The organism is Enterococcus sp. MSG3299, assembly GCF_050555765.1.
Lineage (GTDB): Bacteria > Bacillota > Bacilli > Lactobacillales > Enterococcaceae > Enterococcus > Enterococcus faecalis.
In genome coordinates this window covers 979,550-1,037,220 of the sequence record NZ_CP187869.1, presented here as the reverse complement: position 1 = coordinate 1,037,220, position 57,671 = coordinate 979,550, and the positions used below count along the sequence as shown (strand labels likewise).

Below are 57,671 nucleotides of genomic sequence, written 5' to 3'. Positions count from 1 at the left end.
AGCGATTGGACTGTCATTTTTTACTAAAACAGAGACAGTGACTGGTTCTTCTTTGGTAAATGTTAATGCACTTAGTTGTATTGGTTGATAAGAGAAATGACTATAACTTAAGCCAAATCCAAAGGGATATTTAGCGTAATTAGAGACATCTAAATATTTAGAAACATATTTTTCTTCTGGTGCTGACTCATAAGGACGCCCAGTATTGTCGACATTGTAAAAAATTGGCACTTGACCAACCGTTTCTGGAAACGACATACTTAAGCGACCACTTGGATTGTACTGTCCCCACAAAATTTCTGCTAGCGCATTGCCCCCTTCTGTTCCAGGTTGCCAAGCTTGCACAATTCCTTTTGCAACATCTATCCCTTGTAAATCTAAGGGCCGACCACTGTAGACCGTGACAACAACATTGGGATTTTTCTCAATAATTTGTGCCACTACTGCTAATTGTTTTTCGGGTAGACGAATATCACTGCGACTGGCAGCTTCCCCACTCATCCAATCTGTTTCGCCTAGTGCCACTACTACTTTATCTGCTTGACTAGCTAACGTTAAAGCCTCTTCAATGGCCGCCGCGGTCGGTTCAAAGTAATCAAAGGGTTCTTGGGCAACTAGAAGATTTGTGGTTAATTTTTGGGCCCCAGCCACGAGGGAAATGGCTTCTTCTTTCTTTCCTTGCCATGACCAAGCCCCTAAAATATCTTGTGATTGGGCCCCTGGACCGACAAGCGCGATTTTTTCTTGCGGTGTAAAAGGCAAAATATTTTCATTTTTTAAAAGAACCATTGATTTTTGAGCAATCTTTTTAGCTATTTCTCGATGTTCTTTGCTTAAAATCACTTCTGCTTCCGCTTGTTCATCCGCACCACGATAGGGATTTTCAAATAAGCCTAGCTCATTTTTTAGTTTTAAAATTCGCATAACTGCTTCATCAATAAGTGTTTCAGCAATCCGGCCTTCTTCAAGTAATTCTTTTAAATAATCTGGATAACACGTGGTCATCATTTCAATATCTACACCAGCTTTGATAGCCAATTCTGCTGCCTCTTTTTCATCTTTGGCAACGCCATGAAGAATTAATTCTTTAATCGCTCCCCAGTCTGAAATCACAACTCCTTCAAAGCCAAATTCATTTCGTAATACGTCTCTAAACAGCCATTGGTTGCCTGTAGCAGGAATCCCATCCACTGTATTGAAGGACGTCATAACAAGTTTTGCACCCGCATCTAATCCAGCTTTATAGCCAGGTAAATACATTTCTCTTAGCTGCCGTTCAGACATATCTACCGTATTATAATCCCGACCAGCTAAGGCACCACCATATGCCGCAAAGTGCTTCACGCACGCGGCTACTCGCCAATTGTCTTCTTTTAAATTTTCTCCTTGGTAACCTCTAACCATTGCAGCAGCTAAGCGGCTGTTGAGTAATGGATCTTCACCTGTTGACTCCATGACACGTCCCCAACGTGGATCGCGCACTAAATCAACCATTGGCGAAAAGGTTACATGTAATCCTGAAACAGCAGCTTCTTTTGCTGAAATCTCCGCCATTTTTTCAACTGCTGCTTCATCCCAAGTGCTTCCTAAAGCCAAAGGAATCGGAAAGATGGTTCTGAAACCATGAATAATATCCGCCATTAAAAGTGTTGGAATATTTAAGCGATGATTTTGCATATATTCTTTTTGAACACGTTTCGCTTCATTTGCACCGGAAACACCCAGTGTTGTCCCCGCCGTATCAATCGTTTCTTGACTTAGTCCTAGCTCTGACATAGGGCCGGTCTTTTCTTCTGCTTTATCTGAATAAAACGCTGCTGCTAATTGTAATAATTGATTAATTTTCTCATCAATTGTCATTTCTTCGACTAATTGAATCAGTTGATTTTCTTTCATACTCTCACCTTTCTTCAATACATACTTCTGCTTCTAAAGGAAAATGGTCGGAAGGAAAACGTCCATCGATACTATCTGTTAAACTTGCGGTTTGCTGTACTTGCCAACCTTTTACATAAATATAATCAATTTCTTCTAATTCCGCCCAAGGTTTTGTGTAAGTAAAATTTTGAAATGTTCCTTTTGGGCCATAATGAGTAGCTAAATTTTTGCTATCTTGAAATTTTTTTTGAACAAGTTGATGAACCGCTTCCTCCGACTCTGCATTAAAATCGCCCATTAATAAAGTTGGATACTGTGCAATTTTGTCATGTAACTCCTCTAAGATAACGGTCATTCCTGCTAAACGAGCATGAGCTGAAATATGATCCAAATGAACATTGATGACTAAAAAAGGCGTATTTTGAGTCGTTTCCTTAAATAGTCCCCACAAAGCAATTCTTGGACAGCCAGCTTCAGGATGGATACTTGGCTGCTGAGGTGTTTCAGATAACCAAAAATACCCTGTATCAATAGCCTGAATTTTTTGTTCGTTATAGAGAATCGCTAGTCCTTCTCCTTGACCATCCCCTTCTCTTTCCGCAGAAAGACAGGTGAATGTTGTATACGCCTTTAAATCCCTGACTTGATTCGGTCGTACTTCTTGAATACAACAAAGGCTCCAATCATGAAAATTGATTAACTGACAAACAGCCTCTTTACGAAAAGACCATTGCCAATCTTGGTCATACTCTGTATCTACCCGGACATTATACGTAGCTACTTTCATTTTTAACCTCCTGCAATAGTTGTTGAATTTGACGCATTTCACGACGAATCTGGGTTGTTTCACCACCACCATGGCCTTTTTTCCAATACACTCTGACTGCTTTTCTTGCCTTTATCTGATGATAAGAAGGGAAAAAATCTTTCATTGGACATATCGGATCGTGACTCCCAACAGAAGCAAAGACTGGATTTTTAATTTGCGAAACAAAGTGGCGACTATCAAAATAAGGAAGAACCGCGGCAATTTTTTCATGCGCTTGAGGATGCTCTTGTAAGTACTGATGAATAATTTGATACGACCCCGTTCCTTCTGCTACTCGATTTTCTAAACAAGAATGACTTGGAACATCTGCAAAAGTAGCTAAAATCGGGAAGTCGACTAAACTGTTCACCATTAACACTACGCCACCCCCTTGGGAACCACCACGAAGAATGATTTGGTCCTGATTAATTTCAGTAAAGGTCCGCACCACTTCTACGCTACGTAAATGGTCGGCAAACAAACGGCGTTGGTACCAATCTTCTTTGTCTAGAAATCCTCGTCCCATTGGTGCTTCATGCCAAATTGTTTGATATGGCACGCGATCTTTGGTTAATCCCCCTTGACCTCGATTATCAATGACAAAACAAGCACAACCAATTTGTGTCCAATGAGCAAATTGCCAAGGTTCTTGAATATGATTCATATAGCCTAAACAATCAATCACTATTGGCTGTTTCCCCGCCGTTTTAGGAAGTAACAAATAGCCAAAGATGCGCTCACCTAGGAAACTTAAAAAGTCGACCTGTTCCACTTGAACATTTTCCAATGGATAGTCAATGACCTGTCGATGGATATCTAGCGGTATTTTTTGAAGTTCTTCTTTAGTCTTTTGCCAAAACTCAAAATACTCATTCATGTTCCACACCTAACACTTTCTGAAAAAACGCAACTTGAAGAAAAGCCGTTGTCCCGAATCCTAACGCAATATATAAAAACAAATTAAGCTTATAGAAAAAAACAAACGTTAAAAGAGGTAAAATAAACAAAATAATCGCATTTGCACTATTACTTAAGACCACATAAACCGTCTCACCTAGTGTCTTTTTAACGGACCAATTAAAAACGGAAAAGAGAAAAAGAAAACTCGTCAAAAATAATGCAACAAAACTTAATAGAAAAATAGCTAAGAAACCTAAACTAGTGGCTATTTTAAATAAACTTGTTACGACAATACCGCCCAGTAAAAAAGCAACGAACAAGACACCTGTTAAAATAAAACCTCGCATGATGTTATTTTTTAATGCTGTCCAAAACGTTCGCAAAACAGGAATATCTTTTTCACGATACAAACGATAGATCGTTCGATACAACGCAATTAAGCTGACACCGCTAAAGATGCCTGTTATACAGGTAATTAAAAAGAGAAAATTAATAATGATCAAGTTGGCAATAAAAGAAAAAATCCGATAATACCAACCTTCATATGCAAATAGCTTATTCATATTAAAAGAGAAAAGCGGATTTCTCGTTGCTTTATCCGCTTTTCTCTCCTCCTCTCTTACTTAAGTTTGTCTCTGTTTTCTGCCATTTTCTCAGATTTTATTTTTTCAATTGCATCCCATTTATTTGATTTTAAGAATGCTTTGTAGTCTTCTAAAGATTTGTCAAAGGCTTTATCATCTTTCGCACGAATCATTGAAATAACGGTTGTATTTAGTTTGGTTTCAATCGCTTCATTCGCACGAGCTTCCGGCGTTCCTGCATCTGGATTAATATTTTCAATTACGAAATGTGGGACCAATTTTCCTTTGCCCCATTCTTGCATTTGCGTTAAAGCACTTTCCATTGGCACTTTTAGTTTATTAACACGGTCATTGTTAAAGTATAGGAAACGACTAATGCCATATTTTTTGTTGTAGGCATCATTGTCTGTTTGTTCTAATTTTTTCACTTCTGGTAAATAATCAATTTTTCCTTGATCATTGTACGCATAAGTAACTCCTTCAACGCCATATTTTGTTAAAATTTGTCCCGGTTCATCAATTAAATATGTGAACAGTTGAGTGACTTTCGCTGGATCTTTCGCATCTTTCGTAATGTAATTACTTAACCAACCTGAAATGCCGGTTTGATTTAATGTTGGTTTTCGGCCAGAAGTACTACTTGGTCCATCAATGGCTATATAACGTGTGCCAGATTTTTTCATAAATTCTGTAAAGTTTCCACCTTGACCACTGGTTCCAGCAACGAGCATGGTTGCATAATTTCCTTGTTTCACTTTTTCATCAAACGTTGCCCCATCATCTGTGAAGCTATCATCACTAATATTGCCTGCTCGGTAAACATCATTAAATGTTTTTAACCATTCTAAGTATTCTTTATCTAAATTTCGATCATAGTATTTACCATTTTTATCCTCTAAAGGAACACCTAAGAAGTCTTGTAATTTGTCTAAAAATGGTCCTGCACCATCGCCCACTGTGGTGAAGCCCATTGGGGTCATCTCAGGATATTTTTCTTTAATCTGTTGCATGACTTTTTCAAAATTTTCTGGTGTTGAAACGTCTGGCTTGCCTAATGCATTATAGACATCTTCACGAATAACAAAATTATCATTTACTGGGATATTTCCACTTTCATAATCTGCTTTTGTATTAGAGTAATTAGGGTAACCATATGTTTTTCCATCCTCTAAGGCATACCATTTAAACGTATCTTGGTTAACAACTTTCATTAAATAGGGGTCATATTTTTTAGCTAAATCGTTTAAAGAATAGGCCCAAGAATCCGCTTTCAATGCTGCTTGTCCAGTTTTTTCAGTTAATGTCACAATATCAGGCATATCTCCACTTGAAATCATGGCATTTAATTTTGAATCATCGCCGGAAATAAATTCAATATCCACATTTAAGTCTTTTTTAATCTGCGCAGTGGTCACGTCTTTTCCAAAAGGCAGCGCCGTCCAATCTGAGTTAATATACCATTTAATCTTGGTCGGTTCTTTCTTCTTATCTAACTTCCAAGCAGGCGTCTTTTCATCTAATTCATACCGATCCTTAATTGAGACATCTGAGCTAGCTTTCTTTTCCCCTCCGCTACAGGCCGCTAAACTAACGAGCGCCGTTGCCACCAATAAACCGCCTAAAACTTTTTTCATATTGTTCCCTACTTTCTTTATTCTTTTACTGCACCGGCCATCATACCGCCGATAAAGTGTTTTTGTAGTAATGGATAAATGATTAAAATTGGTATCGTTGTAATGACAATTGTTGCCAGCTGAACACCACGTGTCGTTGCCTGCACCACCATATCTGTACTGCCGCTCTCTGTCATGGTACTCAAGTTTGATTGAACAATAATTTCATAAATTTTCATCTGCAATGGATACAGATATTCTTTGGTAATATATAATTTCGTGGTCATAAAGTCATTCCATTGACCTACCCCATTAAATAAAATAATGGTGGCTAATGCCGGTTTTGTTAAAGGTAAAAAGATTTTATAAAAAATTTGAAACTCACTGGCGCCGTCTATTTTGGCGGATTCTTCTAAAGATGGTGGAATTTCTCGGAAAAAGTTCATTAAGATAACTACATCATAATAGCTAAATAAAGCTGGAATGATATATACCCAGAAGGTATCTAAGAGTCCTAATGACTTAATCAAAAGATACGTGGGAATCATGCCCCCACCAAAGTACATTGTAATGACACCCATCGTTGTATAAATATTACGCCCGACTAGTCTAGATTTACTAAGTCCATAAGCGACAATTGCACAGAACAGCGTATGCGTCGACGCACCGATGACTGTTTTTAAAACAGAAATCAAAAACGCTCGCGGAATGCTACTATCCGAAAAAACTTTCCGATAATTTTCTAACGTAAATCCTTTCGGCCATAAAACCAAGCCTTTACCAGCTAAACCCGAACTTGACGAAACTGAGGAAACTAAAATATTCCAAATTGGCACGATAATTAATAAAGAAAACAACACAAGAATTAACGTATTGAAAAAGTAAAACCATTTGTTTTCTTTTGATTTTCTTTTAATCACAGCTGTTGCCTCCTTTATAAAATAACCGACCGACCATTGTTCATTTTTCTAGTAATGCGATCTGTAATGACTAATAAAACAATTGAAATAACGGAAATCCCTAAACCAACTGCCGTCGCATAAGAAAAGTCCCCTTGCGTTAGCCCCATACGATAAACAAATGAATTAATTACTTCTGATTTGTTTTGGTTTTGAGCATTCATTAAAACCAACGTTTGATCTAAGTTCGATCCCAATAAACCGCTAACATTTAAAATTAAGTTCAACGAAATAATCGGCGCTAATAAGGGCAAAGTAATCGTTCGGATTTGTGTTAATTTTGAAGCACCATCAATTCTCGCGGCTTCATAAAACGTTGGATCAATGCGAGACATGCCAGCAAGATAGAGAATCGTGCCCCAACCTACTTCTTTCCACAAATCAGAAAGAACAGCAATCCACCAATACTTATCAGGATCTAACAAATGATTGACGCCCTGATTCATTAAGCCTAACGACATCATGACTTGGTTGATAAAGCCATTTGTTGAAAGCCACGAAATCAACATCCCGCCTAAAACGATCCAAGAAAAAAAGTGCGGAATATAAGAAATTGTCTGAATCACTTTTTTTAAATGGCCATCTCTCATTTCAAAAATCATTACCGCTAAGATAATCGGAATAGCGAATCCTAAAAAAAGTTTCATTAAACTAATCGCTAAGGTATTACGAACTGCTTCCCAAAAAAAACTATCTTCCATAATGATTCGAAAATTTTCAAGTCCAACCCATGGTGCAGAAGAAACCGTGTCAACAATCGTATAATTTTTAAAAGCAATGATAATTCCATAAATTGGAATGTAGTTAAAGACAATCATGAATGCTACACCCGGAAGTACCATCCAATGCAATTGCCGCTGATCATAAAACTTTTTTAGTTTTTTCATAAGCAGGGTTCCTTTCTTTTTAGTGAAACGTTTCTACAAACAGATTATACATTCACTCCAAATATTTGTAAACCCTTACATTATGGTTTTATTTAAAAATAACAGCATTAAAAAGCGCTATAGACCATTTATAAAGAAATTATTTTCCCTGCTTCTTTTTCCATAAAAATACTCTTTTCTAGATATTTTAAAGCATTTTATAGAAACGTTTCACCAAAATATGAACATCTTTTTCTTAAAAATAATTCTGTTAAATAACAGAAAAAAGTCTGGTCGGATTGACCAGACTTTTTAAATATAGATAGTAAAATGTGTAATTTCAGGGATCACCCCAAAACGGGCATGAATGGCGGTCGTCCCTAAGCCTGTATTAACATATAGTTGCGTTTCTTGGTCCAACTGATACAATCCTCTGGTATACTTTTCTGCTAAAACATTTGTGATTGGATAAAAAGGAATCCAAATTTGTCCGCCATGGCTATGTCCTGCTAAAACTAACTGTGTACCCGTACCAACAAATGCATCCGCGACATCTGGTTCATGGGTCATTAATAACGCATAGTCATACGTTTCTCGATAGGATAATGTTTCTGAAACGGAAGGATTTCCTAATAACGAGTCATCTAAACCACCAATAAAAAGACGGCGTCCATCTGCTAAGGTTACTGTTTCTCCTTGGTTTTTCATAACGGTAAAGCCACTGGCCTCCATGACTTCATCATACACCGCAGAAGCACCGCCACCATAATCATGATTTCCCCAAACTGCATATTTTCCAATTGTCGCTTGCAACTGTTTTAATTTTTCAATCATCGGTTCTTTTTGTTGCGGATTTTTGGCATAATTGTCAAATAAATCACCTGTAAAAACGATAATATCTGGTTTTTCACGATTGACTTTTTTTATGACTTTATCTAACCGCTTCGTCTCATAAAATTCTGAAACTTGTATATCCGAAAGTTGCACAACATTCAATGGTTCTCGTTGATTTTTCTTTCCCAAAGTCACCTGATTAACGTGAACTAAATTCGGCTCAATCTTCCACGCATAGATTGGGAGTGCGATAATTAAGAAAAAAAATAAGAGCATTATACTTAAACCAATTTTTTTAACCACATCACTCGCTCCTTTCTTTTCTTTGATTTCCGAAGACTTAGTATAGAGAAAAATCTTCTTAACCACAATCTAAAACAAAGGAAATTAAGGCTTTGTTAAACAACCTAAAGAATTTCCACAATCTCTTATCCTTTTCTTAGCTTTTTTATAAAAAAAGCTAGATAATTTCATCTGTCGATGAAATTATCTAGCTAGAACATTCTTCTCTTAATGATGATGTTTTCGAAACGTTTGATAACCAATTAAGCAAAATAAAATCCCCAATAAAATCATTCCAGTTACTGAAAATAAGCCTGCTAACATCTTTCGCATCCTCTCTGCTGCTAAACTTCCTTATTTGTAGTCGCTATTTCTTGTTGTAAAATTGGTTGAAATAGACGACGTTCTGCTAATTTTCTTGCTAAAATTGCTTCACTTTTTTTCGTAAAGATACCTAAGTTATGGCGCTTGCCTTTCAAAGAGATATAAGCCAGCCATTTCCCAGAAGCGGTCTGGCTCACTCCTTTGTGTCCGCTGCTATTATTTTTGGGGCGTTTACTTTGTAACTTCCCTGGAATTACGCCAGCAACTCTTTGTCGGTAATCCTTCTTTTTACGATGACCGCAGCTTTTGGTATGGCCATTCAACAAATTTTCACAGCGAACCCAGCAAGATTGTCCGCACGAACACAGACAATACGCTTTCATTGTCTGTTGAATACTTTCAATCCGTACCACGACTAATTCATGATAGTTTTTTTTCAACATTGTTTGATAGCGATGGTGCGCACATTTGGTTCGATACCCACGAATTAGTTGTCTTCTTGAAGCTTCTGTATAGCTCCCACAAGAACAGCGACAGGCCCAAACAATTAGCCCTTCTTTTCTTTTTGCCGTTGGTGCTACTACTGTCAACTCACCAAACTTTTGGCCAGTTAAATCTTTATAGTTACCTGCTTGTCTCAATTGACTATCCTTCGTATTCTTGTTCTCGCCACATCTCGATTGGGTCTCTCTCATAGTGCTCATTTTTCTGAGTCTCTCCCTTTCTTAGTTCTCTGACCACCTCAGCAAATACTTGCCAATCTTTTGTTTCCGGCAAATGACGCCATGTCAATTGACGACACCGTACTTTCGAACTATAAAAATCGGACAAATACAAATCGGTTTCTAAGGTTAATTTGTGATCAATCATGACATCCATATAATTGAAAGAAGCAATAATTTTTGCAATAAAGCGGTTATAATCCTCCCCACCAGAAAAATCAACAAATACATGAATCGTTTTTTCAATTGCGCAAAAAGACCGATCATTTAACAAACAAAACATAAAATCATAATATAGATGCACGCGTTCATACATTAAAAATCGTTTTTGATGCAGCGACTCTGTCTTTTGTATAAAACCATCTAAGGCGCGATGAATTTGAGGAAACCGCTCTTCAAAGAAACTGCTCTGCTTGGCGGGAATAAATGCAGCCACCGAAAAGTATAGGCGGTCCCAGCGATAACAAATCAACTTTAATTTTTCTTTTGTTTCCACCGTAATTCGCTTTTCAAAGAAAGGAATAACACTATTCATATGATCAATAAATTCGTCTAACATGGTTAACTTATCTGGAAAAACAATCGGACTATCAATGTATTCATTTAAACTTAAAAAAAGAAAAATATATGAAGTCTCTTTGCCAAAATCCTCTTTAAAAAGAGGGGTTTCGCTTGTATAAATTTTTTCAAACGCATGCTGTAAACAGCTAGGCACATGAACTTCCGTAAAAGAGTCCACTACATGATCAGAAAATACACGAAAACGTTGGATCGTTAAAAGAATAAATAGTTGTGCGCTTTGATTAAGACTAAACGTTCTTTGATACATCAATTGTAGATCGTTTATAAATCGTTTAATGCCAGGACTATTTTCCATCAAAATGTTAGGCAGCCTTTCTTGATTACTTCCATAAAAATAATACAAGCATTGAAAACAAAAACTTCGGATATTTTTCTCTTCTCCAACCAAGCCTGTTGACTTTAATTTAATACGCCAATTAGCTAAAATCAGATTTAGCTTATACGAGAAGGCATAAATTTTGCTTTTGCTCATAAAATGAATTTGAGAAAATTCTTGAATCGTGTGCTTTTGATAGAGGCCCACATCAAGAAGCAACTTGGCCATAAGTGATTGATCAAAATAGTATTTTCTTAAGGCTTGATAATCAATTTGCGATAATTTTTGCGCACTAATCAGTCCTTTAGCTGGAAAAAGAATTTGACTCCTTGAAGAAATCTGTGTACATTCATAATTTATTTGACGGCACAACGATTCTAACTTTTGAGTGGATAAATCAAAATATCCATAAAATTCTTCTTTTAATAATGGACCTTCACTATTCATAAAAGTTTGATAAATAAGTAATTTATCTCGGAATTCTTGGTCTAATAATTCATCTAACAAAGTAGTCACATTTTCAACTCCAAACTATCACGCCTTAAGTATCTATTTTTTTAACAAGACGTGAGTGTCAATCTTGCTTATTTTTTCCACAAATTTAAAAATGATTCTTTCAATATTTAGGAATCTTCATAGAAAAGTATTATTTTAACCAAAAAAAGCCCCCTTGCGTCACCAAGGAGGCTTTTTTTGTTATTTTTTTACTTTAAATTTAAAGAAAAGCTGATTTGTTTGACTAATTTTCTGTTTCTTTTCTAGCCTATTCGTCAAAAATGATTGAAACTTTTGGTTCGTCTTCTATACTATCTTCCTATAAAGTTCTTACTCTTTTAAGTATCAGCTTCTGTCAATAAAAGTCCTCATTTGGCATTGCTAATCTGAATACAGTATGACTACTTGTTGCCGCTATTTTTTGCTGTTATTTTACTCTTTAATTGAAGCGCTAGAAACGCTGTCAACTGTTGGCTTTTCGGTCGCTGACTCTTCTTCATGGACTGATGCACTTGATACACTATCTGCCGTTTCTGGCGCTTCTTTTTTGGAGGCACCACTGACTGCATCGACGTTTTTTCCACCGACTAATTCTTGCCCAGTTTGTTTTAAATACCAATCAACAATTGGTTTAAAGTCTAAAATATACTCATTAATTCCAGCGTAATTTCCATTATCATCATACATCGCTTGATAATTATGCACTACATAGGTATCTGGTCCGTGCATTGGAACATGAACGCGAATAGCATCTGTTTTTCCTGACCGTAATTGTTGAATCACCCATTCTACATTTTTCAATGCTTTTGGCGGATGGCAATTCGCTAATGGATTACCAACCTGTCCTGGTTGCCGTTTAGCAAACATTTCTTCAGCAGCCATTTTTTTATTGTAATATAAAAATTGATTATTACTGTCTGCGTAAGTCAATTCCATTGGCATTGATTTTAAGAAATAATTTAGCTGATCTACGGTTAAAATGCCTCGATCTAATTTTACGTATGTGTCGCCTTCCACAGCCTGAACCGCTTCTGCTGCTTGTTCTACCCAATCATCTGCTGCCATATCAACCCCTTCGATCGTTGTTTCAATGGTTCCTTTTGCATGTAAATCCTCAGGTAAGTCTTTTGGCTTAGCCCCTTCTAATTTTGAAATCACATCAATGAATTCCACGAATTTTTGTAATGTGCTTTCTAAAAATTGACGTGTTCCCTCCGCAATTAAGTTGCCGTTTTCATCAAATGCTTCTTTAGCTTTTCCTAATAAAAACTCGTTTCCAGGCATCACGATTGCATTGACACCAGGTGCATCAAGAATTTGACGGAGATGTAATTGCGCACGTGAGGTTCCTTGATCATAATAAGAGCAACCAACAATCATTACTGGTTTATTTTCCAGCGGATGAATTTTGAAAGATAACCATTCTAACACACTTTTCAAACCGGCAGGAATGGTATGGTTATGTTCGGGCGTCGCAATAATTACGCCGTCTGCTTGTAAAATTTTGCGATTCATATTCTGAATCAAGACACTGTTCGTTTGATCCTTACTTTGATTAAACATTGGAATATCTTTAATTTCTAAAATTTCCAAGTCGAACATTTTATAAAACTCTTTGCCAATATATTGCAGTAGTAACCGATTATAAGAAGAATCAGCGTTTGATCCGACGATCCCAATTAATTTCATTTTATTCACTCCATTTCGTTAAATCGTTTCCCATGAGAAATTTTCTGCTTCTTTTTTATTTTGCGCATGCGCATGTTTCAGCTGTTCTGTAATTTCAATAAATACACAAAAATCTGCAAACAAACCAGCTAGTTTATCTATTTGTTCTGAATCTTTTAACGCATTGTTTTCATCAAAAGCTTGTAAGGAATGCGCTAATAGAAATTCAGAGCTTGGCATAATTCGTGCTTTCAATTCAGGAGCATCTAAAATTTGACGCAGATGCGCTTGTGCTCTAGAGGAACCTAACGTGCCATAGGATGCACCAGTAATCATAACTGGTTTATCAACAAACGGAAAAATCCCGTAAGATAACCAACTTAGGGCATTCATCAAAGAAGCCGGCACCGCATGGTCATATTCAGGCGTACTGATAATGACGCCATCTGCTGCTTCAATTTTTTCAGCAACCGTTTTAACTATTTCTGGCAAAACTTTGTCTTCTGGCTTGTTAAACATAGGAAAGTCAACAATTTCAACTAGTTCAATGTCAGCCTCCTGCGCAAAATAGTGTTGCATAAATTGCAAAAGTTGACGATTGGTTGATTGCTCTGAGTTCGTTCCTACTAAGCCGATAATTTTTTTCATAATGAGCTGTCCTTTCTTTTTCGGTTCTATGAATGGATAATGTGAAGAGTATCTGCTAATCCGCTGCTATATAAAATTTGCTGGTCTTGTGTAATGATGACTCCTTCAATCCCATCTAGTTGATTGAGGATTTCAAGCGCTTCTGGAATTGGATAACCAAATAAACGCGTTGTCCAAATCTCACCATCCACTGAAGCATCCGAGATAATTGTGATGCTGGCCATTTCAGTTTCCAATGGGTATCCGGTTGTCGGATCCAACAGATGGTGATAGACTCGCCCAGCTTCGGTTAAACTTCTTTCATAAATGCCCGACGTCACAACCGATTGATTAGCCACTTCGACAAGTAAGCTGATTGTTTCTCTGGATTCTTGCGGATTGCGAATACCAATTCGCCATTTTTTGTTTTGATGCGTAGAGGGCCCCAACGTCACAATATTGCCGCCCAGATTAATCAAAGCAGACGTCACATGGACTTCTTTCAAATAGGCAATTAGTAAATCAGCGATATAGCCTTTTGCTAAAGCCCCCAGATCTAATTTCATTCCTTCTTCTTCCAAAAAAACCGTTTGTTTTAAGGGATTTAAGTGAATCTTTTCTGGATTAATTTTTTTCAAACAGGCTTTAATTTCCTCGTCTGACGGGACACGGGCATCTTTAAAACCGATTCGCCACGTTTGAACTAACGGGCCAATGGTAACATTCAAATGACTAGCTGGATCACAACTATGTTTTTTCCCTAATGCAATTAATTGATACAACTCTGGATGAACGCTGACTGGTTTTTGCCCAGCTTGTTGATTGACAGCCATCAGTTCCGAAGTTGAATCATTTGCACTAAAACGTTGTTCATAAGTGATCAATCGTTGATGCACTTCTTCTAGAATTTTTTCAGGTTCTTCATGGTCTACAAATACATCTATTACTGTGCCCATCAAATAAATAGTTTGACTTTGTTGCACCTCAAGACTTCCTCTCCACGAAAGATTGTGTTTTATTTCACATTTATTCACAAATGAATCATACGCCTTTATTTGATGCCAGTCAAGTCGTTTATATATTTTTTTATATAAAATAACGACCTTAAAATTTTCATTTAAGGTCGTAACGCGTCTTGAACTCTTTTAAAAAAACGCTTTTTTTATTATATTTTGAAAATAAATATATATAATTTTCTATATAAACTAATTATTCTTAGATAAAATTGTTTCTTTCAATGTTTGAATTGCTTCCAACAAGATGCGGTTTTTATTGATTTTTGCATACGCGCGGGCATCTTGTAGTAGTTCTAAAATTTGCTCTTGCGGCTTTTCTTCAGCTAAGGCATTTTTCGCAAGCTGGAAAGCTGCTCTTGCCAAGTAATACGTGACGTGATTATCAGAACAGATGGAAATCGCATACTCTAACAAAGCATCACTTGTTTCTAAATCGCCTTTTTCTGCATAAAAAACACCACAGTGAAAGACAACATTTAATACTCGCCAAGTATCTTCCATTGATTGAATAGTATAAAGATAAATTTCCTTGAAGACCTTATTGAAATAAAATTCGGCTTTCTCAATTTCGCCTTCTTTGGCATAGGCCATGCCAATTCCAGTAAAAGCTAACAAACGGTAAATATCGCTCGTGTATTTTTGCTCTTCAAACAGAAGTTTTTCAAAGGTAAATAAGCAATCCATCAACGAAGCATTTTGAAAAATCATGACAAAGCCTTGTAAATAATAATATTCTAATAACAGTTGGGAATCTTTGATTTCATCAAAAGGAATATTTTTTAAAATTGTTTGCAATTGGTCATGTTCGCTGGTAATCAAGAAGAATTCTGCTTCTTCCATTTTTTCAAGAATTTCAGGTTGTTTAATTCCTACACGCGGGAAGAGTTCCCCCAAAGGTAGCTCTAAACGATTGCATAGTTGGATCAATATTTTTAAAGTTGGGACTTGACCATTCTTTTCAAAGCGACTAACCGTAACTTGCGTACAAATCCCTTTAGCCAATTCACTTTGCGACAAACCACGTGCTTTGCGTTTTTCTATAAACCGTTGTATATTCATTGCTTTTCCTCTCATTCTCATCTTCTCAAACTTACTATAATACAACTTACCTTAAAAATATATATAGAAAAAGAAAAATGTTTATAACAAAAAAGAACACAGACAACTCTTTCATTAAAAGTTTGTCTGCGCTCTATTAGAACCTGAATCACTAAACGTCAATCCAGCGTTATTTAATCAATCCGATACGTCCTACTTGCTTTGTTTAGAGAGCAGCTCTTTTTTTAGCTTCTTTCACAAACGTATTCATGGCCTGATATAATTTTTCCTTGATTTCTTTGAGATTAGCTTGTTGTAATTCTTTATTGGCAACTAACTGTTGACCGTTCACCCAAACGGCTTCAACATTGCTAGCATTTGCTGAATAGACCAACGCTGAATAGGCATCAAAAATCGGAAACATATTAACTGATTGCGTTTCAATTAATGTTATATCCGCTTTTTTGCCCACTTCCAATGAGCCGACTTGCTCCGCCAAGCCTAACGTTTTAGCGCCCCCCATCGTTGCCAGATAAACAATTTCTTTAGCAGGAAACAAGGAGCGATCTTGGTGTGCTGTCTTATGAAAATTCGCAACCATGCGCATTTGGGTGAATAAATCTAATGTATTCCCACTACTAGGTCCATCCGTGCCTAAACCGACAATAATCCCTTGATCAAGCATTTGCTTAATCGGCGCTACGCCCTTGGCTGATTTAGTATTCGCACCGATACAATGAGCGACACGCGCTTTTCCATTAGTAGCAGCTAAACTCGCAAGATCTTCATCTGTTGCCAAAATACAATGCGCTAAAATAAACGGCTCGCTCAAATAACCCAGTTCTTCTAAGAAAGCAATTGGTGTTTTTTGATAGGCTTTTTCAAACTCAGCCATTTCATAAGTCATTTCAGCAACGTGCATGGTCACAGGAACTTGGTATCGCCGACTAAGTTCAATAATTTTTGCCAACACTTCTGGTGAGTTGGTATTCGGTGCATGTGGCGCAAGTATAGGCGTAATCAACGGATGGCCTTGCCACTTGCGAATAAAGGTTTCCGCGTAAAAAAGACCGCCTGAAGGTTCTGGACTATCACAAGTGGGCATATCAATAATCGTCTCTCCTAGCAAAGCACGAACACTCATTTTTTCGCAACTTTTAGCAATTTCATCTTCAAAATAATACATATCACAAAAGCTCGTAATACCACTCAGTAACATTTCAGCAATTGCATAATCACTACTGCATCCTACTAATTCTTTTGTCATGAATTGTTCTAATGGAAAAAGAAAACGCCGGAGTCGATCTGGCACATCGTCTCCTAACGAACGAAACGGAATCATGCCTACATGGGTATGGGTGTTAATCATCCCAGGCATTAAAATTCCATTTTGGCCATCGATCACTTGATTTGCAGCCATTCGCTTTTCATCAAGTGTGGTCATTGGTTCTAATTCAACAATTGTGTCTTCTTCAATCACTAAATAGCCGGCTTTGATTTCTGAAAATTGCTCATCCATTGTTAGTATATGCACATTTTTAATGAGTGTTTTCATGCAAAAGAACTCCATCCTCTGGAAAAACTAATGGATAGAAACGTTGTGACTTCGTATCCATCATCCCAAAATCTGTCACTTTAATGGCTGGCGAGACAGGCAATGATAGTGTAGAAAAGGACATGATTTCATTCATATTTTGATAGCCTAACGCTTGCATAGCTTGTCGAACTTTTTGTAAAGAAGCGCCTAATTGTTCAATCGGTGCTTGCGATAAAATCCCACCAATTGGTAAAGGACAAGTTGCCATCACTTGCTGATCCGAAGCAACCAAATAGCCGCCTTGCATCGCTAATAATTCATTCTGCGCTAATAAAATATCCTCAATCGTATTACCCATCACCATTAAATTATGATGATCATGGGCCCAGGTTGTCGCAATGGCTCCTTTCTCGGAAAGGGGTTGATCCATTAAAGAAAAAGAAATATTGCCATTTTTTCCGTAACGTTCCATCACAATTAATAAGGCACAGTTGGCTTTTTGCCATTGCAACAATCCATTTTCAACAGGAATTTCTTTTGTAATTCGCTCTGTAAATGTACCAATTTCTTGTTTTTGAATCACATTACAACGAACTGTTTCTTTTATTGTAGCCACCTTTAAAAGTAAATCTTCTTCTGTTAACTTTTTACATTGGATGGTTTGTTGGTAAGCGGCTGGAAACTCTTCAATTTTTTCTGGATAATGGAAGGGCTCACCTTTTTCAAAAACGACCTTTCCAGATTTATAAACCGTATTAATATCAAAACTTTCTAAGTCATTTAATAACAAAAAGTCAGCTTTTTTACCAGGTGCAATTTCGCCACGATCATGGAGACCCATTCGTTTGGCCGGCGTATAAGTTGCCATATAAATGGCTTTTTCGATAGGCAACCCTGCTTGAACGGCTTTTTTGACATTTTCATTTAGATGACCTTTTAGCAAATCATCAGCCATCACGTCATCCGTGATAATACTTGCATAATTGTAGAAGTCATTGTCTACTATCACCTGAATGTTTTCAGGAGTGATTGATTTATTTTGAAATTGAATAAAGACGCCCGCTTCAATCTTTTCTTTTAACGTTTTAGGAAATTGATGGGTATGATCTGAAGTGATACCACTATATAGAAAATCTGCTAACTCTTGATCTTCGATTTTAGGACAGTGGCCTTCTAAAGGCATGGTTGGTCGTTGTTTTTGACACAAATCGATAATTTGACGAATTAAAGAATCTGGCTCATAGGAAATCCCTTTAAAATTCATGGCTTCCCCTAAACAAATCACTTTTGGTTCTTTGAGTAATTCTGCTACTTCTGCTAAGCCGATAATCCCACCAGTTGTTTCTAATTCGGGAGTGGTCGAAGGAACCGAGGAAGGAATTGCGTGAAAGATATCTAGTTCTGTTTCAGCGGCCATAAAAGCTTTTAAGCCTTCTAAGCCAAATACGTTAGCCATTTCATGGGCATCGGCAATCACCGTTGTCACACCGTAACGCACTACTGCTTTGGAAAAAATAGTAGGTGTCGTCATGGAACTTTCAATATGCATGTGTGCATCAATTAAGCCGGGAATCATCCATTGATTCTCGGCATTAATTGTTTTTTTGGGCTGCAAATTGACGTTCTCTTCTTCATAAATGTAATAAAATTTATCATTTTTAATCGCAACATTTCGTTGAACGAATGTTTGAGTGACTGTTTGATACAGCCACACATTTTTTAGTAATACATCGACGTTCATTTTGTCCCTCTTTTCTAAAACTATTGATTCATCGTCCGATTCCATTGATCAATCCAATCCGCTAGTTGACTATTAATAAAATTAAAATCGACTGTTTTGGCACGTTCGGCAATGGCACCATATGTTTTATTTTTCGCTTCTTTTTCGCTTAGCGTTACTTGTTGATTTGTAGGTCCTTCATTTAATGAAATCGCTTTGGCCTTTTGTGATTCTTCACTAATCCGTGCGTTAACAAATTTAAAGGCGGTTTCTTTGTTTTGTGCTTTTTTAGGAATATTGACTGTATTATAGTTGGCATACGTGCCGCTTTCTGGGACGACATACGTCACGTTTTCTGCTGCGCCTTGAATAATATCAACCGCAAAATCAGCCACCACAGCTGCTTCAATTTCACCAGATTGGAACATATTAGCTAAGTCTGACGATTTTGAATACGTTTTAACAACGTTTGGTTTTAATTCTTTCATCGCTTCAAAAGCGGCCTTCCCGTTATCTTTTGTAATATCTTGACCAGCATGTTCACTAGCAACGTACAACATTAAAGGACCTGCCGTCGTGGCAACGTCTGGAACAGAAATTTTACCTTTCAAATCAGCTGACCATAAGTCATCCCAGTTTTTAATTTCTTTGCCTAATTTTTCTTTGTTGTAAACAATCCCGATACTGTTTACAGCGATTGGTACGCCAGCACCACTTTCAAAAACCTCTTTTGCTCCCGGCGTTAACTGACTTAAATTAGGTACTTCTTTTTCTGTAATTTTTTCAAATAACCCTTCTTTTCCACCTTGTGCTGCATTTGCTTGTGCTAATTCAATGACATCAATTCCCGCATTGGGATTATTTTTTAATTTCGTAAAGCGGTCTGCACTATTGCCTACTTCTAAGGTAACTTTCGCTTCATTCTCTTTTTCAAATGGAGCGATGATGTCTTTTTTGACAATATCTTCACTTAATCCGAAAGTTGAAACGACTAAAGCATTACTTCCACCTTTGCTCTCGCTTTTCGTAGTTGCTTCGCTGTTTCCACAAGCAGTCATTAATAACGTTGCAGCGACTAATGTCCCTAAAATTACGCGTTTTTTCATTTTTAAATCTTCCTCCAAAATGGTTTTTATTTTTCTAAAATAACTAATTTCTCAGCTGGAAAAGCCAAGTGAATGGTTTCGTTTGTTTCATATAACTGTTCACTTGTTCCATTAACCAGCAATGTACCTAACGCTGTTTCCACTTCATATTGATAGCTTTTCCCTAAAAATGTTCGGACAGCGACAGTACCTGCGACAGTATTAGTAGCAGCTTCTGAAACAATCTCAATGTCCTCTGGACGAATCGTTGCCACCGTCGTTGTAACATTTGGTTCAGGATTAGTCGTTTTCACTATTTGATTTGTTTGTGTCCGATAATGACCAGCTTCCATTTTTTCGACAGAGAAAAAGTTTTCAAAACCGATAAATTCAGCGACAAACTTAGTACGAGGCAAACGATAAATCGTTTCTGGTGAATCATATTGTTCAATCACGCCATTATTCATAATGGCCACTTTATCTGAAATAGAAAAACATTCTTCTTGGTCATGTGTGACAAAAACTGTCGTAATGCCTAATTGTTGTTGAATCCGTTTGATTTCAATCCGCATTGCTACTCGCAATTTTGCATCTAAATTACTCAACGGTTCATCTAGTAGTAATAGTTTAGGTTCGATAATCAGAGCACGTGCTAGCGCAACCCGCTGTCTTTGACCACCAGATAATTGTTTTGGATAACGGTCGCCCAAGCTTTCTAAACCACATACTTTTAGCATTTCCGTGACTTTTTGGTCCATGGTTTGTTTGCTTTCTTTGCGTAATTTCAACCCAAAAGCGACATTTTCTGCAATCGTTAAATGGGGAAATAACGCATAGCTTTGAAAAACCATCCCGAAGTTTCTTTTATGGACAGGAACCTTTGTTAGTTCTTCTTGGTCAACGAAAAACTGTCCGTCGTTTGGCTTAATTAATCCAGCAATCACTCTTAGCGTAGTCGTTTTACCACAACCACTCGGTCCTAATAAAGAAACTAATTCTCCTTTTTCCATTGAAATATTTAAATCTTTTAAAATATCTTGTTTTCCGTCATAGCTGACGCGAATATCTTTTAAATCCACAAAAGTCAAAATTTTCTCCTCTTTCTATCTCGTGCTTCTTCCATGTTTTAGGCAATGGAAGCTAGTCCCAACGTTTTTTCAATTAAAAACATTAAGCCCATTGTTAGTAGCATCAACAATACAGAAATTGCTGAAACAGTTGGATCATAATTGTATTCCATATAACTTAATAAAGAAGTAGGCAGCATCGTCACACCGGGACCTGATAAAAACATCGATACAGGAACATTGTTAAACGAATTGACAAATGCTAACATAAAGGCTGCAAAAATTCCTGAAGACACATTGGGTAAAACAATTTGAATGAATGCTCGCAATCTTGTACAACCTAATGTCCAAGCTACTTCTTCCATTGAATAATCTAGTTGTTCCATACTTGACCCAACCACTCGAATAATATAAGGCAAACTAATTAAAAAATGCCCCATTAATAATCCTTGAAAGACAGGCAAACCTAATTTAATAACAATATATTGAAATAACGTATACCCGACCACAATTCCTGGAATCACAGTTGGGGATAAGAAAAAGCTTTTAATAAAGTTGCGCCCACGAACGGAATAACGTGCCAGCGCATAGGAAGCCGGAATCCCTACTATTAATGCTAAAACAGTCGCTAATACCCCAATCAACAAGCTTAACTTAAAACTGTCCATAAACGTTTCCGATTGTAAGGCTTTGGCGTACCAATCTAAAGTAAATCCTTTAATCGGAAATTGAATCGCTGCGGCTGTTCCAAAAGAAGTCACCACAATCAAACATAATGGTAAAAATAAAAACAGAAAAACTAGAATTGCAATAACAGATAGTCCTTTTTGCTTACGCATGATTTGCTTCTCTCCGATCTACTTTCTTAGCGACCATGTCTAGGCCTTTCATCACAATTAATGTCGTTAAAATCATAATAAATGCAAGAACACTCGCCGATTGCCAATCACCTAAAGTATTAGCCTTTTGATATAAGAAGGTCGACATCATCATTTTTTGGTTACCACCTAACAGCTGTGGCGTCGTATAAGCCGTTAAAGTTCCTGTAAACACTAATATACTTCCTACAATGGTGCCTGGAATTGATAAAGGTAAAACAATTTTCCGAAAAGCCGTCATTGGATTGGCACCTAGCGTCTCAGCCGCTTCTAGCATTTCTCCTTCAATGTTTTCCATAACCCCAACTAAGGTCATAATCATTGTTGGTAAAAATAAATACACTGAACCGATAATAATTGCAAATTCTGTATACAATAAATTCAGCGGTTGCTCAATTAAGCCTGTTTTTAATAACAACGTATTCACTACACCGTTTTTTCCTAAAATGTTAATCCAAGCAAAACTTCGAATAACTGAATTGGTTAATAGTGGAAACAAGGTCATAGCCATTAAAAAGCCACGCCATTTTTTGGAAACTCCAGCAATAAAGTATGCCGTTGGAATGCCCAACACAATTGAAATACCCGTCACAATTAACGAAACTCTTATCGTTCGCCAGAAAATTGAAACATTATAGTCATCTTTAAAAAAAGTAACATACTGATTTAGTGTCAAGCCATGATCAGTAAAAATGGTTGGCAAAATGCTAGTAATTAATGGAATCATTAAGAAAAATAATAATAGTACTAGCCCCGGTGCCACAATTAAATAAGGAACTTTCTTGTTCATTCGTACACTCCTCGTTCGTTTTTTCACTTCATCAGTATACGCAAGGAAAACGTATATTTCAACACATTTTCATCTTTTTGTTCGTTTTTAAACCCGAACGTTCGTATATTTTTTCGGAAAAGGTTATTAAAAAATAAAACACGAACATTAAACAAAAAAACACAAACAAAACTGTTTGTGTTTTTTGTCAACTTTTTTATTTATCATTTAATTTTCTTGGAACGTTTGATCCTTTTCCATCATTTTCACTATAATACCATCTTGATACACCTGATAATATCCGAACAATTCATTCTCTTTTGAGACACTATTCTTTTCAGATATAATTTGAACAACATAACTTCCTTTATTTGACTGCTTAAACGTATAATGAAACGCCGAGTCATTCGTTGGTATCCCTAAACCATTTTGTAAAAATTCAATCGCTTCCTGTTTAGTATAAGATTCTGCTTCTAATTGCGTTCCTAAATGCGGATTTTTTTGATCAACAAATTGTCTTGCTTTGTCATTATTAGCAGACTTTTCTATAACGACTTCCTGTTGCGAATTCCTACTTCCTGAACAGCCAGTTAATACAAATAAAATCACCAACAACCCCAAACACTTACTCAAAGTTTTCTCCTCCTCTCCCTTTTCATTAGTGATACCTGATGATTTCTTTTATATTTTAGCATGCTTGATATAACGAATGGTGCTCAAAAAAGACAGAATCAACAAGTAAAAATTGTCGACTCACCTTTCTCAACTAATATTAAAAACCATCTGTCTCAATATTTTCGAATTTCCTGTAAATTACTGATAAATAAAAACAGCTCCTTTTGCGTATACTTATATTATCAGCACCTAAAGGAGGAACTTTCTTGAAGCAAAAAAATCTACTCACTTATCAATCACTTGCAGCCTTGTTGCTAGTATTCAGTCTCTTTAGTTTTGACCCATCGGTTTCTTTTGCCACCCGTTCTGGAAAAACGCCCGTTTCAGTTGAACTAGAAATTGGAGGGCTGCCTGGTGATGAATCGGTTGACGATGCCATTTATCCTGATTTAGAAAATCCTAACACTAGTTTTGACTTGCTCTTTATTCCGAAAGAATTTACTTTTGAAACCCAAGCGATTTCTGGTGATTTAACGGCAGTTCCTATACGACCTTCTGAAGGCAATACTCATACAATGAGACACTTCGGGATGGGGGATGTTCGCGGAGCCTTAACTGGTTGGCATGTCACTGCTGAAATCCCACACATGCGAAACGAAGCTCATTCTTTACTAGGCATCATTACGTTTCAATTAACAGGCGGCTATGCTCGCTATGACAAAACGTTAAGGCGTTTCTTTATGACAAATACAATGTATGGACTGGATTTTTCAGAAGATCCTGCTGCACCCGACTTCCCGACCAACCCAATTATTATCGGTAACGGTGCCACTTTAATGAGTAACGCTGGTGATAGAAAAGGACAAGGAATGTGGAGCGGCCGCATGACCGATATTTCTCTTGCAATCCAAACCCCTGTTTCACAATTATTTCCTGGCGCATGTACAGGTTCGATTATCTGGAATTTAATCTCTGGACCTGCATAAAATAAAAAAAACGCTTAGAAAACTAGCGGAATCACTACTCTTCTAAGCGTTTTTTTATATCATAAGGACTATTTGCTCCTTCTATTTGTCTAAGCATGCTTTACCACTTTTCGTTTAACGAATCACTTGGCCCCAACGGTAATCAAACTGATACTCTTGATTACCATTATTCAGGTTAATTTTGTATAAATAACGCGGGACTTTAATGAATAACGCATCCTCTACTTGAAAAGCTTCAATAGGTACATTTTCTTTAGTTAAAAGCAACGGTGTTTGCCACTCGTATGTTTTTTTCTGCCAATTGTATAAGCCAACTATCGCTTGATTACTTTGTCTTTTCTTGTATGACAGAACATAATAATTTGCTTCATCTTTCTTGCCTAATAAAACTGGTGCTATTAGTTGCTCTTCTAGTTTTCCTTGCACTGTTGTACGCTCTTCCGATGACAGCTCTTGACCAATTTGACTCTCATTTGAATCTACCGTCCATTTAGGCGCTTCTTGTGTTTGAAAGACTTCTTTGAAAGTTGGGTCTTGTTTTAACTGCCAATTTTTCAAATCTAATTGATAATATCGATTGTTTAATCCATAAATATAGAGATAGCGATTATCCATAAAACGATAATCAACGAAATCAGAGCTTAAACAGTCTTTTAATTCAGGGAATTTCTTCACTAAATCCGCTTCAGAAAACTGTTTTTTCCCTGTTTTTGTATCTAGTAAGTAAATGGCCTCGTTATCAGCATTATTCAAAACCACATATTGATCTGTTTGACCAATTAAATAATCACGCCAGCCTAAACGTTTACTCCACATTCGTTCGCCCGTCTGACTATTAACAGAAATCACTTGAAACAATGAGTTACTAGTGCTAATGCCATTCGTTCGTCCATTTGGGATAATCATTCGCTCGATAGAAGTTAATCCTTTCGTTTTTTCAGAATAAAACGTCGCACTTTTCTCTTCAATCGTTACTGAACGAAACATTCCGAAAAAGATTAAACCAGCAAAATGTACCACTGCAAGATAAACCAACAAAATTAACGCATAGGGAACCAGTCTCCTTGTACTCCGCCTTCTTATTAAGGAAATAACCAAAATACCACTAATTACTATAAAAATAATTGCTACAATGATGACAAAAATATCATGATAGAGCCAACCAGATAATTGCCAACTTCTATAAAGTGTGTCCATTACGCCATCCTTTCCAATTGTTATTTGCTTATTATAAAAAGGATACTATTTTTTTTTGAAAAATAACAACAAAAAGCGACGAACAGCAATAAGCCCATTCAAGTTGACTAACTAGGTCAACTTGAATGGGCGTGGAGAAATGTGCCTTGTTATTCAGTTATTCCGCTTCTTCAATTGCAGACAAAGCTTTTGCAATATCAATTTCTTTATTCCGATAATCAGCATCATGAACTGGAAAATGCTGCCGCAATTCTGCTGCTTCCATCCACGAAACAGTCCCTTGTTTAATGCCAAAATCAAGAATGTGCCCACCAAATTGGTGATCCTCACTGATAAAGTGCAAATGAAACCCTGCGGCAGAGGCACCATGAAATAATTTAGGTGTAAAGAACCCTACAACTGTTCCCTGAATATTCTCCGCTGTAAATTCAGGTTGATTGCGTGCGGCTTCTACAAATGGTGGATACGGTTTTTCTTGTTTAGGTGCCACACGGACATGCATCTTCGCAAAAAGACCGCTAATTTTAATTGCCGCAAAAAAATTAGGACTAATTTTTTCTAAAATTTGTGCTTTAATATTTTCATCGGTTTCTGTTGATACAGGGAATGCGCCATCTTCTTGAAAACGAGTAACTGCGGCATATGGCGTTAATTCTTCGCCTTCTAGAATAGCAATTTCGCCAGTTTGATTTGCATGATACAATGTACCGTCCAATAAAATAATTTCGCCATTTGATCCTTCTAATGTCCCAATTCCAAAATCACCTTGCGTGAGTAACGTACCAATTTCTGCCGTTCCTGCCATCAAACTTTCCATTAAACCGCCTAGCGTACCATGTTGATAAACATATTGTTCGCTCATTTTTCCATCTCCTAATAAAGTTGATCTGGTAACAATGTTTTACCTAATTCTTGATTATCTGAATAATCCACAGGAACATCAATAATCACTGGGCCTTCTGTTTGCATTCCTTCTTCTAAAGCTGCGGCAAATTCTGCTTGTGAATGCACTCGAACCCCTTTGGCTCCAAAAGCTTCAGCATATTTCACAAAATCAACTGGACCAAAATCTACGCCAGAGGATCGATTATATTTCATTTCTTCTTGGAATTTAACCATATCATAACTACCATCATTCCAAATAATATGCACGATATTTTGCTTTAAACGAACCGCTGTTTCTAATTCTTGCGCCGAAAATAGGAAACCGCCGTCCCCAGAAACAGAGATAATTTGTGTATTCGGACGAACCAGCGCAGCCGAGATTGCCCAAGGCAAAGCGACACCTAATGTTTGCATACCGTTACTAAATAATAAATGACGCGGTTCATAACTTCTAAAGTGGCGAGCCATCCAAATGTAGTGACTCCCTACGTCAACAGTAACTGTCATTTCATTCGTGGTTTTTTCTTGAAGCGTTTGAACAATTTCTAATGGATGTAATCGATTTTCAATTGTACTTGTTTTTACTTCTTTAATCGTTAATTTTTCTTGAAGCGTTTCTAAATAATCTTGCGCATCTTCTGTTAATATTGGTTCACTAAATGCTTCTGATAATTTCAAAATATTTTTAGACATATCACCAATTAGCTCTTCTTCCGGTTGCATATATTGATCAATTTCCATTTGAACTTCATCAATAACAATAACGCGCGCATCTTTTTCTGCATTCCAATTACGTGCTTCATATTCAATTGGGTCATAACCAATCGCAATCACTAAATCACTTCTTTTTAACAAACGATCCCCAGGTTGGTTTCGAAATAAACCAACACGCCCAAAGAAATGTTCTTCTAATTCTTTTGAAATAATTCCTGCTCCTTGGAACGTTTCCACGACTGGCAAACCAGTTATAGCAACCAATTCACGAATGGCTGCGGTAACTTTTCGTGCAGAGGCCCGCATTCCTAAAAGTAAAACAGGTAATTTCGCTTGCTTGATTCGTTCAGCTAAAGCTGCGATTGTTTCTGCTGATGCATGGCCCAGTTTCGGAGCCGACAAAGGCTTAATTGCTTCGCCTGTCACCGGACTATCTGTGACATCTTGTGGGATCGATAAGAATGTTGCGCCTTTTTTCGCTGTTTTGGCGATACGGTAAGCATTGGCAATATTTTCAGATAATGTTTCTGGATCTTGAATTTCTGTACTGAATTTTGTTATTGGACTAAATAATGCAGCATTATTCATGCTTTGGTGAGTTAATTTTGACAAATCGGACCGTTTCACCTGTCCAGCCAATGCTAAAACAGGGTCCCCTTCTGCAGTCGCAGTTACTAACCCAGTTGCTAAATTGCTGGCACCAGGTCCACTAGTTGCAATAACTAAGCCAGGCTCTCCCGTCAAACGACCAATCCCTTGTGCCATAAAGGCTGCATTTTGTTCATGTCGAGCTAAAATTAATTCTGGACCTTTGTCAACTAATGCATCAAAAACTCCATCAATTTTTGCACCGGGAATCCCAAAAATATAGGGCACTTCGTGATTGATTAAACTTTCTACTATGATATCTGATCCTTTTTTACTCACTGTTATACCTCCGATTAAAATCTGTACTAATTACAAATACAAAAATACCACTAAAATTCTAATTAATCAACAATGAAACACCTTAAAAACGTGTAATATACTAATTCGCATATTTTAATAGAATTGAGATATTTCAAAAGATTAAGCAAAAATAATGCAAAATACCTTAAAGTTTTATAGTCTTTCAACAATTATTATATACTTCTTCACTAAAAATTAGTAAGATTAACCTATAAGAAAAAAATCACAACCTGTGATAAATTATTGGAGGAAAAATATGTCAAAAGGGAAGAAAATTTTTGCCATTATCTTTGGAATTATCTTGGTTCTATTTCTTGCAGTTGTTGGAATGGGAGCAAAACTTTATTGGGATGTTTCTAAATCAATGGATAAAACCTATGAAACAGTAGAACGATCTAAAAAAAGTCAGGTCAATTTAAACAATAAGGAGCCTTTTTCTGTTTTATTATTAGGGATTGATACAGGCGATGATGGGCGTGTCGAGCAAGGTCGTTCGGATACAACAATTGTTGCAACAGTTAATCCTCGTGACAAGCAAACAACCTTAGTCAGTCTTGCTCGCGATACCTATGTTGATATTCCAGGTCAAGGAAAACAAGATAAATTGAATCACGCCTATGCTTTTGGTGGCGCATCTTTAGCAATGGACACAGTTGAAAACTATTTAAACATATCTATTAATCATTATGTTTCAATCAATATGGCTGGTTTAAAAGAATTAGTCAACGCGGTTGGCGGAATCGAAGTGAACAATAATCTGACTTTTTCTCAAGACGGATATGATTTTACGATTGGTAAAATTTCATTGGATGGTGAACAAGCACTCTCCTATTCAAGAATGCGTTACGAAGATCCTAATGGTGACTACGGCCGCCAAGAACGTCAAAGAAAAGTGATTGAAGGCATCGTCCAAAAAGTCTTAAGTCTTAATAGCGTGAGCAACTATCAAGAAATTTTAACAGCTGTTTCTGATAATATGAAGACAGATTTAAGTTTTGATGACATGAAAAAAATTGCCTTAGATTATCGCAGTGCCTTTGGTAAAGTGAAACAAGACCAACTTCAAGGTACTGGTTTTATGCAAGATGGTGTTTCCTATCAACGTGTGGATGAACAAGAATTAACTCGTGTCCAACAAGAGTTGAAAAATCAATTGAATAACTAAGTAAAAGCATGTACCAGACAATAAAATACGTCTGATACATGCTTTTAAAATCTTAAATCGAACTATCCTTACTCAAAAATCAATTCGTAGTATTTTCCAATGATTTATTCCGTATAACACTAGTATGCTTACTAAACAATAAAATAATTCATCCATCGTTCCTGAACCCATCCCTAAAAATGTTAAAATGTAAAAAGGAGACTGCAAAAGAACGACCCATCCGATAGTTGATGCTCCAATATTTATTAAAATAGGAACAATCATCACAAAAACTAAATTAAAGATCGTTAAAGTCACTCCCTGTATATGAAAGAATAAATACATTGTTATACCTAAAACTAAGTAGAATAACGGCAACAATATATAAGAAGCTAATAGGACAGTCAACACTTTCCATGAAACAGCTACTGAAAGAACCATGCTTAAAAGAGCACAAACACCGATTAATAAAAATCCTGCTAACAAGCCCAAACATAGTCCACAAATCAACAGCGAGAACAAATAAAGATGGCGACCTTGCCTCGTTTTAAAATAATAATCACTAATTCGTGAACCTTGATCGTCAACAACAAAGGACACTACTAAAATCGGTAATAGCAAGCTGTTAATAAAATTCATCGCACTGATATAATCATTTACATCAAACATATCGCCAAAAAAATAATTTAAAAATGGTGGAACTAACCCTAAAATGGCAAACATAATGAGATAGCTTCCAGAAAACCAAAAAATTCTGCGCTGAATATCTTGTTTTAACACAGCTTTCACTTTCATCTCTTACTCCCCTTCAACTAATGAAAAATAAACATCTTCTAAATTTAGTGCATGTTTTTTCATTTCTAATGGAATGATGTCGTTTAAAACCAACTCTTTCAAGAACAACGGATAATCTGCTTCCGAAATTAACCAAAGAGGATGTCTTTGTTCTACGCCATCAAAAAGAGCACTAATTTCACTCACTTTGTCTTCGTTTTCTTCATCAAAGGTAAATTGATAGACTGATACTTCTTTTCCTAAAGTGACTGTTTGAATAATTGCTCCATTTTTAATAAAATACGCTCGATTGCACAACTTATCTAGATCCCCTAAAATATGACTGGAAATGACAATCCCTATATGTAACTCTTTTGCTAAGTGCTTTAGTGTCTGAATGGTCGCTTGTACGCCATCTGGATCTAAACCGTTCATTGGTTCATCTAAAATAAGCAGCTCATTTTTGTTAATTAAAGCTAACGCCATTCCTAAGCGCTGCTTCATACCTAAAGAAAAATCTTTGACTTTCTTTTTCCCATAATTTTTCATATCAAATAGTGATTCTACGTAATCAACTGAATAACTCTCTTTTGAAAGAGCACGAAAATAATTAAGATTTTCTCTTGCTGTTCTATTTGGAAAATATTTAGGTCCATCAATTAAAACACCAATCCGTTCTTGTCCAACGACTTTACCTTGAAAATTAACAATTAACCTACTCATGATTTTCATTGTAGTCGTTTTACCTGCACCATTTGGACCAATTAAACCTACAATTTCACCTGGTTCTACAGTAATTGAAATATTTGTTAGAATTTCTTTTTTATCAATGGTTTTTGAAATATTTTCTAATTGCATTAGCAACACTCCTTAACTACAATTTTTTTCAGCCTTTAGTTCGTAATAGCAAAACAAGCCAATCCCTATTAATTTAACACTAATTACTACCATACCAAATGCAACCATTACTACCCGCTCCTTTCTATACTTTCAATTACTAGCATAGCAAGAAAAATAATCATTTTTTAGTGTAAAAAAATCCGCTATTTGGAAAAAAAATAAAAGAAACAGCGCCGGCAATTATCCTTCAGCGCTGTTTCTAAACTGACTAAAATTGTCTGTTAGCCAATGTTGCTTTTGTAAGTAAACAAAATTAATAGTAGTCGATATGTTATTAATTTAAAATGTAAAGCTCGCAAAAAAGTAGCTTTATTTATCATTGCAATGGGTTATTTTATAAAGAATTTTCTCTAAATTCCGCCAGTTGCGTTCTGTTGGTATATTTTTCATCAGTAATAAAGTCGTTCCTTTTGTATCAAAATAATAGTTAGAAATCACTAAATCGACTTCAGATGCATCTACTTCATAATCATAAAAAGCCAAGGGATAAGCTTTACCAAAATAATTTTTTATTTTATTCATCAACCATAATCGATGAGTATGATGTAAATCGTCTGCAATTAAAATCTTAATGGGCGTCAATTTCTTTAACAACAAATCATAATAATCTAAAACATAGTAATAGTTTAAGAAAAGTTGTTCCCAATTTTTTAAAATTTCTTTGACCTCTTTTGTTGCCTGCTCTTGCAAATCTCGATGAAAGTTCTCCATCAGTTGGGCTATTTCCGTATTTTGTCTTTTAATTTCATTAATATAAGACTGATTGAAAAATAAATCAGTATTACCGAAAAAGAATTGACTTCGCTCGTGGAATGCCACAAAGTTAAAAATTAATTCAGAATCTGACAAATCCAATTGAAATTGATAGTCTTTTTGCGTGAGGTTATTTAATAGCAATACAGCTTGGTAAGACGTAGTATGATGCAATTTATGTGCTAATGCATGACTAACTTCATAGCGAGGATTATCATCAATCACTCCAAACGAGTAGATAATTCGATATATAAAATAGATCTCTTCTTCAGGCAGCGATAAGTTACACTTCTTCAGCCACATTTTTACTAAAGGAAAAGCTTTATCAGAATCAGCTACCTGTTTAATTTCATCTAAAAGTTCCACTCTTTTTTGTGGTGCACGTTCTAATACAATTGCTAGCCAATAAGAAAAAATTCGTTTCGGCAAACGTAACAATTCAATATCGTATACCTCTTCAAATTGTTCAATATATTGTTCAATCAACTTTTCAGAAATCGTAAATGGCCAGTCACCTGTACGTGAAGATTGCCAATAAAAATAATAATAAAAAGAACGACTCATGCTTTCTTGATTCTCTAGTTCTAAAGAGAACGTATGAAAGGTCATTTGATATCTTTTAAAATATTTTACTAATAATTTGGCATACCGAAAAACAGTCGAAACACTTGTAAATTGCGCATCTGCATAGTCTTCTAAATTTCTGTCTGGGTATTTGTACATATAATCAATCAAATTGAAATTATAAGATTGACGATAATAATGCAAGTAAACATTATAGATAGGAAAATTAGCATCTTTATACATATAAAATCGTTGATTATTTTCATTTTTCAGTACAATTTTCCCATTAAATTGTTTAAAAATGTCTGATAATTCTTCTACATACAATAGAATAGATTTTGAAGAAACATTCAGTAAGTCTTTTAAATCTGCAATGGTTCGCCACTTGTTTTTTTCTAAGAGATAGTTAAATAGACGAATTTTCTTTTGAGAAGATTTCGTTAAAAATGTATGCACTTTATCAACCTCCTGTATTTCTAAATTTTTATAAATAACTTAGTCATATTAATTATACGACTTTCTTTTTGCAAGAGGTAAATTTTTGCCCCCAAAAAAACAGGTGCTAAAGAAGTTCCTTAGCACCTGTGCTTAATTTCAATTGATTCAATTATTAAGTCATGTTTAACGGAAATTTTATCTAGCTTTAAATAGGGGCATCTTCTAAGTTCCAAACTAATTGACCTTGATAGCTACCCGCGACATCGCTTGGAACTAAAGTTAATTCAAGTGTATTTGCTAAATTCAACATTTGACTTCCACTGCCACTAGCAATAGTTTGTTCGACGTCATTAATCGGTGTCCGTTTGCCCTCTTTAATAAAGCTTAAACCTTTTGACAATGTTTGATTATTTTGATTTTTCATCATTTGTTGCATTTTAACTTTGACTTTCCATTGACTTTTATCTAACTGGCTTTCATCAGTGATAGCCAGTTCTGCTTCTTGTGGCAACTTGACATAGCTATCTTTTACAGGGATTTCTAGTTGTCCAAAAGAAAGAACGTCAGGTAATTTTAATTGCGGCCCCTTTTCCAGACTGACTATCTTTTTTTCATTATTTGAAACTTGTCCAGTTTCATTCATTGCGTAAAATTCAACTTCTTGGTCAAGCCAATTATCTGGTATCTTCATTTTCACTTGATCGTCAACAGTCTCTGGTGCTGTTGGATACTCTTTTACTAATTGTTCCTCTCCACCGAAACGTGCCATTACGCGAATCGTTTTTCCTGCTTCGTGTTTTAAAGAATACGCCACCTCAGCTTCTTTAGTAAAGCGAGAAACCGGTATTGCCTCTCCTGAATTTTTCAATTGAAATTCCAAATTTTTACGATACCGATGAACGATTGTTTGTTCTTCTTGTTTAAACGTTCCTTGATCTTGTTCCACTGGATTTTTAACTGGATAATATCCAGGGATTTCAGGATACTCAGATGATACATCAAATGCTTGTGTTAAAATACCTGGCTGACTCATTGGCTCTTTCAATGGTTGATTATTTTCGTCGACAAAAAGAAGATTCACTTTGCTGTTATAATTCACTTTCAACATGCCTTCGGTCGCTTGATTAAACACTTTATCTCTATTGGTGGCCTTTGTTTGGATTGTATAAGGTAATGTCAGATTTCCTTCTGTATCAATGAAACGATTATCTACTGCTGGGGCATCTTCACGCCATTTCACGGCGACTGTATAAAGTAAAGTCGTGGCAGTTAACCGGCTATCTTGTGGTTGTAAGGCAGTCAATACTAATTCTTCTCCTTGCATCTCTTGTGAGAACAAAGCCGTTACATCTTCACCATTAAAGTTTTGAATATTGATATTACCTGGCTCGTATTGCTGTGATTGCAAGAGATTTGTTAAGTTAAAACGTACTTCTAAATTACTTAATTTACGATCCTCTGCAACATTCGGCATGATTTGTTGGGCCTTTAATTCACTAACAGGTTGCGGCTTCTCTAACGTTAAAGAATTTGCTAAGGCCCCGCCAAGCTCAGGTTTTGCCACAAAGTCTGTACGATAAGGAATTTCTAATGGCTGATTGTTATTCCAATTTCGATAAATAAAGGTTAATTTTTCTTTTGGTCGAGTTAAAATTTGTAGCTGTTGCTTTTGACTATTGATGGCATCGGTTTCCGTTTCGTTATGATAAGTTACCCAATAACCACCACTTTCATCATTCCATGTTCTAGAAAAGTTATTCGTCGGTTTGCTCGCATATAGTAATTCCAAAGGGAAATATATACCAAAATAGTATTTTTTACTTAAATCATACGTATTAAAAGAGGTTTTTAATTGTATTGGTTGGTTTTCTTCGTCAAAAAATTCATACGTCACTTTTACATCTCCAAGGAGAGATAGTGTTAAGAAACGCTCTTTTTCAAAAAAGATTGTTCCCCCCGCACGACTTGGTAAATTTTTCAACATTGAAACTTTAACGCTGACTTTTTTGCCTTGATACCACCCCACATTACGAATCATGGCACTACCTACAGGAGAATTTTCATCAACTGTTAATTGACTACTGTTCACATTGCCTTCAAGTGGAATGACTTCTGTTTCTGCCCCAGATTGCATGACAAAAGTATGGGAAGCTGGCGTATAGACACCTGGCAAGGCCTTAAAGTAACCATAATCAGACAATTTTGTGTGATTTGAAATTTTCTTGACTAACTCAGTTGCTTCACCAATTTGCGGTCCTAAAGCAAACCCAATCAACGTGATTATAAAAACGAATGAGGTTTTAGCAATCTTATTCATCTGCTTTCCATCCTTTCTTTCGTCTTCGAGCCACTACAAACAGGATGATGCTTATAAGAAGTAAACCGATAGTTAGTAATTCCAATTGCTGTTTTTCTCCCGTATTGGGTAAAAGTTGATTGATTAATCCTTTATCAGAGTTAATCGTTTCTCGATTGGGTTGTTTGGCTTCATTAACTGGGGTTATTTTTTCAAAAGGCACTACCTGATCCTTATAATTTTTCTGATAAAATGTTATGCCTACTTCTGAATCTACTTGCTGCGCATGTACACTATTAGCACTTGCTAAAAAAAAGAGTGCTAGCATGAACACAAGATACCCACTTCTTTTTTTCATTTTAAAGCCTCCCTATTTATGATTTATTTTGGCGTAGTTTTAAAATATAAATAAATAACGCCAAAATAATTAAGATACAGCTTCCTATCACAAGATACAGAAGAATATTCGAAGCAGGTCGGGTGACTTTGACTGCCTCCTCATTCAATTTTTCATCTTCACCTTTAATTTCAAACGCTTTTTTCAATGTCCACTTTTTACTGTTTTGATCTTCCAACTGAATCGTCAACTCATATAAACCTTTTTTTAAGGCTTCATCATTCCAACTAATTGGAAGTTCAAATTGACTACGTGGTGCCACAGAAATTTGTTTTGATAACTCACGAATTTTCTCGCTTTTTCCTTTTTTAGTAACAAAGGCGTTCATTTTCAATTGGCTCATTAAAACTGGTTCTGGATTTTCAATTGTCGCGAACAGTGTTAAATAACCATTTTCTAAACCTGGTTTCACCTTTGTTAACTGAAATGCTGGTTCCATTTTTTTATTTTCAACAACAAGTTTTGCTCCGATTGTGTAAGCAAATTTATTCGTTAAACTAAATCCTTTTATTTCCTTCTCTTTTCCATCTATTAATTCATAACAATAAAATCCACCTAAAATCGTTCCTTCAAAACCATTTTTAGGGACATTTAATTGAAATGAAACTTCTTTTGTTTCTTTTCCTTGTAATTCGACTGTTTGTGACGGCGAAATCAATTCTTCAAATGTAGGACTACCTAATAATTTTTTTCCATGTTGCGAATAGTCTAAAGCGCCATTTTTATTGGTCAGCCCATTATTTGCATCGACACGCACTTTAATCGGTTGATCACTTACATTTTTCAAGCGTAATTTAAACTCTTGTGTGCTTCCAGGGGAGACTTTCAAATCGTAATAACTGACGGAAGATTGCTGGTTTTCTGGTAAAATAGCTTCTGCTTCAAAATTAATCTGATTTTCCTCAGCAGAAGCCGGTGCAGACCACAGAACCAACCAGCTAACTAAACTAAGAAAAAAGATGGGAATAAAAGTTCCCCATCTTTTTAAAGTCTTACGCTGGCGCATCAGATAAACCCCATGTAATCGTTGCTGTGTAGGCTTGTGCTTCAACACCTGCACGTGGTACAAAAAGTTTTACATTTTCATTTTTACCTTTTTCCCCTTGGAATAAGGCAGCCCAGGCGCCTGCACCTTTGCCTTTTTCAGCTGACATTACTGGTTGTAGTGAATCATTTAGTGTTAAACTATTTGATGCAATTGTTGGTGCTTCTGATTGGTTACTTTCTGTAGTTACTTGACCATTTGCCAAGGTTAATTGTGCACCTTTTAAGACGTTTTGATTTGTTACACCTTTAAATTCTGATATGGATGCGGATAGTGCCCAGCCTTCTGCACCTCCACGAGTATCATTAACTTGGACAAATGGTTTTTCATTTTGTGCAAAGTAAGTGGCATCCCCTTGTTGGATTTCTTGTTCACCAAAGCTAATACTTGAAGCGTACGGGATTGATAACGCGCCTTCTGCGCCCGTAGCTGGATCTTCATCTGTATCGCCTGTTGGATCAACGACAGGTTTGACATCTTTCCCAGAACCTGCTTTTAAAGTTACATCAGCTTGCGTGTCTTGTAAGTTTGCTTCATTTGCATAAACTGCTTGTCCTGCAATACTTAATGTTAATGCACTTAATGCAACACTTGCTAAAATTTGTTTTTTCATTCTAAAATTCCTCCTAAAATTTCTTGGTCACTTGCGACCTGCTTTTATTTTTACATCATTTTGAAATTTTAGTAAGAGTAAAAAAATTCTTTGTTTTAGAAAAAAAGTAAAAGTGCGTTGTTATTTTTTTGAAAATATACAAAAAGAACGATACTATTTTTCAGCATCGTTCTTGTCTTGTTTTATTAACGTTCTTGTTTCACCGCTTCTAAAGCCGCTGTATTAATAATATTCCAAGGTTTGTCAAACGCTGGTTGGAAGAAGAAATCCGCATAGGCTAAGTCTTCAATCGTCATTTTGGCTTGAATCGCTAATGAAATAGCATTAATGTTTGCAGTTAAATCTGCTTTTGACATTAATTGAGCGCCTAAAATTTGTGTTGTTTCAGGATCATACACTAATTTAAACCAAGCTTTTTGTTTGTCTGGATTAAAGTCCATCAAGTAGTCTTCTACTACTGTCACCGCTTTTGTTTCTTTTCCTAATTTTTGAGCCATGACTTCGTTAATCCCTGTTGAAGCAAATTTATAATCAAAGACGGCCAAGCCAGAAGATCCTTGAACACCAGGGAAAGGTTTAACTGGTTCCTCTAGGTTTTTCACAGCAAAGCGACCTTGTTTACGAGCATTCGTTGCTAAGGCAATATTTACTTCTGTGTCTGCAGGATTGTATTTAATTAACGTAGCATCCCCTACTGCAAATACATCCGGCTCACTTGTCCGCATGTATTCATCCGTCTTGATTAGGCCATTCGGATGTAATTCCAAGGTACCTTTTAACCAAGCAGTGTTTGGACGGACACCAACCGCTACAACGACCAAATCAGCATCGTACGCATTTTTATCTGTAACGACTTTTTGCACACGACCGTCGCCTTCGTAACGTTCAACTGTTTCACCAGTTGCAATGGTAATATTATTAGCTTCCATCTCTTCTGTTAAAACATCTGTAAATTCTTTATCTAGATATACCCCTAATGGACGATCTAAAATGTCAATAACAGTAACCTTTTTGCCGGCTTTTGCAAATGCTTCGGCAGCTTCAATCCCAATATAACCACTACCAATCACAACCACATTATTGACTTCTGGATCTACTGTTTTTTGTTTTAATTTAATGGCCCATTGACGACCACGCATCAAGTAAATATTATCCAAATCTTTACCTGGAATATCTAATTCAAATGGGACAGCTCCGGGACTGATGATTAATTTATCATAATTTTCAACACGTTCTTCACCTGACACTAAATCTTTCACTGTCACTTGATGTTCTTTTGGTTGAATCGCTGTAATTTCAGTATTAGAAAAGACATTCACACCACGACTCTCCATTTTTTCGCCAGTCATATAGCGAACAGAATTAACATCTTTCACTTTTCCTTCTAGGTACAACTGCATGCCACAAGACAAGAATGAGATAAAATCACCTTTCTCATACCATTGAATTTCTGCATCAGGATGAAGATTTAGTAATTCCTCTACCGCTTCATAACCTCCATGTGATGATCCTAAAACAATAACTTTCATCGCTCGTTCCTCCCATATAATATTATTTCTTACATAATAAAGAATATCATATATTCTCAAAAAATAACAAATAATATCCTCTTTTCCATTCTCAATTAAGTTCTTTAAATGAGAATAAAAAGGAGTATCCTCTGTATTTCGCCACTTTTCAATTACTTTTTTTATTTACTAAAAAATAAAAAATACTAAATTCTCCGATACGATTGATAGGGACGCCCCACTTTTAAATAGCTATTTTTACTTTCTAAAAGGTTATTCTTTTCTAGAAACAACACATATTTGCGAACAGAAACATGTGAAAGCTGACTTGCTTCTGATAATTCTTGAATCGTAAAATAGTCGGTAAATTCGTCTATTTTTTTTAACAATAATTGTAATGTTGCTTGTGTTAGTCCTTTTTCTAAGGACAGGTTTTGAAGATCTTGTTCATTTTTACGTGCGTTTGTCTGTGAAGAATGAAACAATTGGTCCACTTTTGTTTGCGAAAGCTCCTTCGTTTCCAGCGTGAATTGAGCAGCTTTTTTCTGATAGTTTTCGATACTTTGTTGAAATCGCTCAAAAGAAAAGGGTTTAACTAAATAGTCTAAAACGCCTAAATGTAAGCTTCGTTTAACGTTTTCCAACTCATTGGCAGCCGTAATCAGGATAACTTCTGTATCAATTTTTTCATCTCTAATTGTTGCCAGATAGGTCAAGCCATTGCCATCTTTTAAATGAACATCTAATAAAACAAGTGCTGGTTGTTTTTCTTTCGTTAGTTGTAGACCTTCAGCAATTGTTGCCGCCGTAAAAATAGTCGGTTGGTGAATTAATTTTTCAAGATATTTTTGATGTATATATGCAACCATAGGATCGTCTTCAATAATCAATAGGTTCATTTTCCTCTGCTCCTTCGTAATGAACATTTATGCGAAGGACAAGCCAATTGTTTTGTTGGTTTTCCCAAGTCAATGTCGCTTCCGCATTCTCTAATAATCTTGCCAAATAAGAAGTGAAAAACTCTTGCTCAAAGCGTTCCAGTTGTTCTTTTGGATAAGCAAACGAATAAGTCGTCGTCAAACTTCCTGGCTGATAATCAATGGTTTCAATGATCTCTTCTGGCAACATTTGCTCCATCAGGAAACGATGAATATAACGGTAGATAGCAATCAAATTTTGCGTATCTTCATCTCGTTTATTTGGTGGAATTTCTGGATAAATTTCAATAGCTAATTGTGTTTTAATTTCTGCAAACTTGATTCTTTCCCCACTTAAAAAACCTGCTAGAATAGGATTTCTGACCAAAATAGCTAAGCGCTGTGCAAATTCCTTTTCTGGTTTCAATAAATCGGCTAGATAATGTTTTAGCGCCTCATAATCTTCTAAATCGACTAAGCCATAAATGACATGCATCTTATTCATAAATTCGTGTGATTGACTTTGTAATGCCGAAGCATATGTTGTTGTGCTGACAAGCTGTTCTGCGACAATAAACGTTTCCGTCGCATTTTTCAGAAAGATAACATGCCCAATTGTTTTTTTATGGACATTAATCGGGGCGATTGAGACGAAATAATCCTGGCCATTTTGGCGATAGAATTGCTCTGTTTTTGAATGTACGATTAATTTTTTAGGAGATAAAACCAATGCTGAAAGTTTCTTTCCTAGTAAATTTTCTTCACTATTTGTTATATTATGATACATTTTAGTTGCTTCAATATTTGCTAATAAAATATTTTGATCGGTATCAATCACAAGAATTGCGTCTTTCGTTTCCTCAAGCATGGCGTTTCGCTCTTCTAATAGACGAGCAATTTCTCTTGGCTCTAAATCGTGAAGTTGTTTTTTTAAATAATAAGAAACCACGATGGCTAATATAAAGCCAAAACCAACACTTAAAAGGACACTCACTGTGTAATCATTTTTTGTTCGTTCAATCAATTGTGAAAGCGAGGTCATTTTAATGCCCATTGCCACAACCCCAATTTGTTTTCCTTGATCATAGACTGGGACAAAACCTCGTAATGATTCTCCTAAACTCCCTTGACTAACAGACAAATGTTCCTCCCCTTTTAATGCTCGCACTTCATCGCCACCTTCAAAATGCTTACCTATTTTTTGGCGATCAGGATGTGTTAAACGAATCCCCTGCATATTCATAATCACGATAAAATCCAACTGATGGATTTCACCTAAACGAACCGTATACGCTTCCAATTCATCTGAATAGTGATCATTCTTTAAGGCTTCAATAACATTCGGTTCAATAGCCAACTGTTCCCCGACGGCTAAAAGTGCTTGCTCTTGGTTTTTACGAACTTCTTTAATTGTTTGGACCGTCGTTACTCCGTAAAAGAAAGTAATCATAATAATTAATGTTGCAATAAAAATCACTGATAAGAAGCACCATAATTTCCCGCCACGCTTCATTCCATCCCTCTTTTCTCTTCAAATAAAGTATAGCATAGGAAGATTTGGTTAAAAAACTTTTCTTTAGTTAAATTAATTAAATAATCTACTCTACAGAAAACGTTTACATTATGATGAATATAGATTAAAGTTATAGGAGGAAATAGCATGGAAAAGAAATTGCACGCAACAGCTGCTAATGAAACAGATTGGCGCAACAAATTAACCAAAACGAGGATTGGTTCGGTTACGTTACCTGTTTATCTTGTAACAGCTAGCATTATTCTTGTTACGGCTCTATTAGAACAACTAACAGTCAATATGTTAGGTGGTTTTGCCGTAATTTTAACAATGGGTTGGTTACTTGGAACAATTGGTGGAAATATTCCTATTTTGAAACATTTTGGCGGTCCCGCAATTTTATCTTTATTAGTACCATCAATTATGGTCTTTTTCAATTTACTCAACCAAAATGTCTTAGACTCAACAGATATTTTAATGAAACAAGCAAACTTTCTCTATTTCTATATTGCATGTTTGGTCTGTGGAAGTATCCTTGGAATGAACCGCAAAATTTTAGTCCAAGGTTTAATGCGCATGATTGTCCCGATGGCATTAGGAATGATTTTAGCAATGGGTGTTGGGACCCTAGTTGGAACGCTGTTAGGTCTCGGTTGGAAACATAGCCTTTTCTATATTGTCACTCCTGTTTTAGCTGGTGGAATTGGTGAAGGCATTCTTCCTTTATCCCTTGGTTATAGTGCCATTACTGGATTGCCAAGTGAACAATTAGTGGGGCAATTAATTCCCGCAACCATTATTGGTAATTTTTTTGCTATTATGTGTTCTGGTTTACTTAGTCGTTTAGGAGAAAAACGCCCTGAACTTTCTGGACAAGGTCAGTTGATTAAAATTACCAATTCAGATGATTTAAGTGATGCTTTAGAAGAAGACAAAGCACCAATTGATGTAAAATTAATGGGCGCTGGTGTTTTAATTGCGTGTACCTTATTTATTACAGGCGGTTTATTGCAACACTTAACAGGCTTTCCTGGTCCTGTTTTGATGATTGTTGTCGCAGCCTTTTTAAAATACTTAAACGTAGTACCGAAAGAAACCCAACGCGGATCAAAACAGCTTTATAAATTTATCTCTGGCAATTTTACGTTCCCGTTAATGGTCGGCTTAGGTATGTTATATATTCCTTTAAAAGATGTCGTAGGAATGCTTAGCTGGCAATATTTTGTTGTGGTAATTAGTGTCGTTTTCACTGTTATTGCTACAGGATTTTTCGTTTCACGCTTCATGAATATGAATCCCGTTGAGGCTGCCATTGTCTCCGCTTGTCAGAGTGGTATGGGTGGGACTGGCGATGTGGCTATTTTAAGTACAGCCAATCGAATGAACTTAATGCCGTTTGCACAAGTTGCGACACGTTTAGGCGGTGCCATTACAGTAATAACAATGACTGCTATTTTTAGAATGCTTTTTTAACTATAAGTGAATTATTTAGGAGGAAAATGATATGTCAACAAAAGATGTAAAAGAATTAGCGATTGAGCAAGCAAAAAAATTTGGGGGAAAATTAGAAGTCTGCCCTAAAGTTCCGATTGAAACAAAAGCAGATTTAGGAATTGCCTACACACCAGGTGTTGCGGCTGTTTCTTCTGCCATACATGAAAAAAAAGAACGCGCTTACGAATTAACAACAAAGAAAAACACCGTCGCCGTTATCAGTGATGGTTCAGCAGTTTTAGGTTTAGGTAACATTGGTCCTGAAGCAGCGATGCCTGTCATGGAAGGAAAAGCTGCATTGTTTAAACGCTTTGCTGGTGTGGATTCGATTCCCCTTGTTTTAGATACACAAGATACCGAAGAAATTATTCAAACGGTGAAATTTTTGGCTCCAACCTTTGGGGGAATTAACTTGGAAGATATCAGCGCTCCTCGTTGTTTTGAAATTGAACAGCGTTTAATCGATGAACTAGATATTCCCGTTTTCCATGATGATCAACACGGGACAGCGATTGTTGTTCTAGCGGCTTTGTACAACAGCTTAAAATTAATCAACAAGAAAATAGAGGACATTCATGTGGTAATCAACGGCGGTGGCTCCGCTGGTCTTTCGATCACAAGAAAATTTTTAGCTGCTGGTGTAAAACATATTATCATTGTTGACCGTGCAGGGATTCTGAGCGAAACAGATACAGCTCTGCCACCACACCACGCAGAAATTGCGAAGCTAACCAATCGGGAACACCGTACCGGTGATTTAGCTACTGCTCTTGAAGGCGCTGATGTCTTTGTTGGTGTTTCGGCACCAGGTGTTTTAAAACCCGAGTGGATTCAACAGATGAATGAGCAGCCAGTTATTTTTGCAATGGCTAACCCGATTCCTGAAATTTTTCCTGATGAAGCTTTAGCGGCAGGCGCTTATATTGTCGGAACTGGTCGTAGTGACTTTCCGAATCAAATTAATAATGTGTTAGCCTTCCCTGGCATCTTCCGTGGTGCCTTAGATGCTCGGGCGAAAAAGATTACGATTGAAATGCAAATTGCCGCTGCCAAAGGTATTGCAAAATTGATTCCCGATAACGAACTCACGCCGACTAATATTATTCCCGATCCATTCCAAGAAGGAGTCGCAAAAGTCGTCGCCGAAAGCGTCCGTAACGCTGTCAAAGAAACAAATTAAAAAGAGAAAAAAAGGAACAACCTAACTCCTCTTGAGTTAGGTTGTTCTTTTTAAAATCTGAAACAATAATTTATTATTTAAAACTGATATTAAACTCTTGCATATCTTTTTCAATATAAGTAAGTAATTTTTTATTTTCAAAGAAACGTGTAAAGTAGTACGCAATACGATAATCTTCAACAGCATCTAGTCCTAGCATTTGTTTATTAAACGCTTTTTCGTATAATAAGCAATCTAAAGAGTAAATAGAACTGTGCGTCCGATTAATTTCGATTCCTTTATCACTTAATTCAATACTCTTTGCATAGTCTTTAATTAATGAATAGAATTTTGCGGTATTATAATAAATACGGCATTGCTCTAATGGATAATCTAATTTGAATTCGCTTAGCAATTGTAAAGATTTATCGTAATAAACTTTTGCTTTTTCAATATCATCTTCTAATTCATATAAAATACCGATCGCATTCATACTCAAAATATTATAAATATTAATATCACGACTAATTTCAGAACCACGATGTAAATAGAACAATGCTTCGCTATTATTTTTCTTACCTAATAAACTCGTAATTCCTTTATAATAGAAAAATTTTGTTTCTAAAATTCTGTTTGAACTTTCGATATCATCTGGATAGTCTTTCAACAAATCATAGGCTTCATCGTGCTTAAAGTAAAAGCATAATTCTTCTACTTTATTTAATAAGCTTTCGAGTTTTTTCTCACTAGAACCTTCGATACATTCTTCTACTTGTAAGTCTAAACGTAGACATACAGATGAGAAAATGTCTAAACTGTCACACACATTTTTGTTTTCAATGTTACTAATTGTTGCTTGTGTACAAATTCCTTTTGCCAATTCAGCTTGCGATAATTTTTTCTTTTTACGCGCTGTTTTGATTTTTTCTCCCGCTACTCTCACAGTCAAAACTCCAATCTTTCTATTTTTTTGTATTAAACATACCATCATTTTACAGATAATGTTATAATGAAGCTATCATAATAAAGGAGGTGAAATATATGTTTGATTTACTTGCTTTATTAACTGGAATTTCAGTTCGTGGCAATGCACCACACCAATAATTACGTGTTTGTTTAACTGAATTTCTGACGGCTCTACCTATGCCAGTAGGTGGAGCCATTTTTTTATTTAATATTATAAAATTAACAGTATTTCTGAAACCTCACACTTAGTATAACACAAATTATAAATTATGCTAGATAGTTACCAAATTAACGTCATTACAAGGATGTTACGTTTTTACAACATCTTGTAAAACTAGACAATGCTGTCCTTCTTTATCCACCACACTCAATGATAGTGATAGTATCTTATGATAGAAACAACATGTACATTATAACAATTATTATTAAGAAAGCTACTTCTCAATAGGAGAAGTAGCGCTTCTCTCGTTACAGTTTTACTCTTCTTCTTCAGCCATGAATGTATTGAAAACTTCTTCAATCATATCCCATTCAGCATCTGTTTCGATTTGCTGTAAATCGCCTTCTGTACCTTCTGCGTTTTCCACATATGAGTAAGCTTGCAATTCAACATCTTCATCCTCAGGAATTCCTGCTGGATATAATAAAACATAATTTTTACCGAATTCTTCTTGACCGTCAACAGTTAGTAAGATCTCGTATAATGTTTCATTTCCTTGTTCGTCTACTAAAGTAATGTGTTCATGTCCTTCGTGATCATGATCGTGGTTGTGTTCTGTCATTCTTCTTCTCTCCCTTGATGTATTCAAAGCTCGATAATTATCGGCTATGTGCATCTAAATAATTTTGTAGAATCATTACTGCCGCTAGTTTATCAATGACTTTTTTTCTTTTGGCTCTGGAAGCATCTGCTTGCTCCACCAAGAAACGCTCTGCTTGGACAGTTGTTAATCGTTCATCTTGATAGTCAACAGGTAATTGAAATAATTCTTGAATCTTATCACCATATGCCATGGATGCTTCAGCTCTAGGACCGATGGAATTATTCATGTTTTTCGGTAAACCTACGACAAATTTCGTGACTTCGTATTCTTTCACCAATTCACCTAATCGCTCAAAGCCGAAGTTCTCTTCCTCTTCATTGATGCGAATAATTTCGATGCCTTGCGCTGTCCAACCTAATAAATCACTAACAGCCACACCGACTGTCCGTGAACCTACATCTAGCCCCATGATCCTCATTTGATATCGATTCCGTGGTTCGCTAAGTAATATTTGGTTAATTCTTCCATGATTTCATCACGTTCATGACGACGAATTAAGTTTCGAGCATCTTGATAACGAGGAATGTAAGCCGGGTCCCCAGAAAGTAAATACCCTACTATTTGGTTAATAGGATTGTATCCCTTTTCTTCTAATGCCCGATATACGGTTTCTAACGTTTCACTGATTGCTTTTTTTCGATTATCATCAAAATCAAAGCGTACTGTTTCGTCTGTAAAACCCATTTTACTACACCTCACTTCTACTTTTATACAATTTCATTTTACTAGAAAAGAACCGAAACTACAAACAAAATTTCTTCTCCTTCTCTCTTTTTTGTTATTTCTTAGTCTTTTATTAATAAAGGCTTCGTAAAAAAATGACAGCCATCGATAATTTTAAAATTATAAAAACAAATACACAACTTTATAAAACAAGAATAAAGCTCTGCTAAATCGCCAGAATATCACCTTTCCCTCCAATTCATTTTGCGAAAAAATCGACGTTTTTCTTTTGAAAACTTTTAAATATCTAGGATTAAATAATATCAGCCTTTTAATGTTACAATTCGCTAACAATCTGTTTACGATGTAAATTTTCGATTGCAGCTGTTATTTATTTCCTCTTTTTGGTTCGTTTGTAGTACACTAGAAGAAAATACATAAAGTGAGGCTTGCTCAATGACTCCTGCTCATTTGGATTTACTTTTAGAAACCTGTTTGTTAGCTGGTAAAATTATGATAGAAAGCGATGCAGAAATGTACCGTGTTGAAGATACAATGAGCCGAATTGCGCTTGCTTCTGGCAACTATCGAATGGTTAGCTATGTGACACAAACCGGGTTATTTGTTGGCATAGATGGAACCTCCACGATTCGTATGGTTCAAGTAATGAAACGTGGCATTGATTTAGAAAAAATCTCTCGTGTGAATCAGCTGTCTCGTGCTTATGTGGCTGGTGATTTTTCTTTAGAGGAATTACTGAATAAACTAAAAGTGATAGATAGTGAACACCGACATTTTCCAATTAGCGCACGCATTGTTAGTGCGGCCGTTGTCAGCGCTACAATTATGATTCTTTTTGGTGGTGTCTGGTCCGATTTATTCTTGACTTTTCTGATTGGTGGTTGCGGCTATAGTCTTTATTATTTTAGTTTAAAGTTTCTCAAGATTAAATTTTTATCTGAATTTTTAGCTTCGCTGTTTATTGGTGCAGCCGCTATTCTTTCAGTCAAATTGGGACTCGGACAATCACAAGATTTAATCATCATTGGTTGTGTCATGCCTTTAGTGCCTGGTGTGCAAATTACCAATGCTCTTCGCGATTTGCTAGCTGGACACTACTTATCGGGTGTTTCTCGTGGGACTGAAGCATTAATGACTTCAGGAATGATTGGTTTTGGCATTGCTTTTGTCTTTCAACTTTTCTATTAAAAGGAGTGACTTACTTGCTAGGAATCGTTTTGGTACAATTTATCTTTAGTTTTTTAGCTTCTGCGGCGTTTGCAGTTATTATTAATGTTCCTCGACGATCACTGGTGGCTTGTGGTCTAACTGGTAGTGTAAGCTGGATGCTTTATTGGGTAATCGTTGAAGTTTTTAGTGGGAATGCGGCATTAGGTTCCCTCATCGGTGCTGTCGGTGTTGCGGCAGTAAGCTATCTATTCTCAAAAATATTAAAAATGCCTGTCACGATTTTTAATATTCCTGGTATTGTTCCATTGGTACCTGGTGGCTTAGCCTATCAAGCTGTTCGGAATATCGTAATTGGCAATTATGAAAAAGGCGCCTATTTTACCGTGCAAGCTGTAATGATTGCTGGGGCAATTGCGTTAGGCTTAGTCGCTTCTGAGGTTTTCAATCAGAATATCCGCAGCTTTCGAGAAAAAAGAGAATCTTTGGGTTTTATTCGTCGTAAGCGCAACAAAATTAAAAAATAGACAGCAAAAAAGTTGGTTGCTTCCATTTGATAAGGAAGCAACCAACTTTTTTTAAAAGGAACGATAGACATATTGATTTTTTGGTGCTTGATCTGCTTTGACTTTCTCCACTTGCACAGTTGGTATTTGCCGTTTAAACGGTGGATAATAGGACAACTCAACGGTTCCGGTAATCGTTACCCAATCATTGTTTTGAAATTGAGTATGTTCAGGAAAATGAACCAACAAGCCAAAAACGCCAGAATCAGCGACACAATGAATAATCCCAAAACGGAAGACAAACTGGTCAACACTTTCTTCTCGTTTTGAATTATAGACAAAGCCTTTATAAGAAATCCTTTTCCCTGCAAATTGACTTGGATAATTATAGATTAGTTCCATAATTTCCAAATAGTTTTCATCCGTAATTGAAATCACAGATTGGCCATCATATTGTTTCATGGCTTTTGCCATCTGCTTGTCATAATCCGTCTTATTGAAATACATACTTGTATCAGGTTTCAAATATTGCGTTTGCATATCAGGATCCCCTACTGATTCTTTACTTACTGGAAAGTTAAATCCTTTTGCTTCAACAATTGTTGTGTCTAAACTAACTGTCGGAAATAATAAGCCAACAATCAACGGTAAAGAAAGTAGTAAATAGGCAAGCCCTCTTTGGCTGGGTTTTTCCAAATTATGCTGATGGCCATGATGTTCATGTCCCCCATGTTGGTGCATGTCTTCATGTTTTTTTTGCATTGATGGATCTGCTTGGTTCCACAAAATCAATTGGACAATCGCCATAATAAAAGCTAAAACCATTGATAAAACAGCTAAGTAATTATAATGAATATTGATATATTGGTTCAGTTCACCTGAAATTTGAAGATACATCATCAACCCCATATATCCAATTAAAATAATAAATCGTATCATCGATTGTAGGCCTCCTTTCTAAACTACTGCCGCATAAATAGTTACGACAAGCGCCACTATCAAAACAAATTGTACAATGAATGACATTTTAAAATAACGTTTCATCATCAATAAATTTTTAATATCTACCATTGGACCAAAAACTAAGAAGGCGACAATTGGTCCTGTGCCAAATAAACTCAAAAGAGAAGAACCAATAAATGCATCTGCTTCTGAACAAAGTGATAGAGTGGCAGCGATGACTAGCATGACTAGAATCGCTAAAATCTTTGAATGGCCCAATTGCATAAGCGCACCAGTTGGGATATAGGTTTGCATGATTGCTGCTAACAAAGAACCAAAAATTAAATAACGACCCGTATCAAAAAATTCATCAATACTATGGGTTAACGCTGACCAGCCGTTTTTCCAAAATGAACGAGCTTCATCAACGTGTTCATGCGTATGAGCAACCTGCTCTTCTTTAATCTGCGCCAACTCTTTTTCTGTTAAAATTGATTCTTTTCGAAAATAAGCTAACCAAATGCCGATAACCCACGCGACAATCATACTACCTAAAACTCGCCAAATCACAAATTTTGTTGCGCCACTAAAGGCTACGTATGTTGAAAATAGCACAATTGGATTAATGATTGGTGCCGTTAACATAAAAGCAAAAGCGGTATGTGTTGGTACATCTTTTTTAACAAATTGATGCACAATTGGGACGATCCCGCATTCACAAGAAGGGAAGAAAAACCCTAGGAAACTCCCTACACAAATTGATAAAAATTTATTTTTAGGTAACACTTTTTTTACTCGTTCTGGTGTTAAAAAAACATGTAAAGCGCCTGAAATCAAGCAACCTAACATGACAAAAGGCAATGCTTCGATAATAATCGAAAGAAAAATAGTGCTCATCTGTAAAACAGAGTTTGGTAAAAATTGAAACATTATAGACCTCCCACTAGTAAAAATCTAGTTAACTATACTCCTAACACCAGACAAACACAAGTATTTGTCAAAAAATTAACTAAGAGTTTAAAAGTATTATCACCGATGTCTCTGTCAAACCAGCTGGATAAAAGAAAAAAAATGAGCATGGGACAAAAATCACTTTGGATTTTTGCTCCACGCTCAAAAACTGATAAACCACCATTATTCTAAATTTGAAATAACTCTGAGGCTGAATCGGGGTCTGTATCATATACCTTAAATGCTTCACCGACGCCTAAATCCTTTTGCTTCAAAGTAGACTCCATGGCCATTCGCGCATGAAGTTTCGTATTATTTTCTTTGCTAAGATGACCTAAATAAATGCGTTTTGTTTTATCACCTAACACATCCGCCATCACAAGAGCACCATCATCATTGGATAAATGGCCTTTATCTCCTAAAATCCGTTGTTTAAGACTCCATGGATAAGGTCCTGCTCGCAAAATTTCAATTTCATGATTGCTTTCGACTAAATAAGCATCTGCATTTTCAATCGTACCACGAATATGATCGCTACAATAACCTGTATCCGTTAGAACAACAAAGGAACGATTATTGCGATGAAAACGATAAAATTGAGGCGCAATCGCATCATGTGAGACACCAAAACTTTCAATGTCCATATCTCCCAAGGTCAAAACTTTGCCCATTTCAAAAATATGTTTTTGAGCGACATCGACTTTGCCAATCATGGGATCCATCGCTTGCCACGTTTTTTCATTAGCATAGACATCTAACTTATATTTTCGCGCTAACACGCCAACGCCGTGAATGTGATCCCGATGTTCATGTGTAACTAAAATCGCATCTAAATCTTCTGGTTTGCGATTGACTTCTGCTAACAGTGAAGTGATTTTTTTGCCACTTAAACCCGCATCTACTAATACTTTCTTTTGGTTGGTTTCAATAAAAAGGGAATTGCCTGTACTGCCACTGGCAAGAACACTGATATTAAAAGTAAACTCTGAATCCATTTAAAACTCTTCCCTTCTACATTACAACATTAACGTGTTTCATTATACAACGGACCTTAATGTTTTTCCACCTTTGGCACAGTATTATTTGTGATGATGGTATTACTTACGGCATTCACCTGTTCAATTTCAACTGAATCTTCACCAGTAGAAATTCCTACAAACCAGACTGGAACGTATACATTTTTCTCACGAATTTTATAAATTCTTGAATAGGCCAATTTAATGAATGTTATTTTGGAATTACTAGGAATCCGGTTATTCATATAGAGCGTGTCTATCGCATCACGATTGGAATATAAATCCGTTTTGTCCCGTAACTCTTCAATATTTTCAATGTGCGTTTGCGAATATTTACTAATTTTCCATAATTCACCTGACGTATCTGCTAAAATACTTAATTTTGCCGTGTCGTCTCTAAAAGGAATTCCTTTATACGATTGTGCAGCCACAATTTCTGCCGTCGGCTCTTTTAAATGAGAAAATTCTGGTAAGTATTGATATTCGTCTCCGAATAATAAAGCATTTTTTTCATTTAAAAAGGTACTTAAATCTTTATCAATTTTCTTAGGATCAATAAAATAGTTTTTACTAGGTACACTCGTTAAAGTATTATCCGCAATTTGCAGCCCATTTCTCAAAAAATTTTTATTCTTTTCACGTTGGATTTTTAAAGCAGCAGAAAAATTGGTTTGTTCGCCACTTAAATAATAACCTTCCAATCGTTCTGAAGAAAGTGTCCCTTTATACGAGATGTTATCTTTTTCCAACCGACTTTCAATCGATTCTGTTTGGCTGGAAGAAGAGACGTTGCTCTCCTCTTGTTGACCTTCCCGATAAATTCCAAATAAAAAGATATTTAATCCTAAAAACGCTAAGAAGAAAATCCACTCAATTCGTTTAAAATCCATTAGCCCACCTCCAAGCTTGGTAATTGTTTTACCAAGTCCGTTGCAGTGTACCAATTGTTGTTATAAAGGACATACCATTCCGGACTTAAATCAACGACTTGTTTGACTTCTTCAATTGTCTGCCACGTATAACCGATAACAGCCGATTGGATTTTTTCCTTTTTAGCACCAGCCGTTTCTAAACGCTTAATCAATTTTTCCGTGCTTTCCAGCGTCACTTCTTCTTCTGAAGGAATCGGTACTTGGATTGTATTCACACTTGTGTTAATGGTTACGCTTGGCGCAGCACCATCGTTGTTCGTGATGCGAATATCCACTTGGCCTTTTAAATCATTACTGAACACTGGGAAACCTTCCACAAAAGTCCGATAATTGACACTATCTTTCGTTCGATCAAAGTAACGTAAATTCCCCATATTGGTTCCTAAACGTTTTACATAAGAAAAGCTTTGATTATAGATTGAATCCCGTTTATTCTCTTCTGGCAAGGTCCCTTTAAAATCAATTTTTCCCAGTTTTTCTTCTGCAAACAATCGTTCTTCTTTACTCGTATAGGTTAAGTCTTGACTGTCTTCATTGGTTTGGATATCTTCCGTTTCATTGAAAAAAGCATTCCTAAAACGAGTAACTGGTTGCGAAGCTAAGATATAACTGTACTTTTTCAACTTCATATCATTGGTTAAATAACATTGTCCTTGTTTGGTTAGCGTATTTTCGGAAACGTCTTGATATTGCAATCCCTCTTTATTGATAATTCCCATTAAGCGCGCCTTATTGACAGTCATGGGCGCTTCATAGACGTTGGCTTGATCATAATCTAAAAAACGTATCTTATTTTCGTTAAAATCCAATTGAATTTTCGTAAAATACTGGTCCGTCAACTCATTAAAGTTAGTAAAATTAATGGATAGATTATAAATCGAAGCATAGTCCGAGATTAAAAAGGGACCTTGATAAAGAAGTTCAATGCCTTGTTCCATTTGGTTGTAGCGCTTAAGTTGCTCTGCATTTTTTGTCACAACTTGTGTCAATTTACCAAACGTAGCCATTTTAATATCATTTTGAACATTACTAATTAATGTTTCACGATTACTTTGCATCGCTTTTCCATCAGTTATTCGAATCAATTGCAAAGGTAAATAGACATCGCCAATGGCTTTTTCATTGACAGCTGTTGTGACTTGGCTTCCCGACTTCATTTCTGGTATTTTTTTGGCAGAATTCAGCCAGATATTGACTGAAAAATATATACTTAAAATGACCATTAAAATCAAGCCAATTCTTGTAATCCATTCTGATAATTTCATCATTCCCACCAATCCTCTTCATAAGGTTCATATGGTAGTGAAATATAGAAAGTCGATCCTTCACCTTCTGTACTTTCCACCCAAATACTCCCGTTATGGGCCCGAATTACTTCTTTAGAAATTGCTAAACCTAAACCAGTCCCACCTTGTGCTCGTGCACGTGCTTTATCCACACGATAAAAACGCTCGAAGACTTTCCCGAGATCTTTTTTAGGGATGCCCAAACCTTGGTCCGAGATACTAAAGACGACATTATTATGTGTTTCAACTAGTCGGCAGGTAATGACGCCGCCATCTGGCGAATACTTAATTGCATTGTTCAAAATGTTGTCTAAAACCTGAATTACTTTGTCTGTATCTAACTCTACCCATAAATCGCGTTTAGTAAATTCACGGCGAATTTTGTAATTTTTTTGCTCATTTTCAATCATCATATCAAAGCGATCCAAGACAAAATTAATCAATTCGTTAAAATTCACATATTCTAATTGAAGATGTGTATTCCCAGAGTCCATCCGAGATAAATTCAACAAATCATTAATCATACGAATCATCCGGTCGGTTTCTTCTAACGTAACTTTTAAGAAATTCGGCGCAATCTCAGGGTTTTCCCAAGCCCCTTCACTTAAAGCCTCTATATAACTACGCATACTTGTCAAAGGCGTTCGCAACTCATGAGAGACATTGGAAACAAATTCCCGTCTTTCCCGTTCGTTTTTTTCCTGTTCTGTGACGTCATGAAGTACGCAAACTAAGCCAGTAATAAATCCTGATTCCCGACGAATCATCGTAAAGTCTACCCGGATAATCATTTGGTCTTCTTCACGATCAGACGTTGAGCGATCAATCAGCAGTTCATCTGGCTCTTCTAACAGCTTCCGCAATGTGTAATCTTCTTCAATATCTAACAACTCTAATAACGAGGTCCCAATCACATTTTCATTTTTTACATTTAATAATGAAAGAGCCATTTCATTAATCGTAATCACCTTTCCGCGGCGATCCGTCGCAATGACGCCATCTGTCATATGCGTTAAGACACTATCTAAACGATTTCTTTCTGCTTCCATTGTTTCTTGTGCTTCTTCAATCCGTTCTGATAATTGATTAAATGTTTCTGCTAATTGGCCTAATTCATCTTTTCCATGGACTTCTACTTTTCCAGCGTAATCACCACGAGCGATTCGAAGGGCTTGCTCGCGCATTTCCCCAATCGGCTTCGTGATTGATCGTGCAATCAGTAAGGTCACAATAATCGAGATTGCTGCGGCAATAATAGAAGCAGTGAAAAAGATACTTGCTGTGTTGGTAATTTCTTGGTATTTATTTTCTAAATTACTTTTCACATAAAGGACACCAATCACTGTTTCTCCAGTAGGCGATTGAATCGGCTGGACATTCACATACACGCGTTTATCATTATCTAAAGCTTGATATTTTTTACTCGTAAAGTCATTTAAATCACGATAATCATTCTTTTTCCCAATAATATTTTGTTGATTTAAATCATTGGTTGCCCGAATAATCCCTTTATCATCGACAATTCTCGCTTCAGAAATATCTGCATTTGAAAAATCCGATAACGCTTTTTTTAAATTTGCATCAACATCACTACGTTCGAGATCTTTGTTGCTCATCTGCGTACTTAACGTATTTGACAATTGGACAACCTGAGAATCCATATTTTTCTTAAAATCGGAAATCGTAGTGGCTTCCAATTCACGAATGAAATAGCCACCAATGATTTGAATCGCAATCAGTAACAGCAGAATAAATGATAAAGCAATCTTAAAATTAACAGATTGAAAAAAGTGAACTTTTTTCTTCATACCTGATTACTCCTGTTCAGGATTTCTTAGATAATAACCAACCCCACGACGAGTAACTAAATACGTTGGATGACTTGGACTATCTTCAATTTTTTCTCTTAAACGACGTACGGTTACGTCCACTGTCCGCACATCCCCAAAATAATCATAACCCCAAACGGTTTGTAATAAATGTTCACGAGTCATGACTTGTCCGATATGTTTTGCTAAGTAATAAAGTAACTCAAATTCACGGTGGGTTAATTCAATTTTTTCACCCCGTTTTGAGACCATGTATGCATCAGGATGAATGGTTAAATCACCAATCGTTAATTCAGATTGCGTTGTCACCTCGGCTTCTTTCGCATTGGTTGCACCTCGCCGTAAATTGGCTTTTACACGAGCAACTAATTCACGATTTGAAAATGGTTTCGTTACATAGTCATCAGCGCCTAATTCTAATCCTAAAACCTTATCAATTTCAGAATCTTTGGCAGTCACCATAATGATTGGCATGTCATGTGTTTTGCGCACTTCTCGCGCGACTTCTAAGCCATCCATTTTAGGGAGCATTAAGTCTAAAATAATTAAGTCTGGTTCCACTTCTTCCACTTTTTCAAGTGCTTCTTCTCCATCATAAGCAGTAAATACTTCATATCCTTCTTTAACCAAATTATATTTAACGATCTCTGAAATTGGCTTCTCGTCATCAACTACTAAAATTTTCTTCACAAAGAGACACCTCTTTTTCCTTCTAATCTTATTTGATACTTTCCTATTATACCTTATTTTGATGATGTTTTCATCTTTAGCTAAAAATGCGCCTTCAGGTTCTCCTAGTATAACAAAAAAAGAATCTCTGACAACAATTGACGCTTGTTATCAAAGATTCTTCTTCCGCTAATCTATTCTTCCGTATCTAAGACGAATTTTGCTACAAGAGCGGCTAATAATCCACCAATTAATGGCGCAACGATAAAAATCCACAACTCAGATAACGCTGAACCACCCGCAAAAACGGCTGGCGCGATGCTACGAGCTGGGTTGACAGAAGTTCCTGTCAAAGGAATGCCGACTAAGTGAATCATTGTTAGTGTTAACCCAATTACGATTCCTGCTAATGAAGCATTGCCTTTCTTAGCACTTGTAACTGTCATGACAACTAAAACAAAAATAAATGTTAAAATAATTTCGACTGTCAATGCACCAGCAACACTTAATTCCCCTACGCCATTTTGACCTAAGTTCTCAATACTTTTACCAGCACCTTTTAGAATGCTTAATAATGCAAATGAGGCAATCAAGCCACCAATAATTTGTCCCACTACATAGTAGATTAGTTCCATTGTTGTTATTCGTTTATTAAGCCACATTCCTAAAGAAACAGCTGGATTTAGATGTGCACCTGAAATTGTGCCAATACTATAGGCAGCAGCAACGATTGTTAAGCCAAATGCTAAGGCAATCCCCGTTGTTCCAATCCCTTCCATACCATTTCCTAGAACGGCTGTTCCTGTCCCAAAAAAGACAAGAATAAATGTTCCTAAACATTCTGCTATTGCTTTTTTCACAAAAAATTCCCCCTTTGTAGATGAATTGTAACACATTCGTGAAATTTTCAATATAATTTTCGTTGTTTTTCCAGTAAAATGATATTTCTATGAAAAAGAGAAATCTTAAATGAAAAATCCCCTCAAAAAAATTTGAGAGGATTTTTCATTTAATCAATCATTTAATAACTGTATGCCAACACCTAAAAGTCCTGGTCCTGTATGAACAACTAATGCCGGACTAATCGTTCCAAAGTAAATTTCTTCTGCTTGTGGAAAAGCCGCTTTCAAGCGTTCCATCATTGCTTTTGCTTCTTCCTCTGCCGCACCGTGAGCGACTGCCAAACGAAAACGGGGTGCCTCACCTATAAAGTTCGTCACCAACTCAAACGTTTTATCAAGACTTTTTTTACGGCCGCGAGACTTAGCCACCGTATAGTAAATGCCTTCTTCATTACAAGAAATAATGGGGTTTAATTTTAGCGCATTCCCTAAAATAGAAGTGACTAAACCAATTCGTCCACCTTTTTGTAAATATTCTAAAGTGGCTACATTAAAAAATACTTTTGCGTTGGCTACTTCTTCTGTTAATTTTTGTTGTAATTCTTGCCAGCCTAATCCTGTTTCAATTAATTCTGCTGCTCGTATCGCCTGAATGCCAGCCCCGATACCAATGTTCTTTGTATCTAAAACAAATACATCTAGTCCTTCGGTTTGTTCTCCAAGCAAGCGAACCACATTATAGGTTCCACTTAAACCACTAGAAATGGTCACCGCTAAGACTTTTTCGTAACCCGCTTCTTTAATTTTGTCAAAAATAGCTTGGATTGTTGCACCATCAGGTAATGAAGTACTAGGTATTTCTTTCTCTAAACGTTGATACACTTCTTCTGGTGTAATATCTACCTTATCTGTATAGGTTTTTTCAGGATAAATAATCTGTAAGGGCAAGACATACATGCCGTATTGTTTGACTAATGCCTCTGGAACATCTGTCCCAGAATCAACCAGTAGTGCGATCTTTTCTTTATTCATGTGTCATCTCATCCATTTCTTTTAAGTATTCTTGTTCCAATTCAATCACTTTTTCACTAAACATTTTAGTAGCAAAAGACATTGTCGCTGCTTTTACAGCCAAATATTCAATCCCCATAGGTTCTTGTGATTTGGCCTGAACTTCTTTTTCTTGCGCTTGAGCAGCAATCACATAAATCGCTCGTTCCTGTTCTTGACAAAATAAATTGTACGCTTCACGAATACCAACCGTGGCTCCTTGGAATAAAATGCCTTGCTTAATTTCTGGCAATGTTAACACTTGTTTCAACAACGTAATCGCAATTAAAAACGCTAAATGCTTTTGATTGTAGCGCTTTTTCACTGGGGCCGGGATTAACCCGTGTTTGACATAATTATTAACCATTGAGGACGTTAACAAAGTATGTTTTTCCAGTGTAATCAATGGGGATAAGTATTTTTCTATCAGAGTAATCACTTGATCCATATATAATTCAATGTCTGGTAACTCATGCCATCTTGGCAAATGAACGTTTTCCAATTGTTGGCCCCAATCTTGTAGTGATTTTTCTATCTCGTCCATAAAAACCCTCCTAACCATTTCTAAAAAAGAATATC

General features: G+C 36.3%; 54 protein-coding genes (1 of these 54 cut by a window edge). 6 read left to right on the top strand and 48 right to left on the bottom strand.

Translation table 11 applies throughout. The annotated features are described in order from the left end of the window. The 21 genes from IGL23_RS05180 to IGL23_RS05080 all read right to left on the bottom strand — a co-directional run. Nucleotides 1–1,896 carry the 5' portion of a glycoside hydrolase family 3 N-terminal domain-containing protein gene (locus IGL23_RS05180; protein ID WP_033594985.1) on the bottom strand. It extends 255 nt beyond the left edge of the window, so 1,896 of the gene's 2,151 nt are visible here — the first part of the coding sequence; the start codon lies at nucleotides 1,894–1,896; its stop codon lies beyond the left edge, outside the window. Nucleotides 1,897–1,900: 4 nt separating this feature from the next. Further along, the gene (locus IGL23_RS05175; protein WP_033594987.1) at nucleotides 1,901–2,665 is read right to left on the bottom strand and encodes an endonuclease/exonuclease/phosphatase family protein; all 765 of its coding nucleotides are present in this window, start codon (nucleotides 2,663–2,665) and stop codon (nucleotides 1,901–1,903) included. Further along, on the bottom strand, nucleotides 2,646–3,563 hold the full coding sequence (locus IGL23_RS05170) for an acetylxylan esterase (RefSeq protein WP_033594988.1): 918 nt from the start codon (nucleotides 3,561–3,563) through the stop codon (nucleotides 2,646–2,648). Before IGL23_RS05170 ends, IGL23_RS05175 begins: the two co-directional genes overlap by 20 nt. Further along, nucleotides 3,556–4,149, bottom strand: coding sequence for a DUF624 domain-containing protein (locus IGL23_RS05165; protein ID WP_033594990.1), 594 nt, complete (start codon nucleotides 4,147–4,149; stop codon nucleotides 3,556–3,558). The genes IGL23_RS05170 and IGL23_RS05165 overlap by 8 nt, the downstream gene beginning before the upstream one ends. 56 nt (nucleotides 4,150–4,205) lie before the next feature. Next, a complete protein-coding gene (locus IGL23_RS05160; protein WP_010818351.1) occupies nucleotides 4,206–5,804 on the bottom strand; it encodes an ABC transporter substrate-binding protein in 1,599 nt (532 codons plus the stop codon). A gap of 17 nt (nucleotides 5,805–5,821) precedes the next feature. After that, nucleotides 5,822–6,703, bottom strand: a complete 882-nt coding sequence (locus tag IGL23_RS05155; RefSeq protein WP_002357901.1) for a carbohydrate ABC transporter permease — start codon at nucleotides 6,701–6,703, stop codon at nucleotides 5,822–5,824. Between the two features lie 14 nt (nucleotides 6,704–6,717). Continuing rightward, nucleotides 6,718–7,629: an ABC transporter permease gene (locus IGL23_RS05150; protein WP_002382199.1), complete on the bottom strand. Its 912-nt coding sequence runs from the start codon at nucleotides 7,627–7,629 to the stop codon at nucleotides 6,718–6,720. A 291-nt stretch (nucleotides 7,630–7,920) separates the two neighbouring features. Further along, the gene (locus IGL23_RS05145; RefSeq protein WP_002384670.1) at nucleotides 7,921–8,811 is read right to left on the bottom strand and encodes a metallophosphoesterase; all 891 of its coding nucleotides are present in this window, start codon (nucleotides 8,809–8,811) and stop codon (nucleotides 7,921–7,923) included. Nucleotides 8,812–9,068: 257 nt separating this feature from the next. Beyond that, complete coding sequence (locus IGL23_RS05140; protein WP_033594991.1) at nucleotides 9,069–9,743, bottom strand: AP2 domain-containing protein; 675 nt, start codon at nucleotides 9,741–9,743, stop codon at nucleotides 9,069–9,071. Further along, nucleotides 9,694–11,184: a helix-turn-helix domain-containing protein gene (locus tag IGL23_RS05135; RefSeq protein WP_010775763.1), complete on the bottom strand. Its 1,491-nt coding sequence runs from the start codon at nucleotides 11,182–11,184 to the stop codon at nucleotides 9,694–9,696. Before IGL23_RS05135 ends, IGL23_RS05140 begins: the two co-directional genes overlap by 50 nt. Nucleotides 11,185–11,595: 411 nt before the next feature. Further along, on the bottom strand, nucleotides 11,596–12,852 hold the full coding sequence (locus IGL23_RS05130) for an NADPH-dependent oxidoreductase (protein ID WP_002360528.1): 1,257 nt from the start codon (nucleotides 12,850–12,852) through the stop codon (nucleotides 11,596–11,598). A gap of 18 nt (nucleotides 12,853–12,870) precedes the next feature. Further along, entirely contained in the window at nucleotides 12,871–13,479 is a 609-nt protein-coding gene (locus IGL23_RS05125; RefSeq protein ID WP_002357907.1) for an NADPH-dependent FMN reductase, read from the bottom strand. Between the two features lie 26 nt (nucleotides 13,480–13,505). Continuing rightward, nucleotides 13,506–14,441, bottom strand: a complete 936-nt coding sequence (locus tag IGL23_RS05120; RefSeq protein ID WP_010815962.1) for an FAD:protein FMN transferase — start codon at nucleotides 14,439–14,441, stop codon at nucleotides 13,506–13,508. A gap of 222 nt (nucleotides 14,442–14,663) precedes the next feature. Further along, nucleotides 14,664–15,554, bottom strand: a complete 891-nt coding sequence (locus IGL23_RS05115; RefSeq protein WP_002382193.1) for a helix-turn-helix domain-containing protein — start codon at nucleotides 15,552–15,554, stop codon at nucleotides 14,664–14,666. Between the two features lie 184 nt (nucleotides 15,555–15,738). Then, complete coding sequence (locus IGL23_RS05110) at nucleotides 15,739–17,067, bottom strand: amidohydrolase (protein ID WP_033594992.1); 1,329 nt, start codon at nucleotides 17,065–17,067, stop codon at nucleotides 15,739–15,741. Continuing rightward, nucleotides 17,051–18,835 (bottom strand): adenine deaminase, encoded by a 1,785-nt coding sequence (locus tag IGL23_RS05105; protein WP_033594993.1) that lies wholly within the window; start codon nucleotides 18,833–18,835, stop codon nucleotides 17,051–17,053. The genes IGL23_RS05110 and IGL23_RS05105 overlap by 17 nt, the downstream gene beginning before the upstream one ends. Then, nucleotides 18,811–19,875, bottom strand: a complete 1,065-nt coding sequence (locus IGL23_RS05100) for an ABC transporter substrate-binding protein (RefSeq protein WP_002357914.1) — start codon at nucleotides 19,873–19,875, stop codon at nucleotides 18,811–18,813. Before IGL23_RS05100 ends, IGL23_RS05105 begins: the two co-directional genes overlap by 25 nt. Nucleotides 19,876–19,901: 26 nt before the next feature. Next, nucleotides 19,902–20,942, bottom strand: a complete 1,041-nt coding sequence (locus tag IGL23_RS05095; protein ID WP_002384674.1) for an ABC transporter ATP-binding protein — start codon at nucleotides 20,940–20,942, stop codon at nucleotides 19,902–19,904. Nucleotides 20,943–20,980: 38 nt separating this feature from the next. Beyond that, complete coding sequence (locus IGL23_RS05090; protein ID WP_002357916.1) at nucleotides 20,981–21,760, bottom strand: ABC transporter permease; 780 nt, start codon at nucleotides 21,758–21,760, stop codon at nucleotides 20,981–20,983. Beyond that, the gene (locus IGL23_RS05085) at nucleotides 21,753–22,589 is read right to left on the bottom strand and encodes an ABC transporter permease (protein WP_002382189.1); all 837 of its coding nucleotides are present in this window, start codon (nucleotides 22,587–22,589) and stop codon (nucleotides 21,753–21,755) included. Before IGL23_RS05085 ends, IGL23_RS05090 begins: the two co-directional genes overlap by 8 nt. Before the next feature lie 207 nt (nucleotides 22,590–22,796). Continuing rightward, nucleotides 22,797–23,201 (bottom strand): hypothetical protein, encoded by a 405-nt coding sequence (locus IGL23_RS05080; protein WP_002369569.1) that lies wholly within the window; start codon nucleotides 23,199–23,201, stop codon nucleotides 22,797–22,799. Nucleotides 23,202–23,407: 206 nt separating this feature from the next. Between IGL23_RS05080 and IGL23_RS05075 the strand changes: the two genes are divergently transcribed. Next, nucleotides 23,408–24,169: a WxL domain-containing protein gene (locus tag IGL23_RS05075; protein WP_033594995.1), complete on the top strand. Its 762-nt coding sequence runs from the start codon at nucleotides 23,408–23,410 to the stop codon at nucleotides 24,167–24,169. A gap of 114 nt (nucleotides 24,170–24,283) precedes the next feature. Here IGL23_RS05075 and IGL23_RS05070 read toward each other — a convergent pair whose 3' ends face one another. The 3 genes from IGL23_RS05070 to alsS form a co-directional block, all read right to left on the bottom strand. After that, on the bottom strand, nucleotides 24,284–25,366 hold the full coding sequence (locus IGL23_RS05070) for a PA2928 family protein (protein WP_002369571.1): 1,083 nt from the start codon (nucleotides 25,364–25,366) through the stop codon (nucleotides 24,284–24,286). A 157-nt stretch (nucleotides 25,367–25,523) separates the two neighbouring features. Then, entirely contained in the window at nucleotides 25,524–26,228 is a 705-nt protein-coding gene (gene budA, locus IGL23_RS05065; protein ID WP_002369572.1) for an acetolactate decarboxylase, read from the bottom strand. An 11-nt stretch (nucleotides 26,229–26,239) separates the two neighbouring features. Beyond that, on the bottom strand, nucleotides 26,240–27,892 hold the full coding sequence (alsS, locus tag IGL23_RS05060; protein WP_002357923.1) for an acetolactate synthase AlsS: 1,653 nt from the start codon (nucleotides 27,890–27,892) through the stop codon (nucleotides 26,240–26,242). A 277-nt stretch (nucleotides 27,893–28,169) separates the two neighbouring features. On the opposite strand from alsS, the gene IGL23_RS05055 reads away from it, so the two are divergent. Next, entirely contained in the window at nucleotides 28,170–29,078 is a 909-nt protein-coding gene (locus tag IGL23_RS05055) for an LCP family protein (protein WP_033594997.1), read from the top strand. A 72-nt stretch (nucleotides 29,079–29,150) separates the two neighbouring features. On the opposite strand, the gene IGL23_RS05050 is transcribed toward IGL23_RS05055, so the two are convergent. The 10 genes from IGL23_RS05050 to IGL23_RS05005 form a co-directional block, all read right to left on the bottom strand. Next, nucleotides 29,151–29,852: a hypothetical protein gene (locus IGL23_RS05050; RefSeq protein WP_002377775.1), complete on the bottom strand. Its 702-nt coding sequence runs from the start codon at nucleotides 29,850–29,852 to the stop codon at nucleotides 29,151–29,153. Between the two features lie 3 nt (nucleotides 29,853–29,855). Continuing rightward, nucleotides 29,856–30,689, bottom strand: coding sequence for an ABC transporter ATP-binding protein (locus tag IGL23_RS05045; protein ID WP_033594999.1), 834 nt, complete (start codon nucleotides 30,687–30,689; stop codon nucleotides 29,856–29,858). Nucleotides 30,690–31,040: 351 nt separating this feature from the next. Then, complete coding sequence (locus IGL23_RS05040) at nucleotides 31,041–32,504, bottom strand: helix-turn-helix domain-containing protein (protein ID WP_033595001.1); 1,464 nt, start codon at nucleotides 32,502–32,504, stop codon at nucleotides 31,041–31,043. Nucleotides 32,505–32,691: 187 nt separating this feature from the next. Continuing rightward, on the bottom strand, nucleotides 32,692–34,803 hold the full coding sequence (locus tag IGL23_RS05035) for a MucBP domain-containing protein (RefSeq protein ID WP_033595003.1): 2,112 nt from the start codon (nucleotides 34,801–34,803) through the stop codon (nucleotides 32,692–32,694). Next, the gene (locus tag IGL23_RS05030; protein WP_002366500.1) at nucleotides 34,796–35,140 is read right to left on the bottom strand and encodes an LPXTG cell wall anchor domain-containing protein; all 345 of its coding nucleotides are present in this window, start codon (nucleotides 35,138–35,140) and stop codon (nucleotides 34,796–34,798) included. The genes IGL23_RS05035 and IGL23_RS05030 overlap by 8 nt, the downstream gene beginning before the upstream one ends. A gap of 16 nt (nucleotides 35,141–35,156) precedes the next feature. Continuing rightward, entirely contained in the window at nucleotides 35,157–36,185 is a 1,029-nt protein-coding gene (locus IGL23_RS05025; protein WP_033595005.1) for a DUF916 and DUF3324 domain-containing protein, read from the bottom strand. After that, nucleotides 36,172–36,837 carry a WxL domain-containing protein gene (locus tag IGL23_RS05020; RefSeq protein ID WP_002366498.1) on the bottom strand — a complete coding sequence of 222 codons (666 nt, stop codon included), beginning with the start codon at nucleotides 36,835–36,837 and terminating at the stop codon, nucleotides 36,172–36,174. The genes IGL23_RS05025 and IGL23_RS05020 overlap by 14 nt, the downstream gene beginning before the upstream one ends. A 185-nt stretch (nucleotides 36,838–37,022) precedes the next feature. Then, the gene (locus IGL23_RS05015; protein ID WP_002357926.1) at nucleotides 37,023–38,366 is read right to left on the bottom strand and encodes an NADH peroxidase; all 1,344 of its coding nucleotides are present in this window, start codon (nucleotides 38,364–38,366) and stop codon (nucleotides 37,023–37,025) included. Nucleotides 38,367–38,551: 185 nt separating this feature from the next. Beyond that, nucleotides 38,552–39,244, bottom strand: coding sequence for a response regulator (locus tag IGL23_RS05010; RefSeq protein WP_002365522.1), 693 nt, complete (start codon nucleotides 39,242–39,244; stop codon nucleotides 38,552–38,554). Then, nucleotides 39,225–40,775, bottom strand: coding sequence for a Spo0B domain-containing protein (locus IGL23_RS05005; RefSeq protein WP_002371550.1), 1,551 nt, complete (start codon nucleotides 40,773–40,775; stop codon nucleotides 39,225–39,227). The genes IGL23_RS05010 and IGL23_RS05005 overlap by 20 nt, the downstream gene beginning before the upstream one ends. 147 nt (nucleotides 40,776–40,922) lie before the next feature. Between IGL23_RS05005 and IGL23_RS05000 the strand changes: the two genes are divergently transcribed. Continuing rightward, nucleotides 40,923–42,248 (top strand): 2-hydroxycarboxylate transporter family protein, encoded by a 1,326-nt coding sequence (locus IGL23_RS05000; protein ID WP_033595007.1) that lies wholly within the window; start codon nucleotides 40,923–40,925, stop codon nucleotides 42,246–42,248. A 31-nt stretch (nucleotides 42,249–42,279) separates the two neighbouring features. Beyond that, nucleotides 42,280–43,449 (top strand): NAD(P)-dependent malic enzyme, encoded by a 1,170-nt coding sequence (locus IGL23_RS04995; protein ID WP_002378209.1) that lies wholly within the window; start codon nucleotides 42,280–42,282, stop codon nucleotides 43,447–43,449. A gap of 73 nt (nucleotides 43,450–43,522) precedes the next feature. Here IGL23_RS04995 and IGL23_RS04990 read toward each other — a convergent pair whose 3' ends face one another. The 4 genes from IGL23_RS04990 to ireB all read right to left on the bottom strand — a co-directional run bounded on the left by IGL23_RS04990 (nucleotide 43,523) and on the right by ireB (nucleotide 45,902). After that, entirely contained in the window at nucleotides 43,523–44,371 is an 849-nt protein-coding gene (locus IGL23_RS04990) for a helix-turn-helix domain-containing protein (protein WP_002385984.1), read from the bottom strand. A gap of 499 nt (nucleotides 44,372–44,870) precedes the next feature. Beyond that, a complete protein-coding gene (locus tag IGL23_RS04985) occupies nucleotides 44,871–45,176 on the bottom strand; it encodes a DUF1292 domain-containing protein (RefSeq protein WP_002357933.1) in 306 nt (101 codons plus the stop codon). A gap of 37 nt (nucleotides 45,177–45,213) precedes the next feature. Then, a complete protein-coding gene (gene ruvX, locus IGL23_RS04980) occupies nucleotides 45,214–45,636 on the bottom strand; it encodes a Holliday junction resolvase RuvX (protein WP_002357936.1) in 423 nt (140 codons plus the stop codon). Continuing rightward, nucleotides 45,633–45,902, bottom strand: coding sequence for a regulatory phosphoprotein IreB (ireB, locus tag IGL23_RS04975; protein ID WP_002357937.1), 270 nt, complete (start codon nucleotides 45,900–45,902; stop codon nucleotides 45,633–45,635). Before ireB ends, ruvX begins: the two co-directional genes overlap by 4 nt. A gap of 435 nt (nucleotides 45,903–46,337) precedes the next feature. Here ireB and IGL23_RS04970 point away from each other — a divergent pair, with 435 nt between their 5' ends. Then, complete coding sequence (locus IGL23_RS04970; protein ID WP_002357938.1) at nucleotides 46,338–47,090, top strand: threonine/serine exporter family protein; 753 nt, start codon at nucleotides 46,338–46,340, stop codon at nucleotides 47,088–47,090. A gap of 5 nt (nucleotides 47,091–47,095) precedes the next feature. Continuing rightward, nucleotides 47,096–47,596, top strand: coding sequence for a threonine/serine exporter family protein (locus IGL23_RS04965; RefSeq protein ID WP_002385987.1), 501 nt, complete (start codon nucleotides 47,096–47,098; stop codon nucleotides 47,594–47,596). A 51-nt stretch (nucleotides 47,597–47,647) separates the two neighbouring features. Here the strand turns inward: IGL23_RS04965 and IGL23_RS04960 are convergent, their stop codons facing one another. The 10 genes from IGL23_RS04960 to IGL23_RS04915 all read right to left on the bottom strand — a co-directional run bounded on the left by IGL23_RS04960 (nucleotide 47,648) and on the right by IGL23_RS04915 (nucleotide 57,636). Then, nucleotides 47,648–48,514, bottom strand: a complete 867-nt coding sequence (locus IGL23_RS04960) for a TIGR03943 family putative permease subunit (RefSeq protein ID WP_002357940.1) — start codon at nucleotides 48,512–48,514, stop codon at nucleotides 47,648–47,650. Between the two features lie 18 nt (nucleotides 48,515–48,532). Then, nucleotides 48,533–49,447, bottom strand: a complete 915-nt coding sequence (locus tag IGL23_RS04955; RefSeq protein WP_002357942.1) for a permease — start codon at nucleotides 49,445–49,447, stop codon at nucleotides 48,533–48,535. Nucleotides 49,448–49,656: 209 nt separating this feature from the next. Next, nucleotides 49,657–50,463 carry an MBL fold metallo-hydrolase gene (locus IGL23_RS04950; RefSeq protein ID WP_033595008.1) on the bottom strand — a complete coding sequence of 269 codons (807 nt, stop codon included), beginning with the start codon at nucleotides 50,461–50,463 and terminating at the stop codon, nucleotides 49,657–49,659. A gap of 56 nt (nucleotides 50,464–50,519) precedes the next feature. Beyond that, the gene (locus IGL23_RS04945) at nucleotides 50,520–51,374 is read right to left on the bottom strand and encodes a two-component system regulatory protein YycI (protein ID WP_002365516.1); all 855 of its coding nucleotides are present in this window, start codon (nucleotides 51,372–51,374) and stop codon (nucleotides 50,520–50,522) included. Beyond that, on the bottom strand, nucleotides 51,374–52,684 hold the full coding sequence (locus tag IGL23_RS04940) for a YycH family regulatory protein (RefSeq protein ID WP_002385989.1): 1,311 nt from the start codon (nucleotides 52,682–52,684) through the stop codon (nucleotides 51,374–51,376). The genes IGL23_RS04945 and IGL23_RS04940 overlap by 1 nt, the downstream gene beginning before the upstream one ends. Further along, nucleotides 52,681–54,510, bottom strand: a complete 1,830-nt coding sequence (gene walK / locus IGL23_RS04935; protein ID WP_002419179.1) for a cell wall metabolism sensor histidine kinase WalK — start codon at nucleotides 54,508–54,510, stop codon at nucleotides 52,681–52,683. Before walK ends, IGL23_RS04940 begins: the two co-directional genes overlap by 4 nt. A 6-nt stretch (nucleotides 54,511–54,516) precedes the next feature. After that, nucleotides 54,517–55,221, bottom strand: coding sequence for a response regulator YycF (gene yycF / locus IGL23_RS04930; RefSeq protein WP_002357947.1), 705 nt, complete (start codon nucleotides 55,219–55,221; stop codon nucleotides 54,517–54,519). 173 nt (nucleotides 55,222–55,394) lie between these two features. After that, entirely contained in the window at nucleotides 55,395–56,096 is a 702-nt protein-coding gene (locus IGL23_RS04925) for an MIP/aquaporin family protein (protein WP_050443327.1), read from the bottom strand. Nucleotides 56,097–56,213: 117 nt separating this feature from the next. Continuing rightward, nucleotides 56,214–57,074: a DegV family protein gene (locus IGL23_RS04920; protein ID WP_002357950.1), complete on the bottom strand. Its 861-nt coding sequence runs from the start codon at nucleotides 57,072–57,074 to the stop codon at nucleotides 56,214–56,216. Then, on the bottom strand, nucleotides 57,067–57,636 hold the full coding sequence (locus tag IGL23_RS04915) for a DUF1836 domain-containing protein (RefSeq protein ID WP_002361647.1): 570 nt from the start codon (nucleotides 57,634–57,636) through the stop codon (nucleotides 57,067–57,069). Before IGL23_RS04915 ends, IGL23_RS04920 begins: the two co-directional genes overlap by 8 nt. Nucleotides 57,637–57,671: the final 35 nt, after the last annotated feature.

What these genes read in the sequence shown, in the direction of transcription:
- IGL23_RS05030 (WP_002366500.1), bottom strand. Translation starts at nt 35,140, where the DNA reads ATGAAAAAAAGAAGTGGGTATCTTGTGTTCATGCTAGCACTCTTTTTT.
- ruvX (WP_002357936.1), bottom strand. Translation starts at nt 45,636, where the DNA reads ATGAGGATCATGGGGCTAGATGTAGGTTCACGGACAGTCGGTGTGGCT.
- IGL23_RS05140 (WP_033594991.1), bottom strand. Translation starts at nt 9,743, where the DNA reads ATGAGAGAGACCCAATCGAGATGTGGCGAGAACAAGAATACGAAGGAT.
- IGL23_RS05010 (WP_002365522.1), bottom strand. Translation starts at nt 39,244, where the DNA reads ATGAACCTATTGATTATTGAAGACGATCCTATGGTTGCATATATACAT.
- IGL23_RS04955 (WP_002357942.1), bottom strand. Translation starts at nt 49,447, where the DNA reads ATGTTTCAATTTTTACCAAACTCTGTTTTACAGATGAGCACTATTTTT.
- IGL23_RS04945 (WP_002365516.1), bottom strand. Translation starts at nt 51,374, where the DNA reads ATGGATTTTAAACGAATTGAGTGGATTTTCTTCTTAGCGTTTTTAGGA.
- IGL23_RS05085 (WP_002382189.1), bottom strand. Translation starts at nt 22,589, where the DNA reads ATGAACAAGAAAGTTCCTTATTTAATTGTGGCACCGGGGCTAGTACTA.
- IGL23_RS04940 (WP_002385989.1), bottom strand. Translation starts at nt 52,684, where the DNA reads ATGATGAAATTATCAGAATGGATTACAAGAATTGGCTTGATTTTAATG.
- IGL23_RS04915 (WP_002361647.1), bottom strand. Translation starts at nt 57,636, where the DNA reads ATGGACGAGATAGAAAAATCACTACAAGATTGGGGCCAACAATTGGAA.
- IGL23_RS04950 (WP_033595008.1), bottom strand. Translation starts at nt 50,463, where the DNA reads ATGGATTCAGAGTTTACTTTTAATATCAGTGTTCTTGCCAGTGGCAGT.
- IGL23_RS05025 (WP_033595005.1), bottom strand. Translation starts at nt 36,185, where the DNA reads ATGCGCCAGCGTAAGACTTTAAAAAGATGGGGAACTTTTATTCCCATC.
- ireB (WP_002357937.1), bottom strand. Translation starts at nt 45,902, where the DNA reads ATGGGTTTTACAGACGAAACAGTACGCTTTGATTTTGATGATAATCGA.
- IGL23_RS05160 (WP_010818351.1), bottom strand. Translation starts at nt 5,804, where the DNA reads ATGAAAAAAGTTTTAGGCGGTTTATTGGTGGCAACGGCGCTCGTTAGT.
- IGL23_RS05165 (WP_033594990.1), bottom strand. Translation starts at nt 4,149, where the DNA reads ATGAATAAGCTATTTGCATATGAAGGTTGGTATTATCGGATTTTTTCT.
- IGL23_RS04960 (WP_002357940.1), bottom strand. Translation starts at nt 48,514, where the DNA reads ATGATACGATTTATTATTTTAATTGGATATATGGGGTTGATGATGTAT.
- IGL23_RS05005 (WP_002371550.1), bottom strand. Translation starts at nt 40,775, where the DNA reads ATGAAGCGTGGCGGGAAATTATGGTGCTTCTTATCAGTGATTTTTATT.
- IGL23_RS05000 (WP_033595007.1), top strand. Translation starts at nt 40,923, where the DNA reads ATGGAAAAGAAATTGCACGCAACAGCTGCTAATGAAACAGATTGGCGC.
- IGL23_RS05105 (WP_033594993.1), bottom strand. Translation starts at nt 18,835, where the DNA reads ATGGAATCGGACGATGAATCAATAGTTTTAGAAAAGAGGGACAAAATG.
- IGL23_RS05045 (WP_033594999.1), bottom strand. Translation starts at nt 30,689, where the DNA reads ATGCAATTAGAAAATATTTCAAAAACCATTGATAAAAAAGAAATTCTA.
- IGL23_RS05055 (WP_033594997.1), top strand. Translation starts at nt 28,170, where the DNA reads ATGTCAAAAGGGAAGAAAATTTTTGCCATTATCTTTGGAATTATCTTG.
- IGL23_RS05035 (WP_033595003.1), bottom strand. Translation starts at nt 34,803, where the DNA reads ATGAATAAGATTGCTAAAACCTCATTCGTTTTTATAATCACGTTGATT.
- IGL23_RS05015 (WP_002357926.1), bottom strand. Translation starts at nt 38,366, where the DNA reads ATGAAAGTTATTGTTTTAGGATCATCACATGGAGGTTATGAAGCGGTA.
- IGL23_RS04970 (WP_002357938.1), top strand. Translation starts at nt 46,338, where the DNA reads ATGACTCCTGCTCATTTGGATTTACTTTTAGAAACCTGTTTGTTAGCT.
- budA (WP_002369572.1), bottom strand. Translation starts at nt 26,228, where the DNA reads ATGAGCGAACAATATGTTTATCAACATGGTACGCTAGGCGGTTTAATG.
- IGL23_RS05020 (WP_002366498.1), bottom strand. Translation starts at nt 36,837, where the DNA reads ATGAAAAAACAAATTTTAGCAAGTGTTGCATTAAGTGCATTAACATTA.
- IGL23_RS05090 (WP_002357916.1), bottom strand. Translation starts at nt 21,760, where the DNA reads ATGCGTAAGCAAAAAGGACTATCTGTTATTGCAATTCTAGTTTTTCTG.
- IGL23_RS05110 (WP_033594992.1), bottom strand. Translation starts at nt 17,067, where the DNA reads ATGAAAACACTCATTAAAAATGTGCATATACTAACAATGGATGAGCAA.
- IGL23_RS05130 (WP_002360528.1), bottom strand. Translation starts at nt 12,852, where the DNA reads ATGAAATTAATTGGGATCGTCGGATCAAACGCTGATTCTTCTTATAAT.
- IGL23_RS05125 (WP_002357907.1), bottom strand. Translation starts at nt 13,479, where the DNA reads ATGAAAAAAATTATCGGCTTAGTAGGAACGAACTCAGAGCAATCAACC.
- IGL23_RS05050 (WP_002377775.1), bottom strand. Translation starts at nt 29,852, where the DNA reads ATGAAAGTGAAAGCTGTGTTAAAACAAGATATTCAGCGCAGAATTTTT.
- IGL23_RS04985 (WP_002357933.1), bottom strand. Translation starts at nt 45,176, where the DNA reads ATGACAGAACACAACCACGATCATGATCACGAAGGACATGAACACATT.
- walK (WP_002419179.1), bottom strand. Translation starts at nt 54,510, where the DNA reads ATGAAGAAAAAAGTTCACTTTTTTCAATCTGTTAATTTTAAGATTGCT.
- IGL23_RS04920 (WP_002357950.1), bottom strand. Translation starts at nt 57,074, where the DNA reads ATGAATAAAGAAAAGATCGCACTACTGGTTGATTCTGGGACAGATGTT.
- IGL23_RS05175 (WP_033594987.1), bottom strand. Translation starts at nt 2,665, where the DNA reads ATGAAAGTAGCTACGTATAATGTCCGGGTAGATACAGAGTATGACCAA.
- IGL23_RS04995 (WP_002378209.1), top strand. Translation starts at nt 42,280, where the DNA reads ATGTCAACAAAAGATGTAAAAGAATTAGCGATTGAGCAAGCAAAAAAA.
- IGL23_RS05170 (WP_033594988.1), bottom strand. Translation starts at nt 3,563, where the DNA reads ATGAATGAGTATTTTGAGTTTTGGCAAAAGACTAAAGAAGAACTTCAA.
- IGL23_RS05150 (WP_002382199.1), bottom strand. Translation starts at nt 7,629, where the DNA reads ATGAAAAAACTAAAAAAGTTTTATGATCAGCGGCAATTGCATTGGATG.
- IGL23_RS05115 (WP_002382193.1), bottom strand. Translation starts at nt 15,554, where the DNA reads ATGAGAATGAGAGGAAAAGCAATGAATATACAACGGTTTATAGAAAAA.
- IGL23_RS04925 (WP_050443327.1), bottom strand. Translation starts at nt 56,096, where the DNA reads ATGTGTTACAATTCATCTACAAAGGGGGAATTTTTTGTGAAAAAAGCA.
- IGL23_RS05100 (WP_002357914.1), bottom strand. Translation starts at nt 19,875, where the DNA reads ATGAAAAAACGCGTAATTTTAGGGACATTAGTCGCTGCAACGTTATTA.
- IGL23_RS05070 (WP_002369571.1), bottom strand. Translation starts at nt 25,366, where the DNA reads ATGGACACACTTTATAGAAGTTGGCAATTATCTGGTTGGCTCTATCAT.